Below are 56,762 nucleotides of genomic sequence, written 5' to 3'. Positions count from 1 at the left end.
GTGTTGAACACACCGGACGGATCGGCACTGTAGAAGAACTTCCACAGCAGCACGGCCACGACCGGCGGGATGACGACCGGGAGATAGGCGAGCGCGGAATAGAGGCCCTTGCCGCGGCGCACCTCGCTCATGAGTACGGCCATCAGCAGGGGCAGCGGGAACCCGAAGAGCAGAGCGAGCACGGCGAACCACAGCGTGTTGACCACAGCGCGGCCGAGTTCGGGGTCACCGATCACCGCGAGGTAGTTGTCGAACCCGACCCACTCGGAGACGATCAGGTTGGTCTTCTGCAGGCTCATGACCACCGACTGCACGATCGGCGACCATGAGAAGAACACGAACACGAACAGCATCGGGAGCACGAACAGGAGGTTCGCGAGCCCGCCGCCGCGGAACCAGGTGAGGGGTGAGCGGCGGCGGGAGCGGCGCACAGCGGGCGGCGGAGAATCCTCCACCGCCGCCCGCTGCTCGGGGAGCGTCATCGTCATGAAGGGTTACTCGTCGAGCTTCGCCTGCGCATCGCTCTGCGCCTGGGCAAGGAGAGCGTCGATGTCGGCGTTCTGGTCGGTCAGGACCTTCTGCACCACGGTGTCGAGCAGGGCGTAGACCTCCTGCGTCTTGACCTTCGGCTCCCCCACCGGCGTCTGATCCCAGATGCGGTCGCTGAACGGCGCCATCTGGTCGACCGGCACGTTGATGTAGTCGGCGATCCACTCCTGCGACTCGTCGTACAGCTCGCGGCTGAGCACCGGCAGCAGCGGAGTGCCGACGGCCTGGCCCGACTCGTTCAGGGTCTTCGCGTCGAGCACCGCGGCGTCCTTGTCCATGAGCTTCTGCATGTAGTACCAGTCGATCCAGGTCACTGCGGCTTCCTTGGTCGCGTCGTCGACCGTGGGGCTGATCACCGCGATGTCACCGCCGCCGAGCGTGCCGGGGTCGTCGCCTTCCATGGGCACGACGGTCATGCCGTAGATGTCGGAGTCCATGCCGAAGTCGCGCACGAGAGCGGTGTAGATGTCGGAGCCGGAGGTGTACATGCCGATGTTGCCCGCGGCGAACTCCTGGTTGATGGTCCCCCAGTCGAGGTCGACCTTCGAGCCGAAGGCGTTGTCCTCCCACTTCACGTCGTGCAGGAACTGGAGGGAGGCCTTGGTCGCGTCGTTGTCGATCGTCGACTCGGCGGTGCCGTCCCCGTTGTCGGTCTGCGTGCGACCACCGCGGGCCACAGTCTGCGACGTGAGCTGCCATCCACCGGTGTTGTTGATGGCCATCTGCGCATAGCCGGCCTTGCCGGTGGCGTCCGTGATCTTCTTGGCGGCCTCGCGGATCTCGTCCCACGTCTCCGGAGGGCTGTCGGGGTCGAGCCCCGCCTGCTCGAACAGGTCGCGGTTGTAGTGCAGTGCTGCGGCGTACGCCTGCCGCGGGAAGCCGTAGATCTTGCCGTCGGCGCCGGTGACCCCGTCGAGGATGATGGGGTTGAACTTGTCCGTGTAGCCGAGCTCTTCGATCGCGTCGGTCACATCCATCAGCTGCCCGTTCTCGAGCAGGGTCTTGGAGTCGGTGAACGGCACGGTGAAGACGTCGGGCAGGCTTCCCCCGGCGAGCTGCACGGCGAACGTGGGGCCTTCCCATTCGTACTCGACACCGATGATGTCGATATCGGGGTGTTCCTTCTCGAACTGCTTCTCCTGCGCGGCGAACGCATCGTACGCGGCCGCATCCGCCCCGGGCGGGAACGTCGCGACGCGCAGCTCGAGGCGTCCGTCGGCGCCGTCCCCGTCGCCGGCGGACGTGCATCCGGCAAGGGCGCCGACCGTCGCGAGCACGGCGATGCCGGCGACCGTGGCCTTCGTTGGTGACTTCATTGTCTGTCCTTCCATGTGGTGCTGAACGGGTGGTGCAGGATCACGACGGCGCTCACTGCGAGCGCGTGGGGGTGGCGCGCAGAGCGAGCCAGGCTGTGGAGTCGGGTGGGAGCACGCCGTCGAGCGGCGCGCTGGAGAGGAGGACCTCATGGTGTGCAGGCAGCGGCACGGCGACCGCCCCGAGGTTGGTGACGCTGAGCGTGCCGTCACCACGGCGGAATGAAAGGACGTCGGCGCCCAGTTCGAGCCACTCCAGGTGGTCGCCGGCGAAGTCGTCGATGCGCCGTCGCAGAGCGATCGCCGTGCGATACAGGTTGAGCGTCGAAGAGGGGTCCGCATCCTGCGCCTCGACGGTGAGCGCCGCCCAGTCCTCGGGTTGCGGCAGCCAGGGAGCGCCGCCGAAGCCGTAGGGGCTCGTCGCCCCCGTCCAGGGCAGCGGCACTCGGCAGCCGTCGCGTCCCGGGTCGACCCCACCGGAGCGGAAGTGCATGGGGTCTTCGATCGCGTCGAGCGGCAGCTCGACCTCAGGAAGGCCGAGTTCGTCTCCCTGGTAGATGTAGAGACTGCCCGGCAGCGCGGCGACGAGCAGCGCGGCGGCGCGGGCCCTTCGCGCACCGCGAGCCGGGTCGGTCGGGGTGCCGAAGCGCTTGCGCTCGAAGGCGAAAGAGGAATCCGCCTGCCCGTACCGCGTGACCGGACGCGTGACGTCGTGGTTCGAGAGCACCCACGTGGCCGGGGCACCGACGGGCGCATGCTCCGCGAGGGTGCGGGTGATGGAATCGCGCATGGCACGCGCACTCCACGGCTGCGTCATGAAGCCGAAGTTGAAGGCGGTGTGCATCTCCCCCGGCCGCAGGTACCGGGCGAATCGCTCTGCATCCTCGAGCCACACCTCGCCCACGAGCACCCGCTCCCCGTCGTACTCGTCGGCGACCGCACGCCACTCGCGATAGATGTCGTGCAGCTCGTCGCGGTCGATGTGCGGATGGTCCACCGTGGGCGCCGAACCTGCGGGGAGATCGGGAAGCGCGGGGTCCTTGACGGGAAGAGCCGCCGAGTCGATCCGGACACCCGCGACCCCGCGGTCGAACCAGAACCGCAGGACGTCTTCGTGCTCACGTCGCACATCGGGGTGGTTCCAGTTCAGGTCCGGCTGCTCGGGGGTGAACAGATGCAGGTACCACTCGCCGTCGGTGCCGTCGGGGTTCCGCGTGCGCGACCAGGTCTCTCCCTGGAAGCTCGACACCCAGTTCGTCGGGATGACGTCGCCGTGCTCCCCGCGGCCGTGGTGGAACCAGAACCGTTCCCGCTCCGGACTGCCTGGACCCGCCGCCAGCGCCCGCTGGAACCACTCGTGCTGATCCGAGATGTGATTGGGCACGATGTCGACGATCGTGCGGATGCCCAGAGCGAGCGCCTCCGCGATCAGCTGCTCCGCTTCCTCCAGAGAGCCGAAACGGGGATCGATGCGGCGGTAGTCCTGCACGTCGTACCCGCCGTCGGCGAGGGGGCTCAGGTACCACGGGGTGAACCAGAGCGCGTCCACCCCGAGGCTCTTCAAGTACGGGAGCCTCGAGCGGACACCCGCGAGATCGCCGATGCCGTCGCCGTTTCCGTCCGCGAAGCTGCGCACGTACACCTGGTAGATCACGGCCGTCCGCCACCAGCCGTCGCCAGCAGGCATGGTCAGGGTGCCGGCGGGTGCCGTCGTGCGCAGAACGTCAGTGTCCACGGAACTCCTCGTCGTCGGTGGCGATGAGTCGAATGTAGCTTTCTCAATCACTTAACGCAAGAACTAAACGAGTTGTCGCAACTTTGCGATGATTTGCGGGCACAGCAATCAGCGCACCGTCGGGGCCTGGGTCAGAGGGGCAGGGGCCCCGTCGAGGCGCGCAGCACCAGTTCGGGCTCGAACAGGAGCTCGTCGCTCGGCTGAGCCGTGCCGGCGATCTGCGCGAGCAGGAGGGCGATCACAGCTCGCCCCATCGACTCGATCGGCTGCCGAACCGTGGTCAGCGGCGGCTCGGTGCAGCTCATCAGCGCGGAGTCGTCGAATCCGACGATGCTCACGTCACCCGGCACCGACAGCCCGGCACGCCGCGCCGCGCGCACCGCCCCGAGCGCCATCGGGTCGCTCGCGCACACGATCGCCGTCGCACCGGCGGCGAACAGTCGTGAAGCCCCCGCCTGGCCGGACTCGAGCGAGTACATGCCGCGCACGACGAGTTCGTCCGCCAGCGGTGCGCCGAGCGATTCGAGCAGACGTCGCGCCGATTCGAGCTTGCGGCGGGACGGGATGTGATCCTCCGGCCCCAGCAGCAGGCCGATCTTCCGATGCCCGAGCTGATGCACGTGCAGCACCGCCTGTTCCGCGGCCGCGGCGTCGTCGGTCGACACCGTGGCGAACGGCAGCTCCGGCACGCGGGCGTTGACGAGCACGGTCGGGAGGTTCACTTGACGCAGGCGCTCGTAGTGCTGATGCGCGGCATCGGCCTGCGTGTAGTTCCCCCCGAGGAAGATGACGCCGGACACCTGCTGCGCGAGGAGCAGGTCGACGTAGTCCGACTCCGTCACACCTCCGGCATTCTGCGTGCAGAGCAGCGGCGTGTACCCGTTCTGGGTGAGCGCACCGCCGACGATCTCGGCGAATGCGGGGAAGATCGGATTCTGCAGCTCGGGCAGCACCAGGCCCACGAGGCGGGCGCGTTCTCCGCGCAGCTTCGTCGGCCGCTCGTAGCCCAGGACGTCGAGGGCGGTGAGGACCGCCTGGCGCGTGGCGTCCGAGACCCCCGGCTTCTCGTTGAGCACGCGACTGACCGTCGCCTCACTCACTCCGACCTTGCGGGCCACCTCGGCGAGTCGCTTCGACATGCAGCCAGTGTACGCAAGTCCTTGCAAGAAGGCGCAAGCGGTTTGCGCTCCCTCGCGGAGTCGTCAGCGGACGTTGCCGTTGGAGCAGGTCTGCTGCGCGGCGGAGTTGCCCTTGATCGAATCGGGAAGCGCCACGACGTTGTCGGGGGTCGCTGCCGGGTCCGGAGTCGCCGCCGTGTCGGTCGGCTGTTCGCCGGTCGTGGTCGGCTCCTGCACGATCACACCGTCGTTGCGGTTGTTCTCGTGCGTGATCTGCAGCTGCGCGTTCTCGGCGAGCGCATCCCAGAGCGCAGCGGCTGCGGTGTAGTTGGGGACGACCTTGTTGGGGTTCGCCGAGTCCGCGCCGTTGGGGTACTGCACGAAGACGATGTCCTCGAACGGCACGGACTTGACCGCGAGCGCGATCTGCACGAGCGTCATCGGATTCGTGAGCGACTCGCTCGGTTCGAGGTTCTGGATCGCGGTGTTCGCGAGCTTGAGCATCACCGGGACGTTGCCGAGCACCTCGCCGCTGATCATCTTGCGGGCAAGGCTCGACATGTACTGCTGCTGATTGCCGATGCGGCCGAGGTCGCTGCCGTCACCGACCCCGTGGCGGGTGCGCAGGAACTGGAGCGCCTGCAGCCCCTCCACCGTGTGCGTGCCCGCAGCCATGTCGAGTCCGGTGTAGCGGTCCTTGATCGGGTTGGCGAGGCAGACGTCCACGCCTCCGATGGCGTTCGTGATCTCGATCACGCCGCCGAAGGTGACGCCGGCCGCGAACTGGATCTCCTGATCGGTCAGCTCGGAGATGGTCTTCACGACGCAGTTCAGGCCGCCGTCCGTGTACGCCGTGTTCAGCGGCTGCTTGCTCATCGCAGAGGTGGCCTTGCCGTTCTTGTCCGTGCAGGACGGGATCGGGACCATCAGGTCTCGGGGGAAGCTGACCACCGTGATGCGGCGCGGCTCCTGCGAGACGTGGACGAGCAGGTTCACGTCATTGAGCGTTCCCTCGGCGTCAGCTCCCGTGCACCGCTCGCCGAACAGGTCCTTGTACTTCTCCTCGCAGGTGTCCACCCCGGTGAGCACCATGTTGAAGCCGCCCTCGTACTCGCCGATGTCCGGCGGGATGGGGTCCTGGCCCTCGATCTCGACCGCATTCGCCGAGACCGTGCTCGTGAGGTCGTAGAAGACGTAGGCGCCGACGCCGAGGCCGCTCACCAGGACCACGGCGAGGCCGATGGCGATGAACTTCAGGAGTTGGCCGACGGTACCGGGAGTACCCAGCTGACCATGGCGCGCGATCGTGTGCCGGCGTCGGGGGTTCTGGCTCACTCGGGACCTTTCGGATTCAGCGCCGGTGCGGGTGACACCGTGCTCACAATGCGGAGGGTGTGGGATTCGAACCCACGAGACATCTCTGCCCACTGGTTTTCAAGACCAGCTCCATCGGCCGCTCGGACAACCCTCCCGGCAGGCACTTCTGCCGACCAGGCGTGAGTCTAGCCGAGTTCTATTCTCCGGCGCTGACCTGGGCGGGGGCTGGAAGCGTGTCGAGCGCTCGCGCCAGGCCACCGTCGACGACATCTGCGGTGACCTCGCCGGCTGCCTCCTTCACCACGTCCGGAGCCTGGCCCATCGCCACCGCCCGACCACCGAGCGCGCGCGCCCAGCCGAACATCCCGATGTCGTTGCGCCCGTCCCCGGCGACGAGGATGCGCCCCTCGCCGAGCCCGAGCTCGGTACGCACCTGCTCCAGCGCCGTGCCCTTGTCCACACCCTGCGGTGCGATGTCCAGCCACGCCGTCCAGCCGATCGCGTACGACACCTCGTTCAGACCGGCGTCAGCGACCAGACGGTGGAAGTCCTCTTCGTCGTGACCGGGAGAGACGACGACGATGCGCGAGACGGGAAGGGCTCCGAGCTCGTCGAAGTCGACCTGTCGACCGCCGTCGAGCGTCCAGTCGTCGAGCTGCTCCGTGAACAGCCGCTGCCCCGAAGCCAGTTCCACCATGTACCTGGCGTCGGGCAGCCGCTCTCGCAGCAGACCGAGAACCGGGGTGGGGTCGAACGTCTCCACGTTCCAACGCTCCCAGTCATCGCCCGAGCGCCGCATCGTCACGGCCCCGTTGGAGCAGACGACGAAGTCAGCGGTCAGTCCGAGTTCCTCGACGTAGCGCCGCGTCGCCATCCAGCTTCGTCCGGTCGCGATCGTGACGACATGTCCGCCGTCGCGCAGGCGGGCGATCGCCTCCGGAACACCGGGGCTCATCGTCTCGTCCTGCAGCAGGATGGTCCCGTCGACGTCGAGGCCGACCAGCCAGGCGTCCGTCATCGTGCGGCCCGCCCCTCAGCGAGCGGCTCGATCACCTCGAGGCCGCCGAGATACGGGCGCAGCACCTCGGGGACGCGCACGGATCCATCCGCCTGCTGATGGGTCTCGAGCAGCGCCACGATCCAGCGCGTCGTGGCGAGCGTGCCGTTCAGCGTGGCGACGTGCTGCGTCTTCGCCGCGCCCTGCGCCGCACCATCCGCGGTCTCCACCACCGGCCGGTACCGCACATCGAGACGTCGGGCCTGGAACGTCGTGCAGTTCGAGGTCGACGTCAGCTCGCGGAAGGCACCCTGCGTGGGGACCCAGGCCTCGATGTCGTACTTGCGGGCGGCGCTCGAACCGAGATCTCCCGCTGCGACGTCGATCACGCGGTAGGCGAGGCCGAGGGAGGTCAGCATCTCCTCCTGCAGCGCGACGAGGCGCAGGTGCTCGGCCTCCGCGTCCTCGGCCGTCGTGTAGACGAACATCTCGAGCTTGTTGAACTGGTGCACACGGATGATGCCTCGGGTGTCCTTGCCGTGCGAGCCCGCCTCACGCCGGTAGCACGTCGACCAGCCGGCGTACCGGAGGGCACCGTCCGTCAAGTCGACGATCTCGTCCTTGTGGTACCCGGCGAGCGCGACCTCGCTGGTGCCGACGAGGTACAGATCGTCGTCCTTGTCGAGGTGATAGACCTCGTCGGCGTGCTCGCCGAGGAAGCCCGTCCCCTGCATGATCTCGGGGCGCACGAGCGTCGGGGTGATCAGGGGCACGAAGCCGTTCTGCAGCGCCTTGTCGAGCGCGAGGTTCATCAGCGCGATCTCGAGACGTGCTCCGATGCCGCGCAGGAAGTAGAAGCGGGCGCCGGAGACCTTGGCACCGCGTTCCATGTCGATCGCACCGAGGAGCTCGCCCAGCTCGAGGTGGTCCTTCGGCTCGAAGTCGAAAGCGGGCACGTCTCCCACACGCCGCAGCTCGACGAAGTCGGCTTCGCCACCGGCCGGTACACCGTCGATGACGACGTTCTCGATCCGGGCGAGGGCCGCGGCCGCGGCCTCAGCCGCCTCGTTCGCGGCGTGCTGGGCCTGCTTCACTCGCTCGGCGAGGTCCTTGGCCTGCGCGACCAGGGCGGCCTTCTCCTCCTTCGGGGCTTTCGCGACCAGCTTCCCGAAGGCGTTCTGCTCTGCTCGCAGCTCCTCGAATGCGGAGAGCGCCGACCGGCGCGATCGATCGGCCTCGAGTGCGACGTCGACGGTGCTCTGGTCGTTTCCACGAGCAGTCTGCGAGCGGCGGACGATCTCCGGATTGTCGCGGAGGAGTGCGAGGTCGATCATCCACCAAGTCTACGGTGATCGTCACACCCTCTCGGATGTCACACTCTCGGCGCAGCAGCGTCTTCCTCTGCAACGGCCGGCATTCCGCCGACCCTCGGAAAGGAACACCCATGAGCACTCGCGTCACCGCCCTCGATCAGCTGAACCTGGCGTTCGCCGACCGCTTCAACGCCCGTGACCTCGACGGATTGATGGCATTGAACACCCCGGAGGTGGTCTTCGTCCCCGCGCCGGGGACACCGGTCACCGGCACGGAAGCCGTGAGGGGCGCGCTCGAGCAGTTCCTCGGCCTGAACCTGCCGATCTCGATGACGGTCCGTCACGTCTTCGAGAGCGCGGGCACCGGCCTCGCGGTCGCCGACTGGACGATCTCGGGCGTCGCACCCGACGGGTCGGAGGTCTCCCTCGCCGGGACGACCGCCGACGTCGCGGTGTACGACGATGCGCACGGCTGGCGCTACGCGATCGACAACCCGTTCGGGACCGCCTGAGATGACGTGAGGGAGACCTGCAGGAGAGTCTCCCTCACGCCACCCCCATGCCTGTGCCGCGGCAGGCCTTCAGCGCCTTGCGTGCCCGCGAGATGCGCTGCCGGGCGGCGGCGGGTTCGATTCCGAGTCGCGTCGCCACCTCCTCCGCCGAGAGCCCGTCGGCTACCGTCAACAGCAGTGGTTCCCGAAGCGTGGGTGGGAGCGCATGCACAGCCGCCATTGCTCCGTCGAGCAGGACTCGCGCCTCGACGACGGACTCGACGCTGACGTGCTCGTCCGCCGCCCCTTCCAGCGTCGCGGCGGGGCGACGGGAGCGCTGTCTGGCGAGGTCGACGGCGACGTTCCTGGCGATCACGTCGAGCCAGGCGCACATGCGCCCTGGCTGCGGGGTGTCGAGGTGAGAGATCGACCTCCAGGCGCGCAGCAGCGCGTTCTGCGCCGCGTCGTCGGCGTCGTCGACGGGAACCCCGAGCGAGATGCTCCGTCGCCGCAGACGATCGGGGTCGCCTTCGATCATCGCGGAGAGCAACGTGCGAGCGGTGTCGTCGGAGTCATCGCGCATGTCTCCATTCTCCTCGCGCAGGGAAGGCCCGGCGCCGGATGGGCGACCCGAGTGGATCGCGGTTTAGAGTAGCGCCATGACCACGAGCGAACCCGTCCGGCGACAGGCGGCGCTCATCTACAACCCGATCAAGGTCGACGGCAAGCACCTCCGGGCTCGAGTGCGCGATCTCTCCCGGGAGGCCGGTTGGGAGCATCCCGCGTTCTACCCCACGACCGTCGAGGACGCCGGCCAGCTCGCCACGGCGCAGGCGCTGGAGCGCGGGGTGGACGTCGTGCTGGTCGCGGGAGGCGACGGCACGGTGCGCGCCGTGTCGGAGGCGATCGCGAACAGCGGGGTGCCGTTGGCGATCCTACCCAGCGGCACAGGGAATCTGCTCGCGCGCAATCTCGGGCTCCCGCTGGGCGACCCGACCGAGATGATCCAGGCGGCGCTCGGCGACTTCCGACACCCGATCGACATCGGCTGGGCGCGGCTGACTCGACAGGACGGTGAGGAGGCGCAGCATGCGTTCGTCGTCCTCGCCGGAATGGGTCTCGACGCCGACATGATCGCGAACACCCGCTCCGATCTGAAGAAATCCGTCGGGTGGATCGCGTACGTCGACGGCGCCGCCCGCTCCCTGCCTCGCGCGAAGCCGTTCCGCGCGGTCTACCAGATCGACGACGGGCGCCTGCATACCCATCGCGCCTACAGCCTGCTGTTCGCGAACTGCGGCACGCTCCCTGCCGGGATATCCCTGATCCCCGAGGCATCGATCACCGACGCCGCCCTCGACGTGGCGGTCATCCAGCCGACCGGCATGCTCGGCTGGTTCGCCGTCTGGCGGAAGATCTGGTGGGACAACTCCGTGCTGCGACGCTTCCGCGCGGGACGCCGAGTCCTCGAACGGCGCGGGAAGAACGCCTCCGTCCACTACTTCCACGGGGCCGCGGCCGAGGCTGCAGCGCCCGACCCGATCCCGATCGAGCTCGACGGCGACGAATTCGGGGAAGCCGTGCGCATCACCTGCTGGGCAGACCCGGGGGCGCTTCTGCTGGCGCTGCCGACGGGCCACCCCGTGCACATCCTCTGAAGGCCCGCGGGCTTCGGATTCAGCGCACCTCGACCGTGCCTTCGAGGCCTCCGCCGACGAGGGTCAGGGTGAAGGGCGCGTCGTCATCGACCGCGTCGTCCCCGAAGGAGAGCAGCGTGGCGCGCGGAGCCATGTCCATCGTGCAGGCCTTGGTCTCATCCGTCACGAACGTCGCCGTGCCACTGTTCCCCGACCCCTCGAGGGATTCGATCACCGGCGGGCAGGACGACGATCCCCAGGTGAGCAGCACCAGAGCGCCGTCGCCGGACCAGCCGGCAGACGGCAGGTACTCGGTCGACGTGCCGGGCGTGCCCGTCGCGGCGGGGTCGCCGTCGAGGTCGACGTCGTCGGTGATGTCGCCATAGGTGACCTCGAGGGTGATGTCGGCTGTCGGATCCACGCCCTCGGGAAGCGCGCCGATGCTGGCCCGCGGAGCGAGGTCCTTCGTGCACGGCCGTGGCGACTCGCCCTCGGCGTCGACGAGAGTGACCGTGACGGTCTGTCCCTCGGCGCTCACCTGGTCCACCTGGGGGACGCACGTGGAGGAGCCCACCGTGACGACGGCGAACATGCGTCCGTCGTCGAGCAGCGCACCCTCGATGTCGTTCCGGTCGTCGACGCCGCCCGCGCTCGGCGCAGGGGAACTCGTCGGCGTCTCCGTACCGGGGCTCGCGGTGCAGCCGGCGACGAGGAGCGCGGCGGCGACGAGACCGACGACAGGGGCGAGAGGACGCAGCGCGGAGGTCATGCTCACAGGGTAGCCCTCGCGGACTCGCGACGGATAGCGCGACGACTACTGCAGCGCGGAGGTGAGGCGGGCGAGGTTGTCGAGCACGGTCGAGCGCAGCGGCTGCTGCATCCACTCCTCCAGCGTCAGCTCACGGCTGAGGGAGCGGTACTTGTCCTCGACCTCCCGCATCTCGGCGACGAACTCCTCGCCACGCACCAGCATCGAGACCTCGAGATTCAGACCGAAGGAGCGCATGTCCATGTTGCTCGACCCGACCACCGCGACCTCCTCGTCGATCGTGAGCGTCTTGGTGTGCAGGATGTAGGGCTTGCGATACATCCAGATGCGCACTCCCGCCTTGAGCAGAACCTCGTAGTAGCTGCGCTGGGCGTGATAGACCATCGCCTGGTCGCCCTCTTCCGAGACGAACAGCTCGACGTGCACGCCACGGTCGACGGCGGCCGTGACCGCGAGGAGCAGGGCTTCGTCGGGGACGAAGTAAGGGCTGACGATCATGATCTTCTTCTTCGCCGCGTAGAGCAGTGCGAGGAAGAGACGGAGGTTGTTCTCGACTTCGAACCCCGGGCCGGAGGGCACGACCTGGCAGTCGAGATCCCCGGAGCCGATGTTCGCGTGGGCGATGTCGATGCCCTCGAGCACCGTGTCGGTCTCGCTGTACCAGTCGGCGACGAAGATCGCGTTCACGCTCAACACCACGGGACCGTCGAGACGGACCATCAGGTCGACCCAGTGCAGTCCTCGCTTGATGTTCTTCTTCAGGTTGTAGGTCGAATCGGTGATGTTCTGCGACCCGAGGAATGCGATGTTGCCGTCGACGACGAGGAGCTTCCGGTGGTTGCGCAGATCGGGGCGCTGCATCTTGCCCTTGAGCGGCTGCACCGGGAGCATCAGGTGCCAGTCCGCCCCCATCGCGTTGAGTCGCGCGATGGTCTGCTTGTAGCGGGGCTTTCCGCGGTTCGCCCAGTGATCGAGCAGCACGCGGACCTCGACCCCTCGCGCGCAGACCTCTTCGAGGGCGCGGAAGAAGTTGTCGGTCGAGTCGTCCGACTGCAGGATGTAGAACTCGACGTGCACGTACTCCTGCGCGGTGCGGATGGCCTCGGCCATCTCATCGAGCGACTCCTGGTAGTCGGAGATGAGGTGGGCGCCGTTGTCGCCGGAGAGCGGGAGGGCGCCGAGCTTCTGGTTCATCTGCACGATCGGGCCGAACCACGCAGGGGCGTTCGGACGCAGGGTGCCGAAGTGCAGGTGCTCGCTGGTCTCCGCGATGTACTCGTTGATCTGATCCTGCTTGCGTCGACGCGCCCGCGGGAGGCGGGGGTTGCCGATCATGAGGAACAGGAAGACGCCGACGAAAGGGATGAAGAAGACGGCGAGCAGCCACGCCATCGCGGCGGTGGGGCGGCGGTTGCGGGGGATGACGATGATCGCCGTGACGCGGATGACGATGTCGAGCATCAGCAGGAAGGCGGCGATCCACCATGCCCAGCTATCCGCCGTCATCGTGCCCCCTCGCCACCGCAGTGACCGTCACAGCTCACGCGCATCTGAGCAGATGCGCTGGCTTCACAGTAGCCGATGGGGTGGGAATCAGCCGCGTGGCGGGAGGCCCCGCGCTGCGCGCTCCTCGGCTTCGATCTGCGCGTGCACCTTGCGTTCGGTGCGGTCGAAACGGAGGATGCCTCGGACCACGAGGAAGAACACGACGCTCACTCCGACGGTCGGCAGAAGCGACCATGCCGCGGCGAGCCAGAAGTTGTCCATCCCTCCATGGTACGCGAGCCACTGTTCGTGCACACTCCGGCACTCACAGGATCTGCGTCCACAAGCCCCCTTTTCCCCTCCCGTCCGCCCCGCCGACGTGCACACTCTCGAGATGACCACAGTTCTCCGCGCCACCGATTCCGCCGCATTCCTCGGCATCGTCCCCTCTCTCGCCGGCTTCACGCCCCGTCGGAGCATCGTCCTCCTCCCGTTCCGCGGCTCGCGCACCGACGGTGCCATGCGTCTGGACCTCCCCGAGGAGAGCACCGATGTCGGTCGCTATGCCGACAACGCGGTCGGGCTCGTGGCACGGGTCTCCGGAACGGATGCGGTGGCCGTCGTCGTCTACACCGATCAGGATGCGCACCCGACGCGCGACGGCCTGGTGCTCCCGCACGCGGTGGTGATCGACGAGGTGCTCGGCTGCGCGGAGGATGCGGGTCTGCGAGTCGTCGACGCTCTGTGCGTGACGCCGTCCGGCTGGTCGAGTTACCTCGAGGAGGAACCGGAGCTCGGGTCTCTCGCGCAGATCCGCCTTCCGTCCGACCTGCCGCCGATGGAAGACGTGTCCGGAGATCAGAACGTCGGCACGGAGCTGCCGACCGTCGATCTGGCGGAGAAGGAGCGGGTCGGGCGAGCATCCGCCGACCTCGACGCGCTCCTCGATCGGCGCGGGCGCGCTCCGCGAAGCGCCAGGGAGAATCCTCAGCTCATCGCCGCACTCGTCCTGCTCGACGACGTGCCCGCGTTCCTCGAGTCGGTGCTGGCTGCACCCGACGGTCTTCCACCCTTCGCGACAGCCGCGCTGCTGTGGTGTCTGGAGAAGCCGCTGCTGCGCGACGTGGCGATCGCGCAATGGGCGACCGACCTCGCGGGAGGCATCAGCACGCTCGACGCCCAGACCGCCTTCGCCGAGTCCGGGATCATGGTTCCCGACGAAGTGGGCGACGTGTTCCTCGGACGCGGACCGACGCCCGACACCGAACGCCTGCGGTGCGCCCTCTCGGTCGCGCGCGAGGCAGCCGCCCGTGCACCCCGGCACTCGCGACCCGCCCCGCTCACCGTGGCCGCGTGGCTGTCCTGGGCGCTGGGGCGCGCCAGTCACGCGGGCCGCTACCTCGAGATGGTGCGCGAGATCGACCCCCGGTACTCGCTCGCCGCACTGTTGGAGACCATGATCGGCGGGGCCATGCTGCCGGAATGGGCGTTCCGGCGCGGCCCGATGGGATGAACGACTCCGTGGACTACTTCACCAGAGGGAAGAGGATGGTCTCCCGGATGCCCAGACCCGTGATGGCCATCAGCAGTCGGTCGATCCCCATGCCCATCCCGCCGGACGGCGGCATGCCGTGCTCGAGGGCGCGAAGGAACTCTTCATCCACGGGCATGGCCTCGACATCGCCGCGTGCTGCGAGCTTGGCCTGCTCGACGAAGCGCTCCCGCTGGATAACGGGATCGACGAGCTCGGAGTATCCCGTCGCCAGTTCGAAGCCGCGGATGTACAGGTCCCACTTCTCCACGACGCCCGCGATCGAACGATGCTCGCGCACGAGGGGCGACGTGTCGACGGGGAAGTCCATCACGAACGTGGGGCGGACGAGGTCGCCCTTCACGAAGTGCTCCCACAACTCCTCGACGAGCTTGCCGTGGGTGGCCTGCGGTGGCAGATCCACATCGTTGGCCTCCGCGAAGGCGATGAGGTCCTCGACGGAGTCCTGCGGGGTGATGACACGACCCGAAGCGGCCGAGAGCGACTCGTACATCGAGATGCGGTCCCACTCACCGCCGAGCTCGTACTCGGTGCCGTCGGCCCAGGTCACCGTGGTGGAGCCGGCGACCGCGATCGCCGCGTTCTGCACGAGCTCCTGCGTGAGCGCGGCCATCTGGTTGTAGTCGCCGTACGCCTGATAGGCCTCGAGCATCGCGAACTCGGGGCTGTGCGTCGAGTCAGCACCCTCGTTGCGGAAGTTGCGGTTGATCTCGTAGACGCGCTCGATGCCGCCGACGACCGCGCGCTTGAGGTACAGCTCCGGCGCGATGCGCAGGTACAGCTCGGTGTCGAACGCGTTCGAGTGCGTGATGAACGGGCGGGCAGAGGCTCCTCCATGCTGCACCTGCAGCATGGGCGTCTCCACCTCGAGGTAGTCGTGGCTCGTGAACGTCGAACGCAGGCTCGCGTTCACGGCGGCCCGAGCACGGACGGTGTTGCGCGCCTGCTCCCGCACGATCAGGTCGAGGTAGCGGCTGCGCACCCGGCCCTCTTCGCTGAGCTCGGAGTACGCGTTGGGCAGCGGGAGGATCGCCTTCGCAGCGATCGTCCAGTCGTCGGCCATGATCGACAGCTCGCCGCGACGGCTCGAGATGACTTCACCGTGCACGAAGACGTGGTCACCGAGGTCGACGTACTCCTTCCAGTCCGCGAGGGATTCCTCGCCGACGTTCGCGAGCGAGATCATGGCCTGGATACGCGACCCGTCGCCGGCCTGCAGGGTGGCGAAGCAGAGCTTGCCGGTGTTGCGGCTGAACACCACTCGGCCGGCGACCCCGACGACGACGCCGGTCTCGGCACCCGCTTCGAGGTCGCCGTACTCGGCGCGCAGTGCGGGGATCGAGTGAGTGACGGGCACTCCGACGGGGAATGCCCCTCCCCCCGCGTTCGACCGCTTCTCGATCAGACGCTCGCGCTTGGCGAGCCGCACGGCCTTCTGCTCGTGGACGTCCTCGTCGGTGGAGGGGTCGGTCGATGCCGATTCGGGCGCGGGCGACGCGTCAGTCATGTGGGGGGCTCCTTGGAAGTCCCTCCCAGTTTACCGAGGCGGCGTGACGCCATCGGTCGCGTGCTGGGTAGCCTCGGAGAATGGCCCACACACGGATCCTCCGCGCGTTCGCTGCACTCCCCCTCGCCCTCGTGGCGGCCTTCACCCCGGCTGCGGCGTTCGCGACGTCAGCCGAGCACGCCGCTCACGCCGCAGCCGGTCCGATCCGCGCCGCCACGACCGATGTCGACGACTTCTCCTACAGTTCCTGGGACGCGGCGTACGAGGTCGGGCTCGATGACGACGGCCGCGCGCGGATGCGTGTGACGGAGACGCTCGTGGCGAGTTTCCCCGACGCCGACCAGAATCACGGCATCGTCCGGGGGCTCGCGACCTCGTACGAAGGGGCCAGCACGGAGACGACGGTACTGTCCGTGACCGACGGGAACGGCGCGGAGGTGCCCTACGAGACGGACGAGGAGGACGGTCTCCTCTACGTGCTCACGGGCAACGACGACGACTTCGTCCGGGGTCTCACCACGTACGTGATCGAGTACGAGATGCGCGATGTGATCCTGGCGACGAAGCCCTCTGCGGGGTCGTCGGCTCCTCCCGCGGACGAGTTCTACTGGGACCTGCTGCCGCTCGACAGCACGCAGTCCATCGATCGCTTCCGTGCTGACGTCACGCTCGACTCCTCCTTGAGCGCTGCGCTCAACGGGGCCACGCGCTGCTACACCGGTCCCTCCGGATCGAAGGACGAGTGCGAGCTGGACGGTCCGATCGCGGACGGGCGCGATGTGACGTTCCGCGTCGAATCGGGAGCCCGTCCTGCCGGCGACGGGGTGACCCTCGCCATCGGCTTCGACGCCGGTACGGTCACCCAGCCTCTCGCCCGTACCCCCGACCCCGTGGCGGACGTCACCCCGATCGTCGCCGCCGTCGGCGCGCTCGGGCTCTCGGTCGGCAGCTGGGTGGCCGTCTCGGCCTTCACCCGGAGACGCCGAAGGGCGACCGGAATCGTGGTCGCCCAGTACGACGTGCCGGATTCGCTGCCTCCCCTGCTGGCCGCCGCCGTGGTGCCCGGTGCCAAGGACGTGATCCCCTCGGAGATCGTGCACCTGGCCGTCCGCGGCAAGCTGCGCATCGAGGAGGGGGCGGAGGAGGAGGAGCCCCGGTTGCGTCGGCTCCCCGGAACGCGACTTCCCGACCAGCTCGACGTCGAGGCCCTGGATGCCCTCTTCACCGACGCGGACGGCGAGGGTGTGGTCGACCTACCCACCGCCGATGAGACGTTCGCCGCGCGGATGACCGCCCTGGAGCAACGCGGGACGATCGAGGCGCAGAACCGCGGGCTCACCGAGAAGACGCGCAGTCGGGCGGCCGTGATCCTGCAGTGGTGTGCGATCGGCATCGCGGTCATCGGTCTGGCGTTCGGGATCTGGAGCGCGGCCAGCGGGCGGCTCTCCGCGATCCCGGCGCTCGTGGTGATCTCCTTCGGCGCTTTCCTGGTGCTGCTCTCCAGCATCTACGGCTTCTCGAAGCACACGGTGCTCACGGCCGAAGGCGCCCGCACCTACGAGTACCTGCGCGGCGTCGAGGAGTTCATCCGCGTCGCGGACGCCGACCGCCTGCGCATGCTGCAGTCCTACAGCGGGGCCGAACGTCGAGCAGACGGCACCGCCGACGTCATCCACATCTACGAGCGCCTCCTCCCCTACGCCATCCTCTTCGGCATGGAAGACGAATGGGGCGAGGTGCTTGAGAAGGCGTACACGCGTGCACAGCACGGCGCCACCTGGATCGGCGACCCGACCTCGTTCGTGCTGCGCGCGCAGCTCGCCTCGTTCGTGGCCTCGTCGCACTCGGCGGCGACCTACTCGGCGCCGTCGACGGGGTCCTCGTCCAGCGCGGGCGGGTCCTTCGGCGGCGGATTCTCCGGTGGCGGAGGCGGCGGGGGCTTCTCGGGCGGACGATGACACGGCGGCTTCCCGCACCCTGCGCTGAGACGCGGCGGGAACCGCTCAGATCAACGGCGGAACGTCGGAGGCTTCGCGCAATGCTCTCTCGACGGTCGACTGCACGAGCGCCGAGAGATAGCCTCCGGGGTTCTCCACACCGATCTGCCGCAGTCGCTCGGTCGACTGACCGATGATCGACCGCGAGAACTCCGTGGCCGTCGCGATGGCATCCGCATAGGCGGGACGATCCGCTTCCGCGATCACCACGGGCTCGCATCCCATCTCCACGGCGAGCGCCTGGGCGATCGGCAGCACGGCGGCCGGCGCTGTCACCGCGGCGAACCCGGCCTGGAGCTGGCGGAGGTCGATCGACGTCCCCGTGAAGGTGATCGCCGGATGCACGGCGAGAGGGATCGCGCCGCGCTCGGCCGCAGGACGCAGCACCTCGATGCCGTAGGCGGGGTCGGTGTGCAGCACGAGCTGACCGATCTGCCAGCCGCCCACCTCCGCGATGCCGGCGACCAGAGAGGGCAGTTGCTCCGAGGGGACCGCGATGATCACGAGCTCGGCTCGACGCACGACCTCCAGCGCTTCGAGCACCGGCACATCCGGGAGCACGGCGGAGGCTCGCTCGTCGTCGGAGCCGCCCGTGATGCCGATCACGGCGTGGCCTGCACCACCGAGGGCTGCGCCCACGACCGGGCCCACACGGCCGGCACCGATGATGCCGACACCGAGGCGCCCGTCACGTGCCATCGTCGCTCCGTCTCCGCCGTCGCAGCGGGGGTTCGGAGGGAGCCTCGGGCGCGGCGGGAGGCACGGCCGGAGGAACCGGGGGCGGGGTCGTGGCGTTCACCGAGGGCGAAGACGGAACCGCCGGAGGCAGGGGCGGAGCGACCGGCGCTGTCGCCTGTGGCACGACTGGAGGCGCGAGCGGCGCTACCGGAGGTGCGGGCGGAGCTGCCGGAGGTGTGGGCGGCACGAGCGGAGGCGCGGGCGGAGCCGTGTGCTCCGGAGCCGGGAAGACCGGCGCCGCCCCCGTGTACGCCGGAGGTGCGGCGACGGGCGGCGGTCCCGTGTACGCAGGAGGTGCGGGAGGTGCGGCGACCGGCTGCGGCGCCGCATGCTCGCTCCACCGGTGAGTGGTGTCGCGGGACGCGGCCTCCGCCGCTGCGGCCGTGACCTCGTCGATCAGCGCCAGCGCATCGGCACGCTCGAGACCGGACAGGTAGCCGGTGATGGGACCGGGAACGGTGTGCACCTGCGCACCGGACACACGCTGCGCGCGGTCGATCGGCCCCTGGCTCAGCGAGACGCCCTGCAGCCGTGCGAGCGGGAACACGGCGAGCTTGCGCCACACGTTCCCGCGGCGGAGCAGCAGCCCGAAGTCGGCGACCAGGTACCCGTGACGCTTCCAGGAGAACGGACGTCGCCACCGCGCTCGGCGGGGCATGGTCCGATAGGTGTCGTCACCCTCAGGGCCGACGATGCCCTGCTCCCACAGCGCGGGGATGCTCTCGGCGGGCACGTCGGGAAGGACGAGCGCGAGCACCCGCTCGACATCGGCACGCTTGCCGACCGGCAGCACCACGTTGAACTGCTGGCCGCTGCCCGATGACTGCTGCGCCGCGCTCTTGCCGCTCATCCGGTTGATCTTGATCGTCCACCAGCCGAAGGGACGCCACAGCAGCGACTGCGACACCTCCACGGCGAAGATGCGACCGGGCGGGAGCGTCTCGGTGACGGTCGTGAGGAGACCGTACGTGATCCGCACGCCGTCCGGTGTCGGCGCGATCGAGTAGCGCAGCGATTTGGAGATCTGCGCCCAGGTGATACCGACCACGGCGACGATCATGGGAACGCCCATGCCGAGTCCCAGCCCGAGGAGGATGAACCCCCCGTCCGAGTTGCCGTCGGCCAGCATCCCGATCAGGGCGCTGCCGATCGCGATCGCGAAGATCGCACCGAAGAAGACGAACCACAGCAGTCCGGAGATGAGCTGCGATCCGACCAGCCGACCGGTCGGGATCTTCACGACGCTCTCGGGGACCACGTCGGCGAGATCGACTCCGGCGATCAGACCGTTGACTCCCGCGTTCATCGATCCGACGAGCTGCGCTCGCGCGGATGCCGGTGCGGCCGCCGCCGCTGCGGCTGCTGCCGGGTTGAGCGCGGCGTCGCGCGCCGCGCGCGCACCGGACGCCAGACGGAGGATGTCGGCGCGCACGGATTCGGCACGCGGAGTAGCCAGATACTCCAGCTCGACGTTCGCGTCATTGCCGGCACCGACGACCTCGAGCTTCGCGAGGCCGATGATGCGCGCGGGGAACGGACGCGTCAGGTTGACGCCCTGCACGCGGTCGAGCGGCGCGCGTCGGTGCGAACGGAAGATGATGCCCTTGCGGACCTCGACGTGGTCACCGGTGATGCGGAACTGCTGGAAGCGCCAGATGAACCAGAAGATCAGGATCAGCACGATCACGAGGCCCAGCACGCTCAGCAACGCGACCAGGATCAGGTTGTTCGAGAGAACCCAGTCGACGGGATCGGCGCCGGCGTAGTCGCCGTAATGCGCCTCTTCCGGCGCGAAGAGCGCGACGGCCCAGGAGATCAGGCGGTCGCGCATGTTCGCGATGACGATGCCGCCGATGATGATGAGCGCCAGGCCGCCCTTGAAGAGCGGCGTGAGCGGGTGCATCCGGTGCCACTCGCCGTTCGCGAGGGTCGTCGGGGCCTCCCCCGCCGATGCCTGCGGGCTGTGCGTCGCGAGCGGAGGCTGCTGCTCGCTCACAGGCCGGTCCGTCGGGTCTCGGCCACATGGATGAGCGTGTCGCGCAGTGCCTCGGCCGCTTCCTGCGTGAGACCGGGGATCTGCACACCGGTCGTCGCCGCAGCCGTGACCATCTTGAGCTGGGCGATCCCGAAGGCACGGTCGAGCGGCCCCTGCGTGATGTCGACAAGCTGCATGCGGCCGTAGGGCACGGCGATCATGCGCTGCCAGAGGATCCCCTTGCGGAAGACGATGTCGTCGGCGCGCAGCATGTAGCCGATCGCCCTCGCCTGACGCGGGAGGATGATCAGGGTGACCACCGTGATCAGCAGGATCACACCGGCCGGGATCCACACCCAGTCCTGTTCCAGCACGATGTTCAGCACGATCGCGGCGGCGGCGACGATCACGAGGAAGATCACGTTCTGGACGATCTGCGAGACGACGTAGCGCGGCGAGATCTGGTGCCAGGTGCCGTCGAGTTCCAGGCGGGCCTCGTTGCGCGCCGTGCGCAGCTGCGTGTAGGTGCCACGGTCGAGGGCGTCGAGGTCAGTGCCCTCCGCCGGGTTCAGGGGCGCGGTCTCTGGGTTCTGAGTCATCAGGATCCTTCGGCAGGGTGCAGAACTGTTCGGCGACGAGAGCGGCGATCACGAGGACGATCGCACTTCCGATCAGGGCCAGCATGGCCACAGTCGACCCTACCGGCGGAACGACGGGGCGCGACAGGAGGAAGACCAGCAGCCCCGCTCCGAACCCCGCCATGATCGCGCCGAGAAGGCTGGATGCACGGGCGAGCGTCGCCGCTCTCAGCGCACGGAACGGGTCGATGCGGATGCCCGAACGCACACTGCGTCGCACCGGCCAGGCGACGCCGAGAGATGCCGCGGCGATCAGCAGCAGGAGTACCGGCAGCAGGAGCGACGGCGTGAAAGTCGCGCGCCCCGAGGCCGTCAGCAGATGGTCGAGCAGGAAGCCGACGCCGCCGCCCAGCAGTGCGAGGAGGACGAGCACGCCGGCGGAGGTGCGTCTCATCCCTCGCCTCCGGCACGAAGGGCGGCCGCGAGGTCGGCGACCCTCCCCCGACCGAGCAGCACCGCGTCCTGATCGACGTCGAGCCAGGGGTCGAGCACGAAGAGGCGTTCGGCGGCACGCGGGTGCGGCAGCTGCAGATGCGGTTCCTCGGAGATGACGTCGCCGTACGCGATGAGGTCGAGGTCGAGGGTGCGGTCGCCCCAGCGCTCACGGCGCTCCCGACCGTTCTCATCCTCGATGGCGTGCAGCATTCCGAGCAGGATCTCGGGGGCCAGACGCGTGGTGACCAGTGCCACCGCGTTGACGTAGCCGGGGGCGTCGGGATCGGGACCGTCGGGCCGGAGGGCGACCGTCTCGAACAGCTTCGACAACCGCACCTCGCTGACCAGCGGCAGTCGTGCGATCCGCTCGGCGGCAGCGGTGATCGTGTCATGGCGATCGCCGAGGTTCGCGCCGAGGGCGACGACGGCCGTCACCTCCGGCCGCCCGGGGCGAGGCGCCGGCATTGCGGGTGGGTTCGCGAGGTTGCGGCTCATGCGGTGGTGTCCTCCGGCGCATCAGGGGTTCGGCGGCGATGCAGGGTGACCGCCACATCGGCGAAGTCGAGGGGAATCGGGGCGTGGGGCTTGTGCACCGTCACGGTGATGTCCTGCACCCGTGGGTCGTCGAGACCGACCGCGGCGATGCGTTCGGCGAGCGTCTCGATCAGGTTCACGGGCTCCCCCGACACGACCGCGGCGACCTTCTCGGCCAGCTCGCCGTAGTGCACCGTGTCCACGACATCGTCGGAGGCAGCGGCACGCGCGAGGGAGAGCCGCAGTCGCAGGTCGATCGTGAACTCCTGGCCGTCCTGACGCTCGTGCTCGAAGACGCCGTGACGACCGAACACCGTCAGACCGGTGAGGACGATCTCGTCGAGGGGCTCCATACGTCTAGCGTACGGGGATCGCCCCGAGACGCCCTCAGCCTTCCCAGGCGTGCGCGATCGCCAGGGCGTCGCGCGTGGATGCCACGTCGTGCACACGCACGGCCCACACTCCGGCTCTGACCGCGAGCGCACTGGTGACGGCGGTGGCGAGGTCGCGACGGGATTCGGAGACCTCCTCGTCGGGACCTGTCTCCTGACGGAGTACTTCTGCGAGGAACCGTTTGCGCGACGTGCCGATCAGCACCCGAGGGCCCAGTGCGACGATCTCGTCGAGCCCGCGCAGCATGTCCCAGTTCTGCGCTCCCGACTTCGCGAACCCGATGCCGGGATCGATGATGAGGCGAGACGGCGCGATCCCCGATGAGGCCGCCTCACCGATGCGCTCCTGCAGCTCGCCGGCGACCTCGCGCGCGACGCGGTGGTACTCGGCATTGGCATACATGTCCGAAGAGAACCCGCGCCAGTGCCCGATCGCGAAGTCGGCGCCGGATTCCGCGACGGCAGCGCGCATCTCCGGATCGGCGAGCCCCCCGGAGACGTCGTTGACGATCCTGGCCCCCGCCCGCACGGCGGCGGCTGCTGTGGCGGCGCTGAGCGTATCGACGCTGACCGGCACGCCAGCGGCAGCGAGCTGTTCGATCACCGGGATCACTCGCTGCTGCTCGACGTCGGTGCCGACCCGGTCGGCGCCGGGCCTGGTCGATTCACCACCCACATCGAGCACAGCTGCTCCCTCGGCGCGGAGCCGCAGCCCGTGGGCCACCGCGCGGTCGACGTCGAGGTAGCGACCCCCGTCGCTGAACGAGTCCGGAGTGACGTTGACGATGCCCCAGATGCCCGTCATCCGTGCGCTGCTCCGAAGCCGCCCGCGCCGATCAGAGTGATCAGCTCGGCCCGGGAGACGGGATCGTTGTACTCACCGCGCGCGGCGATGGTGAGTGTCGAGGCCTCGGTCTGGCGTCCGCCGCGCATGGTGACGCAGCCGTGCGCCGCATCGAGCACGACCAGCACACCGCGGGTGTCGAGGTGCTCCGCGATCGTGTCGGCGATCTGCTCGCCCAGGCGTTCCTGCACCTGCGGACGCGCGGCGAGGATCTCGACGACCCGCACGAGCGCTCCCAACCCGACGACCTGCTCGCCGGGGAGATAGGCGATGTGCGCGTGCCCGGCGAAGGGCAGCAGGTGGTGCTCGCAGACGGAGCGGAAGCGGATGTCGCGCAGCAGCACGGCGCCGGAGGGCAGCGTGTCGGGCGCGGGGCCTCGGGAGACACTGATGGTGCGCGCGAGCGGTTCAGCCGGGTCTTCGCCCACTCCGGAGAAGAACTCCGTGTACAGCTCGGCCATGCGCGTCGGGGTCTGCTTCAATCCCGGTCGGTCCGGGTCTTCGCCGATCGCCGCGAGAAGCTCTCGCGTGAGCCGCTCGACGCGCTCTCTGTCGACCGTCACGTCACGCCGTCGCAGGCCGCGGGTTCCCTGCTCCCGCCGAGCCCTGCTGCGTGCGCGGTGCGCCGGCCGGAGCCTCGACGGATGCCGCCAGCGAGACGTCCTTCTTCGGCACCTCGATCGGAGGACGTTCCGAGACCGGACGCCCTTCGCTCGAGAGCCACAGCGGGCGCTCCGGCAGCTTCCTGATCTCGGTGAAGATCTCCGCGATCTGGTTGTGGTCGAGGGTCTCCTCCTCGAGCAGGGCCAGGGCGAGCTTGTCGAGGATGTCGCGATTCTCGCTGATGACCTCGTAGGCCTCGTTGTGCGCCTGCTCGATGAGCGCGCGCACCTCGGCGTCGACGCGCTCGGCGACCTTCTCGGAGTATTCGCGGCCACGGCCCATGTCGCGTGCGACGAACATGTCGCCGCCCTCGGTGCCGAGCTTGACCGGACCGACCTGCGTCGTCATGCCGTACTCGATGACCATCTTGCGAGCGATCGAGGTCGCCTTCTCGATGTCGTTCGAGGCACCGGTGGTGGGGTCGTGGAAGACGATCTCCTCCGCGACGCGGCCGCCCATGGCGTAGGTGAGCTGGTCCTGCAGTTCGTTGCGGGTGACCGAGTACTTGTCGTCGAGCGGCAGCACCATCGTGTAGCCGAGCGCCTTGCCACGAGGCAGGATCGTGATCTTGGTCACCGGGTCGGTGTAGTTCATCGCCGCCGCCGCGAGCGCGTGTCCGCCTTCGTGGTACGCCGTGATGAGCTTCTCCTTGTCCTTCATCACGCGGGTGCGGCGCTGCGGGCCGGCGATCACACGGTCGATGGCCTCGTCGAGGGCGCGGTTGTCGATGAGCTGCGCGTTCGAACGGGCTGTGAGCAACGCGGCCTCGTTCAGCACGTTCGCCAGGTCGGCACCGGTGAAGCCGGGGGTCTTGCGGGCGACGACCTCGAGATCGACGTTCTTCGACAGCGGCTTGCCCTTGCTGTGCACCTCGAGGATCTTCTGGCGACCCTTGAGGTCGGGGGCGTCGACGCCGATCTGACGGTCGAAGCGGCCGGGGCGCAGCAGTGCGGGGTCGAGGATGTCCGGACGGTTGGTGGCCGCGATCACGATGACGTTCGCGTTCGGGTCGAAGCCGTCCATCTCGACGAGCATCTGGTTCAGCGTCTGCTCGCGCTCGTCGTTTCCGCCGCCCATGCCGGCGCCGCGGTGACGACCGACGGCGTCGATCTCGTCGATGAAGATGATGGCCGGAGCGTTCTCCTTGGCCTGGCTGAAGAGGTCGCGCACGCGAGAGGCACCGACGCCGACGAACATCTCGACGAAGTCGGAACCGGAGATCGAGTAGAACGGGGCGCCGGCTTCACCGGCGACGGCGCGGGCGAGGAGGGTCTTTCCGGTTCCGGGAGGGCCGTACAGCAGCACGCCCTTCGGGATGCGGGCGCCGATCGCCTGGAACTTCGCGGGGTCCTGCAGGAACTCCTTGATCTCGTGGAGCTCCTCGATGGCCTCGTCGGCACCGGCCACATCGGCGAAGGTGACGGTCGGGGTCTCCTTGCTGACGAGCTTGGCCTTGGACTTGCCGAACTGCATGACCTTGCCGCCGCCGCCCTGCATGGAGGACAGGAGCCACCAGAACAGCAGACCGAGCAGCACGAGGGGAAGAAGAAGGGAGAGGAAGCCGTCGAACCAGGTCGCACGCGGGACGGCGTCGTTGAAGCCGTCCTTCGGCGCTGCATCGTTGACGGCCTTGACGACCTCGTCGGCGCGCGCATCGACGTAGTAGAACTGGACGTTCTCGGAGCCCTGGAACGGCTTGGAGAGCGTCATGTCGACGCGCTGATCGCCATCGGTGTTCACGACCTCGGTGACCGTGGTGCCGGAGAGGAGCTTCAGCCCCTCCTGCGTCGTGATCTGCTTGGGCGCACCCAGATTCGAGATCAGCAGGAAACCGCCGAACAGGAGCACGCCGATCAGCGCGACGTAGATCAGCGGATTCCGGGTGAGCTTCTTCACATCCATGATCGGATCAGCGTATCGCGCGCGCCCTAGGGGGTCGCTGTGCGTTCACCCACGGCGTAGCGGTCGACGGCGAGGTCGGAGTCGCCGCGTCACCGCGGCCGGGTCTGCGACCTCAGGAATAGACGTGCGGGGCGAGCACGGCGACGTCGCGCAGGTTGCGGTAGCGCTCTGCGTAGTCGAGGCCGTAACCGACGACGAACTCCACCGGGATGTCGAAGCCGACGTACTTGCAGTCGATCTCGACCTTCGCCGCCTCGGGCTTGCGCAGGAGCGCCAGCACCTCGATCGACTCGGCGCCGCGCGATCCGAAGTTCTCCAGCAGCCAGCTCAGCGTGAGGCCGGAATCGATGATGTCCTCGACGATGAGCACGTGCTTGCCGTTGAGGTCCGTGTCGAGGTCTTTCCGGATCTGCACCACGCCGCTCGACTTGGTGCTGGCACCGTAGCTCGACACCGCCATCCAGTCCATCGGAGCGTGGAACGGCAGCGCCCGCGCGAAGTCGGCCATCACCATGACCGCGCCCTTCAGCACGCCGACGAGGAGAAGGTCCTTGCCCGCGTAGTCCTCGGCGACCTGCGCTGCGAGCTCGTCGAGCTTGGCGTGGATCTCCTCCTCGGTGACGAGGATCTGTGCAAGGTCGTCCTGGATCTCCGCGGCGCGCATGGATCGATTTTAGGCGACGCGATCGGATGCTCGGTCCCAGGTCTGTTCATCGGGACGGCATCTGCCCCTCGTCGGGCATCCGCACTACTGTGAGCGGTGATGCGGGCGGACGCCCCGAGGAAGGATTCACCATGGCTCTTGACGACATCCTCAACCAGGTGCCGATCGACGACATCGCCGAGAAGCTGGGCGTCTCGCGGGACGAAGCCAAGGTCGCGGTCGAGCAGGGCGGCGCGGTGCTGCTTGGCGGCCTCGCCAAGAACGCCGAGACGGATGAGGGCTCCGCGGCGATCCGGAACGCGCTGAAGAAGCATGAGGGCGCTTCCGGCGCGTCGAAAGTCGACGACATCGATCAGGCCGACGGCGGCAAGATCGTCTCCCACATCCTCGGTTCGAAGGAGAAAGAGGTGACGAAGGAGCTCACGGAGTCGAAGGCGACCCCCGGCATCGACTTCGGCAAGCTCCTTCCGATCCTCGCCCCGATCGTGATGGGCCTGATCGCGAACGCGACCAAGGACAAGTCGGCGAAGGCCGACGCGGGCGCGGAGGGCTCCGGCGGTATCGGCGATGTGATCGGCGGATTGCTGGGCGGCGGCAACAGCGGCGGCTCGTCCGGCGGCATCGGCGATGTCATCGGCGGACTCCTCGGCGGCGGCAACAGCAGCGGTTCCGGCGGCGGCATCGACCTCGGCGGGATTCTCGGCGGCCTGTTCGGCGGCAAGAAGTAAGACCACATGCACGCATCCGGTCGCGCAGCGGTGGTCCCCGCTCAGCGACCGGATGCGGCGAAGACGATGCGCCCCCCGTGGCGCATGGCCGAGCACTCCGGCAGGTCGATCGGCCCCTGCCCATTCCAGTCGGTGACCAGCCGCGCGACCTCGATCGTCTGCGACCTGGTCAGGCTCACCCCGAACTCGCTGTCGACGACGAGCCGGATGATCCGGTTGCGCAGTGCGGCGGGATTCGCGGCGAGCGCCGCCACGCTGACGGAGATCCCGGCTTCCGCGTGCTCGACGATGTCCTCGATCGTCTCGTGGATCATCTCGTCGAACGCCTCGGCGTCCTCCCGGAGCTGCTCCGCCGTGCGGGCGAGGGCCTCGGCGATGCCGGGACCGAGCTCGTCTTCGAGAACCGGGAGCACGCGCTCGCGCACTCGGACCCTGGCGTAGCGGTCGTCGCGGTTGTGCGGATCGTCCCACGGCGTGAGGTCGGAGGCGACGCAGAAAGCGCGCGTCGTCTCGCGGCGCACGCCCAGGAGCGGACGCACCCATCGCACACCGTCCTCATCCTCCCGGACCGGAGCCATCCCCTGCAGGCTGGCCGCCCCGGAGCCACGAGCCAGGCCGAGCAGAACGGTCTCCGCCTGGTCGTCGAGCGTGTGCCCGAGAAGCACGGCGGCGGCTCCGACGTCGGCAGCCGCGTCTCGCAGCACCCGGTATCGCGCCTCTCGGGCGGCGGCCTCAGGACCGCCCTCCCCTGCGACGTCCACGCGCACGATCAACGGGTCGAGGCCGAGGTCGGCGGCTGCACGAGCCGCCGCGGATGCGACGTCTGCCGAGTCGTGCTGCAGGCCGTGATCGACGGTCAGGGACGCGACACGAAGTCCGAGCTTGCGAGCTTCGAACGCGACGGCCGCGGCGAGCGCGAGCGAATCCGCACCCCCGGACAAGGCGACGATGACGGCCGCACCCTCGGGAAGGTCGGCGAGCGCGGTGCGCACGGCGAGGCGGATCTCGGCGATGGCGGGAGCGAGTGACGGCACGCCTCCACGCTAGGGCACCTCGAGGATCGGCGCGCCCGGTCCCGGTCGATGGCGACGGCCGCGGGCGGGGCTATCCTGACGCCGTGACCGATGAGACGAGCACACGACCGTTCCGCACCGAGAGGTTCAAGGCCTTCGTCGATGCCGTCGTCGCGATCGCCATGACACTGCTCATCCTCCCGCTGATGGAGTCCGTCTCCGAAGCGGCTTCCGGTCAGCTGACCACCGCCGAATTCCTGAACGAGCACGCGGGTCAGCTGCTCAGCTTCGGGTTGAGCTTCCTCCTCATCGCGACGTTCTGGATGGGCCACCATCGCCAGTACCGCGACGTGGAGTGGGTCACCGTCCCCCTCCTGTGGATCAACGTCGCGTGGATGGCGACGATCGTCTGGCTGCCCGTTCCCACGGCGATGATCGGGCAGATGGACACCGACGCCCTCCAGGCGGTGGTCTACATCGACACGCTGATCATGACGCAGGTGACGACTCTCGCCGGCTGGCTCTATCTCGCGCGTCACCGCGAACTCACCACGGCGTCGACCGAGACGATCCGGCTGGGGGCGATCGGAGACCTCGCGGCGATCATCCTGTTCGCCGCAGCCCTCGTCATCGCCGTCCTCGCTGCGCCGAACGGGTACGCCGGGCTCTTCCTGCTGCTGCTCAGCGACCCGACGAGCCGGCTGTTGAATCGGCTGCTGCGCAGGCGCGGAACCGAAGAGCCGCGGCCGGAGACCGACGCCGGACCCTGAGCGCTCGCGACCAACGGGGGTGCGAGCGCCACAGGTAGGCTAGTCGGCGGCATCCAACCGAACTTTTCCTGAGGAGCACACGCATGGGCGCACACGACGCCGTCATCGAGATCCCGCGCGGCAGCCGCGTGAAGTACGAGGTCGACCACGAGACCGGGCGAGTGCACCTCGACCGCGTGCTCTACACGACCTTCGGCTACCCGGCCGACTACGGCTACTTCGACAACACGCTCGGCGAGGACGGCGACCCGCTCGACGTGCTCGTGCTGCTCGACCACGCCATCTACCCGGGCGTCGTCGTGGAGGTCCGCCCCGTCGCCGTGCTCAAGATGAGCGACGAGGCCGGCGGAGACGACAAGCTCGTCGCCGTGCTCTCCAAGGACCCGCGCTGGGCCCACATCCAGGACATCGACGACATCGCCGAGTACACGAAGAAGGAGATCGCGCACTTCTTCGAGCACTACAAGGACCTCGAGCCCAACAAGTGGGTCAAGGTCGACGAGTGGGGGAACGCCGCCGAGGCGCAGCGCATCCTGGACGAGGCGATCGTCCGTTTCGGCGAGCAGGGCCACTGACCCTCACGCACGCAGAAGACCCCCGGTTCCGCTCAGCGGCCGGGGGTCTTCTTCATGTCAGGAAGGAGCGGCTCAGGCCGACACTCCGCGATCGCCGAGGAACGCGACGGGATTCACGGGGCGACCGCCGACGTAGACCTCGAAGTGGAGGTGGCAGCCGAACGAGCGGCCGGTGTTGCCCGCATATGCGATGACCTGGCCGGAGTTCACGCGCTGACCCGAACGGACGAGGATGCCGCCGTCGCGGATGTGGGCGTAGCCCGTGCCGATGCCGCCGCCGTGCTGGATGCGGATGTAGTTGCCGTAACCGGAGTTGGGGCCCGCATAGTCGACGGTCCCGGAGTTCGCGGCGTAGATCGGAGAGCCACAGCCGTTGGCGAAGTCAGTTCCGTAGTGGAAGGACGAGGAGCAGCCCTGGGAGCCGCACTGCACGGAGCGAGGGCCGTAGCCCGAGCTCTTACCGCCGCCGTGCGGACGGCACCAGCCGCCGGAGCCCTGGCTTCCGCCACCGCCTCCGCCGCCACCACCGCCACCACCGGCAGCGGCGGCCGCCGCTGCGGCAGCACGCTCGGCGGCTTCGCGTTCGCGACGGGCCTTCGCCTCGGCTTCGACACCGGCCTGGTAGCCGGCCACGGTCTGAGTGGTCACGTCCTTGAGGGCCGCGAGCTGAGCCTGCATGGTGGCGAGGTTCGCGGACTGCTCGTCCAGGGCGGCCTGAGCGGCTTCCGCCGCCTGCTGCGCGACGACCATCTTCTCTTCGGCGACCTTCTGCAGCCGGTCGCGCTCGTTGCGGGCGACGACGGCCTGGTCGCTGAGCGACTGCGCGGAGTTGCGAGCGGCGACAGCCTTGTCGTAGACCGACTGGTTGTACTCGAGCAGCTTGTCCATCGTGCCGAGGCGCGCGAGCAGCTCATCGGCGTTGTTCGCCGACCCGGCGAAGAACAGCTCCATGGAGGTGTCGTCGCCTCCGTTGCGGTAGAGCTGCGCAGCCACCTGTCCCGCCTTGCGAGCAGAACTGTCGGCGACCGCAGCCTGCTCATCGGCCTTCGCCTGCAGGGTGTCGGCTTCGGTCGCTGCAGCGAAGTACGCCTGCTGCGCGTCGTAGAACTCCTGGGAGGCGACCTTCGCCGCGGCCTGCGTCTCGGCGACCTTCTGCGTGAGGGACTGGATCAGCCCTTCGATACGCGAGACCTCGGTGGCCTTGGCCGCCTCGTTGTTCTTCGCTCGCTGCACGTCATCCCAGCTCGGGTACGTGGCGGCATACGCGGCGCTTACACCGTTGGTGATGCCGAAGGCGCTGAGCGCCACGACGCCGAGCGCGCCGATGCCGAGGGCTCCTCGACGACTGATGCCTGTCGCACCGAAGGCGCGGCGTTCTGTGGGAGTGGGCGCGCAGCCGCAGTCCTCGGACGCTGCTGCGACCGCAGCATCCAGCGTGATCTTGTCGTTCACACGGCCCCTTCCGCCGGTTTCACAGTTGCCACAGTAACAACAACTTTCACATCCGCACCAGGGGCACGGCCGCTCCTCCGCCCTCCACCGACCCCTCGATCGTGCCCCGGAAACACGCCCGGGTTGCGGCGCCGCGCCCTCGATTCGCGATTTGCCTGAAACATCCCTTATGCTTGAGCGTCGGCAAGGAAGTCCCCCGGGACTGACTCGGCCCCATCGTTTAGCGGCCTAGGACGCCGCCCTTTCACGGCGGTAGCACGGGTTCGAATCCCGTTGGGGTCACACCTTCCGATATAATTAAACAAGTATGGCCCTGTAGCGCAGTTGGTTAGCGTGCCGCCCTGTCACGGCGGAGGTCGCGGGTTCAAGTCCCGTCAGGGTCGCTCCGTGCGACGAGCTCTTTCTTCGGAGAGGGCTCTTCGTCTAGGACGCGACAGGTTTGCCGGTCGCGCGGCTCTGTAGCTCAGTTGGTAGAGCGTTCGACTGAAAATCGAAAGGTCACCGGATCGATGCCGGTCGGAGCCACACGAGTGATCGTTACAATCACTCCAGAAACCCTCGCCTAGCTTCTACATGGCGGGGGTTTTGCTTTGCCCTGGTGAGGGGGCGGTTTCCGCGCCTATCCCCAAGGCGAACCACCCCAGCAGTCGAGCCAGCGGGATTCGCTGCCGCCGAGCGTGAGCAGTCAAGCTGGACGCGCACAAGGGGGAGCTTGTGCCGGTGTTGTGCCGGTTCGTCACCCCAGATACTCCCAAGTAGATGGACGCGAGTATTTGGGTGCATCTGGCGCAGAGCAATACGTCGTCTCGGGTTTGACCATCGAGGGACAAGAGGACTTTTGGCGCGAGTGTGCGTACGTAGTTCTGGCAACGAAGGAGTTGACGCTGCTCGACGTCGGGATCGAGTGCTCCTCCACCGCCACAGCCGATGAGTTCGGGAGCCAGAGGGCCGTCCACCCGTCGGCTACGAACGTGTGAGAACTTTCATTACTCATTCAAGGTCGGCCTCCGGCCGATGAGTCGGAGGCCGACCTTCCGGTGCGTGCGGTCCTCGCTGCGCTGCGGTCCGCGCGCTCCTCAGCCCGGCCTCCGACTCAAGGACTCAATCTTCGGCCACAGCGCTCGCGGCATCCCGGGCGCCCCGCGCCGCCGCCTCCGCTCGATCGTTCGCGAGCCGCTGAGCAAGGTTCTCAGCGAAGAGCTCCACCTGCGCCTCCATCGGCTTCGATCGATCGAAGGTCATCCCCCCAAAATCACGGGACTCATCGAAGACTGAATAGTCTACATCTGCGAACCAGATGGGAATCACTGCGTTGTCACCAAATCGGTGTCGGAACTGTTCAGATTCGAACCGCGTCCACACTCGCTTTGGATAATCATTGCCGAGGAATACCACGATGTAGCTCGCCTCGCTCTTATATATTGGAGCGAGATACTCTTCAACGTTGGCCGCCAAAATCCTACTTTGCTCGTTTTCGTCATAGAAGATTCCGAGTTCGCGCTCGGCAAGCTTTGTGTAGAGCATTTTTGCAATCTCTCGGTCCGAGCCGGCAAACGACAGCGCGTAGTCATACGTTGACGCAAATGAGACCTCGAAGTATCCCAATCGCTCAGCAAACCGGTTCCATGACAAGTGCTTGATGTAGAAGAAGAACTGTGGGTCCTCCACAGCTAGAATCCGACCATCCTCTTCGTAATGGACGAGGTCGGACAACACGTCATGTTTCTCATCAAGAAGATTCCTGAGGTGCCCCTTCTCCACGACCTGGCTGACGCTAGGTCGGAGGGTTGGATTGCGAGACATTTCGCGATCCAACTCGATCGTCCATTCGTCGCTCTGAGACAACCACCGCAAGATCTGGAGGTAGGGCGCGCGCCCTTCCCTACGAAGCTTCTTACCCTTCGCGAATATCTCTGCTCGACGCTGGAACGTGCCGGAAAGCCGGTCTAGGACGCGTTCTCGGATCAGCTCAAACGATGCATCGACAACCGCTTTCTCAACCTGGGTTTCTTCAACGTCCTTCGTGAGACAAGCATCGTGACACAATGCTTGGGCGATGTTGAAGCTCCCAAGTGCACTACGAGCGATTTCGTGCTTGGCGTCGATCGAAATGTTGAGCGCGGCTTCACCTTTTTCAATTAGGGATTCGAGTCGATCTTCGGGGTTGATGCCGAGCTTGACTATCTCAATTCGACCTCCGAGGTCCGGCGCGATTGAAATCAAAGATTCGCCAGCCTTATTGATTCCGATCACAACGACCTTTGAGTCCGTGCGCTCTTCGTCTGCGAGGATCTTCATGAAATCGGATATAGCACTTTTGCTTTCCGCATCGAGACGGTGAAAATCATCAATGACGACCACCCCGATGGCTTTCATATTGGGAAGTTCTCGGATGAGGTCGACATCCTCACTCCGCCGAGCACTCAGCTTCACTACCTCCGCGCTCGCCCCGATCGCGTCCAACGCATTCGTGACGGCGCTGGTCTTGCCAATCTTGGACGGTCCTTCGACTACAACGCCTCGCCCAGGCGTGCGAAGCGCGATCTTCAGTCGCGAGTACTCGACCGGCTCGACGAAGGTCAAGGTCGGGACTCCGGAGAGTTTGAATACGTCCTCAAGATTATGGGTCACGCTAGATCCTCCGTCGACTCAATACTTGCCTCGCAGGTTAGCGCAAATCTACGCCTGGGGAGTTTCACCCGAGTGCAACTTCGTCTGCAGACATGTTCTCGGCAGCAGGTCCTGCGAACTCGTGCCGGTTCTGTGCCGGTAGCTCCGCTGAAACCACCCTCAACCAGCCGCGACCAACCATGACGACTTCCGCGGAATCACGCGGCAAACGGCGACCAACGAACACCCACTATCCCGCCGCATCCAACTGAAGATCGAAAGGTCACCGGATCGACGCCGGTCGGAGCCACACGAGTGATCGTTACAATCACTCCAGAAACCCTCGCCTAGCTTCTACATGGCGGGGGTTTTGCTTTACCCGCGGGCGAGGCCTTTCCACCGACGCCCTGTGATCAACTGGTCCGTATGCGTCAAGAGCAGTCGTCCGTCATCCCGGTCGAAGTCCTCCGAGGCTTCCGGTCCCGGGACGACACGACGCGCGAATGGTCGGCCCAGGTGTCAGCCGTCGCGCTGGACCTGCTGCAGCGGTGGGAGCTCCGCCCTGAAGGCACGGTCCGATCGGGAGAGGCCGGGGTCCTCGTTCCGGTGCGCCGTGCCGATGGAACGCCCGCGGCGTTGAAGCTGCAGGTCCCTTGCGCCGAGACCACGGCTGCGATCATCGGCCTCACCCGTTGGCAGGGAGCCGGCATCGTCCGCCTGCTGGACAGTGATGCCGACCGCGGAGGGATCCTGCTCGAACGCCTCCAGGGAGACCGCGCTCTGGAGACCGTCGAAGACGACGATGCTGCCGTCCGCGTGGTCGGTGGCCTCCTCGCACGCCTGCACGCTGTGGCCGCCCCGGACGGGCTCCCCCGGCTCGCGACGGTCACCGCCGAGATGATCGACGATGCTCCCGCGGCCGCGCGCGTGCTCGACGACGATGATCGGTCCCGGCTGGGCCGATGGGTCGACACGGTGTCGGCGGTCGCCGATGACACCGGCGACCGTCTCCTGCACTGGGACCTGCACTACGGCAACGTGCTCGCGGCCGATCGCGAACCCTGGCTGGCGATCGACCCGGAACCGCTCGTGGGCGATCCCGGATTCGACCTCTGGCCCGCGCTCGACAGCGGATGGAGCGACGACCCCACCCGCACCGATGCAACCCGGCTCGTGCGGCGACGCTTCGACATCCTCACCGAGATGCTCGACCTCGACCGCCACCGCGCTGCCGCCTGGACCCGTGCCCGCCTGCTGCAGAACACCCTGTGGGACATCGAAGACGGTCAGCCCGCCATCAGCGCGGCAGCGAAGCTGGTCGACGATGCGCTCCTCGCCGCCCACAGCTCCGAGATGCGGTGAACGCACCGAACCGGGTTCGCGTCGAGCGCTCCTCGCGAGGCGGAAGGCCCCGTCGTCGTCACAGCGATTCCGCAGCCTCCCGCGCTTGCTCCAGATCGTGCGCCGCCACTTCCGTGCGCTGAGCCGCAGCAGCTCGCTCCGCCTCTGCGCGCGACACCTCGGCCTCGGCGCGCTCGGCATCGGCGCGGGCGCGGGCGAGCTGGGCCTCGAGTTCGGCGGTCCTGTCCGAGAGTTCAGAGATGTGCGCTCGCACCCTCTGCAGCGCCGCATCCCTCCGTGCGAGTTCGCGCTCCGCGACCGTGTGCTCCTTCTCCGCCGCCGCGATCGCCCGCTCGGCGTCCCGGCGCGCCCGTCGCGCCTGCAGCTCATCCGTCGGAGGTCGCGGCGCCGGCTCGAGGTCTGGCACGTCGCCCGCCACCGCCTCACGGATCTCGCTCGCCGTGGCCGAGGGATCGAGAGCCCGCAGCAGTCGGCCGGAAGCGACGGCTGCGGCCGCCGCCGGATCGAAGAACGCCGCCGAGATGGTCTGCTCGACCGCCTCGAGCGTCGACGGCGTCACGCGCTCCCCGCGCGCTGCGGCCAGCTCTCCTGCGGCCTGGGCGAGCCGCCGGGTGAGGGCGCGGCGTTCCCGTCCCAGCTTCGCCAGCGCCGGGGCGTCCAGGTCGTCCTGGGCTTCGCGAAGCTCTCGCGCGAGCTCCAGCGCCTCCCCGAGCTGTGCCGCCCGCTCGCGCGCGAACACGTTCACCACCCAGGCCGCGATCGACGGCTTCCTGAGAGCGAGGATCCGGGAGGCGAGCTCCGGATCAGCCTCCCCCGCCCGGGCCTTGCGCGACGCCACGAACGATTCCGGGGCGTCGGAGTACAGCACGGCTGCGATCTCCTCGAACGTGGGACCGACCATGCCGCCACCCTACGCCGATACCGATCGCCCGCCCGGGCTCCGCCCTGTGATCCCGCCAGCGATCACAGCAGGTCGTACTCCCCGCCGTACGGCACCGCACTGTCGCCGGTGTCCCGCGCGTCGAATTCCACCGTCTCGACCGAGATCACGACGTGTGTGACCGAGGAGATCAACACGCTGACCGAGCGATTGCCCACCACCGAGAATTCGACGAACCCGCCTCCGGTCTGGATCGCCTCCTCTATCCGACCTCTCAGCTCGACGGCATCCTCCCCCTGCGCCAGGAAGAACTCTGATTCATTGAGCGCAATCCGCGTGCGCGCCATCGTCTGCACCTTGTCCTCCGCTCGTTGTCATTCCGTTGTCGTCATGCTGAGACGGTAACGAGTACATCCGGGCTCGCAGAGGGGGTTGCGCATGGGCCGCAGAAGAGGCAGTGCGCCGGTGTACCGTGATCACATGGGCAGACTCCGCTACGACGGGACCTCGGATCCGATCCTCATCGAAGACGCGACTCTGGCGCACCTCAAGATCGTCATCTCGACCAAGCTCCGCCGCCAGGAGAGCTTCATGATGACCTGGCTCCCGGTCAACGGCGGGGTCGACAAGCGCGCCACCGTGTGGATCCATCCGGCGATCCCGCTGCAGTTCGGGTACGACGCCGCCGAGCCTCCGGCGATCGATCCGCGACTGATCGCCGACATGATGCAGGCGCTCAACGCGTCAGGCGAACTCGTGCTCGATCATCTGATCTCCCCCGCCTGACCCCGAGTACCTCCGCAGGACCCGCCGCGGATCCGGCTACGCTGTGCCCGTGGATGCCGCCCCCTATCTCCTGCTCGGTCTGCCGATCCTCGCGCTGATCATCGGCGGCCCGATCCTCAGGAGTCGTATGGGTCGCCGTGCCTCTGCAACCGGAGCCAAGGCAGGAAAGAAGTTCGCGGACGAGAAGCTCGAGACGGCGCTCGGCGAACTCGGCACCACTCTGGTGATCCACGCACCAGAGCCGCGCGCGAGAGAGATCATCGCCTCCGCGATGGCGGAGAAGGAACGGGAGTACGTGATCCGCAGCGACGGCGGTTACGGCATCCGCTTCGTCGAACCCGATGACACGCTCGTCCGACTCGGTCCCGTCACCGAGGGCACCCGGATGCAGATCGAGACCTTCCGCGACTACTTCGGTTTTCCCCAGACCGTTCAGTTCTGGACGGAGCTGCGTGCACGCGTCGCCGCCGCGGCGGAAGCCCACGAGGTCACGGTCGCAGAGGGAAAGCCCATCCGCTACGTCCGCGGCGAGACGATCGACGACCGGAACGCCCGCTGGGTGCAGGCCCCCTGACCTGGGTCACGCGCCTTCAGCCGATGCAGGCGAAACACGGACGCACAACAAACCGCAGACGCAACTAGGCTGGAGGGCGCGCCCCGCCCGCCGGGCCTCCGCCGGGTCACGGTGGTGGCGTGCGCCCTGACGACCTCCTCCGGTCCACACGGTCCCGACTGACGGGACGGAGCCGCCGCTCCCGGTGTGGCCACGCCAGAAAGGCAAATACCCATGAGCGAATCCCCCGGAACCGCAGACCGTGACGGCGAGCGCTCGCCGGACTTCTTCGACCAGCTGATCGAGACCTCGCCCCGCGACCAGCAGGGCGCGTTCACCATCGGCTTCCGCGGATACGACAAGGGCGAGGTCGACGCCGCACTCTCCGCGCTTCGCAACCAGCTCAAGCAGGCCGCCGCAGACGTGGCCGAGGCTCAGGCGCGCGAAGAAGAAGCCGTCGAAGCGGTGCGGGAAGAGGAGCGCAAGGCTCGCGAGGCGCTCGAGAGCGAGCTCACGGCCGCGAACGCCAAGGCCTCCGACGCCGAGCAGCAGGTCGCGACACTCACGTCCGAGCTCGTCGACGCCCCGCAGCCCGATGGCGAGGAGGCCCCGTCGCGCCAGCAGTTCGAAGCGATCCTCCGTGTCGCGGAAGAGCAGGCGAACGTCCTCATCCAGAACGCCGCGGTGCAGGCCGATCGCCTGATGACCTCCGCTCGCGAGGAGGTGGCCGCGCAGCGCGCCGAGGCCGAGGCCGACGCGGAGCGAATCACCGACCAGGCGCAGCGCGACGCCGACCAGGTGCGCCTGAAGATGGACACCGAGTACACGGCTCACGAGGCGCGCATCGAGCGCGAGGCCGCGCACGCCGCGGAGAAGGTGAACCAGGCCGCTCAGGAGGCCACGGCGATCCGCACCGAGGCCGAGAAGGGCGCGGCAGCACTGCGCTCCCTCGTCACCCGTGAGACGACCCAGCTGCGCGCCGATGCCGAGCGCGATGTGCGCGACATGAACGCCCGCGTGCTCGAGTTCGAGGAGACCCTCACCCGCCGTCAGGACGACGCGCAGCAGGAGTTCCTGGTGCTGCACAACCAGGCGGTGGCGCACGCGGAGCGGATCACCAACGACGCCAACGAGCAGGTCACGGCCTCGCTCGAGCACGCCCAGCGCATCTCTGCACGCGCCGAGGACTACGAGCGCCTGACCCGCTCGCAGGCCCAGGCGATCGAGGCCGAGGCTCAGGTCCGCGCACGTGAGACCCTGGAGCGCGCACGCGCCAAGGCCCAGAAGATCGTCGATTCGGTCACCGGCCACACCACTGCCGTGCTGCACGACGCGGAGGACCGCACCCGCCAGCTGCGGTGGCAGCAGCAGCAGCTGTCGAGCTTCATGGCGGAGGTGCGCGAACTCATCCGCCCCGACGGCATCTTCTCCGACGAGTCGCTGCCGACGGAGATCACCGGAGCGGACGCGCCTGCCGCCCCGGCTCCCGAAGCTGCTGTCGCCGACGAGGCGCCGGAGGAGACCTTCCTCGGCGACGAGGTGCTCGAGGACGAACTCGACGATGACCGTCCGCTCGAGAAGATCACGATCGACGTGGTGGAGACCAAGAAGAAGTCCTCAAAGTAACGCACGAACGACAGAGGCGCGAGCAGGGATTCCTGCTCGCGCCTCTGTCGTTCCCGGACTGATCAGGCCCGGTGATGTCTGGGGGCTACCCCCGGCCGAACTGCGCCACTGCCGGGCAGTCGAAGGGATCGGCTCCGGCGGAGAGACCGACCCGGTTCAGGTACTCGATGACGATCATGTAGGACCGACCGAGGCTGGTCTCCGTGTAGGGCACGTCGTTCGCCGCGCAGTAGTCGCGAACGATCTCCCGCGCCTTCGCGAGGTGCGGTCGCGGCATGCTCGGGAAGAGGTGGTGCTCCACCTGGTAGTTGAGGCCGCCCATGAGCCAGGTCGTCCACCATCCACCGCTGATGTTGCGGGAGGTGCGCACCTGCTTGGTGAAGAAGTCGAGACGGGCGCCGGGCTCGATGATCGGCATCCCCTTGTGGTTAGGCGCGAACGCGGCCCCCATGTAGACGCCGAAGACCGCGAACTGCACCCCCATGAAGGCGAAAGCCATACCGAGGGGGAGCATCATGAACACGGGCACCAGGATGAGGGCGAACCGAAGCGCAATGATGCTCAGCTCGGTCCAGCGTCCCTTGACGTTCTTCGTCGTCATGAGGTACTTCAGGCCGAGGAAGTGGAGGTTCAGCCCCTCGAGGGTGAGGAGCGGGAAGAAGAGCCAGCCCTGCTTGCGGGTGATCAGCTTGATCAGGCCCTTGGACTTGGCGGCATCCTCCTCGAGGAACGAGATCGTGTCGACTTCGATATCGGGGTCCTTGCCGACCTGGTTCGGGTTCCCGTGGTGCTTGGTGTGCTTCGAGTCCCACCACGAGTAGCTCATGCCGATGCTGGCGATCACGATGCGGGCGAGCTTGAAGTTCGCCGGCCCGGTGGAGAGGATCTGGCGGTGCGCGGCCTCATGCCCGAGGAACGCGATCTGCGTCAGGACGATGCCGAGCCCTGCGGCGATGAGCAGCTGGAACCAGCTGTCGCCGAGCAGGATGAAGCCGGTGATGAGACCGCCGAGCGCGACAGCGATGCCGGTGGCCACGAAGATGTAGAACCACTGGGTCCGCTGCAGCAGCCCGGTCTCCTTGACCACCTGCGAAACCTGCTTGTACGCCTTCGCCATGGGAGGGAAGTCTGCGTTGCCGGAATACGTCTGACGAATCGGACCCAGCGTTGCCGCGGTCGGTTCGATCTGTGTGAGGGAGATGATCTTCTCCTGACGATCGGAGCCCTTGAGCTGTGAAAGCCCAAGGCAGCTGCCCAACGCTTACCTCACAGTAGCCCTAGCTCTATACGCGTCAGGGAATACATCGGAACCTCTCGCCGACCCTTCAGCCGAGCCCGGCTGCGGATGTCCGAGGGGGCTCAGGCCCGCGCGCGTCGGGTCCGGCGTCGCCACGCTCGCGGAAGGATCGAGGGGAAGTCGGGGGTCGACCGAGAGGGTCGGTTCGCGTCTTCGAGGGCGCGGAAGGCGGCATCGAGCGAATCGAAGACTCCGAGTTCGGTGCCGTGATTGTCGCGCACGAGGTGCGCGCTGCCGTCGAACTCGACGAAGCCGGCGAACTCGCCGCCGCGCGTCGCGACGTGCACATCGACGTCGGCCTGTTTCCAGGTCAACGGGTCGGAAGGGCGAAGTGTGGTGCTGCTCATGGTCATACTCATTGCTGTGTGGCGGACACGCGTGGCGCTCCGCAAGATGTGAGACCGAGGGCGGATTCCGCACGCATCGATGTGCGCGGTCCGTGATGGCCCTGATCAGTGGCGACGTGGCGGCCGAGAGGGGCGATGCACACACGTTGCTCGACGAGCATAGCAGATCTCCCCTCTCGACCTCAGGAGCCCCGATGTGGCTCAGCTCGACGGCCGGCCGCCGCCTGGCCCGCCCTGACTTCCGCCCGCGGCGGGAGCTGTCTCGGTATCGATGCCGACCACGAGCGTCGCCGTATACCCGCCCTGCACGCCGCCCGTGACCGTGGCCAGTTGCAGCGCTCCGGAATCGTCGCCGAAGACGTTGTCGCTCGCCAGCGTGATCTGCGACAGATTCCTCGCTGATCCGTCGTAGGCCGACTCGGCGTAGACGTCCGCGCATGCCGCTTCCGGAAGTGCCAGCTGCGAGGTGGCGATGGCCGCCGTCGAGTCGGTGATCGAGCCGACATCCGGATACACCTCGAAGTGGATGTGCGGCCAGCGGCCCGAGTAGCACCCGGGGAACACAGAGGTGAACGAGACCCTGCCGTCGGCGTCCGCCACCTGCACACCCCTCAGGTAGGTGACGTCCTCCAGCCCCGAGGAATACATCGAGTACTCTCCCTGGGCGGTGCAGTGCCACGCGTAGACGGCGACACCGGCGAAAGGCAGGCCTCCGTTCGCCAGATCGATGACCCGCAGCTCGAAGGTGAGGGGCACTCCCTCCGCCGTCGCTCCGCCGTCGATCGAGGACCGGATGTCCTGACGCACGATGCCGGCGTCCTCGAGCACATCGGGCCCGTTCGACCCGTCCCCCGGATACGGCCCCGCCGTCTCGTCGGGGATCTCATCGACGCTCACGGACTCGCCGTCCGATGTCGTCGTCGTGCTGGGCGTCGGTGTCGACGTCGCAGCTCCGACCGAGTCGGACGGCGTGCAGGCCGCGAGGACCACGGCTCCGATACCGAGCCCCGCGAGGCCGAGCACACCGCGCCGGCTCAGCAGGGTGCGGATGTCGAAGGCCGCGCCCTGGTCGACGACCTCCTCGTCGGCACGATCGAGCAGCCTCCCCTCGTACGCCGGACCATCGGGGGTCTGGGTGGGTTCCGGAATGCTCATGATGCTCTCCTCCTCGACGAACTGTTGGTGATGACCACCAGCGTCGCGGAGCTTCCGATCAGGCGCTCCTGCGCCCGCTATGCCTTTTCTATGTGCGAGGAATCGACCGGCGGACGCAGCACCAGCACCACCACGACTCCGACGAGGATGAGGGCGGTGAGCGTCACCGGAACCGGCAGCACGGGGTCGAGCAACACCAGCACCGCCGCGACCGGGACGACCGTGTTCACGACACGATCCGCGTTCTCACGGATGGCGATCCACCAGATGCCCACCAGGAAGATCGCGATCGGGATGGTGACCGTGAACGATGCGGCGATGTTCGACAGATGGCTCTTCCCGGTCAGGACGTCGAGCTCCACCTCGATGCCCGCCGAGAAGGCGGCCGCCGCCGCGAAGACGAAGTAGTGCGTGTATCCGTAGCGCAGCGACCGCGCGAAGCTCGAGATGGCACGGTGATGCGGCGGCCAGAAATAGATCCACCAGAGAGACGCCGTCACGACGAGCGTCAACACCGAGATCGCGATCAGCGGCCCGAGACTCTCGACCTTGTCGAGCGCATCGATGATCGCGTTCGCCGAGGCCAGCAGGCTCTCGCCGAGCACGATGAGCGTGAAGAGTCCGTAGCGCTCGGTGATGTGATGCGGATGCCACGGATTCTGCTTGCGGAACTCGGCGAACACCGGGACGCTGATCTCGATCAGGGCGAACAGCACGAACGCGGCGATCTGCAGGGGGCCGGTGGGTATGAGGAGGAACAGGATCCACAGCACCTGGACGGCAGCGATGCCGAACGCGTACCGTCGCGTCACCGACCGCAGCTGACCGGCCGACCGCGACGCCCGCAGCCACTGCGCCACCATCGCCACGCGCATCACGACGTACCCGAGCACCGGAACGGTGAAGTCCCCCTCGTTGAACGCTCGGGGGATGCCGGCCGCGAAGACGAGGACGCCGCCCATCTGCACGAAGGTCGTGACGCGGTAGAGCCAGTCGTCCGTGTCGAACGATGTGGCGAACCAGGTGAAGTTCATCCAGGCCCACCAGATCGCGAAGAACAGCATCGCATAGGACGTGATGCCGTGCAGGAACTCTCCTTCGCTGAGGGCGTGGTGCAGCTGAGCGGAGGCGATGCTCACCGCCACCACGAAGACGAGGTCGAAGAAGAGCTCGAGCGGACTCGCGGTGCGATGCGGCTGCGCCGGGTCGCGCGGCAGCATGGTTCGCAGCTGGAAGCGTGGATTGTCGATGTTCGCGGTCACCGCGACAGGATAGCTCTCCGGCGGCTGCTTCCCGCAGCCGCCGTTCATCCAATCAACAGAATTACCTTCCGGTGCAGCCGGTGTTCCGCTACACTGAGTCGAGTCTGCAGTGCCTGCTGTCAGCGATCACCGTGTGGGACGGTGAGAACGCACTCCGTGATGTGGGAATCATGGGGAGTTTCAGCAGGACCCGAGGGGTCGGGACGCAGACGAAAGCCGTGAACGTGGGGTTCATGGTCTGGGGAAACTGGGGAAACACATGTCGCACTGGGGATTTCTGCGTACATTCACGGCTCATGGGGCCTCGGCATGACTTCCGTCGAGGATGCCCTGAGCATCGCTCGTACGGGCTTCGTGCCGGTCGCGGCTCCGCGAGCCACGAAGTCGGTGACGCGCACGGTGGTCACGCCGCGCGCTTCGGCGACTCTGGAACGGCGCCGTCAGTGGGAACGTCGCTATCGGATGCAGCTGCGGATCACGGATGCGGCCGTCATCCTGTTCGCACTCGGTCTGACAGCAGCGGTCCAGCTGGTGAACGGCGTCTCCGGGCCTGAGGTCCTCCGCGACGGCATTCCGCTCGCCGCGCTGTGGTACCTCCTGCTGAGCGCGCTGCACACGCGGGACGCCGCGTTGTTCCGCGCCAGCGCCACCGAGTACCGCGGCGTCGTGCACGCCACGGGACTCGCGTTCGGGATCATCGCCATCGTGGCGGTGCTGCTCGCCTGGAAGACGATGCAACTGACGCTGCTGCTGGGGCTGCCCGTCGGTGTGCTGACTCTCCTGGTGACCAGGTGGCTGTGGCGTCACTGGCTGCAGAAGCAGCGATCCCAGGGAAGGTTCGCCTCCCGCACCCTCGTCGTCGGCAATAGGGACGACGTGGAGTATGTGGTCCGGACGCTGCACCCGATCGGCGCATCCGGCTACCAGGTGGTCGGCGCAACGCTGCTCGACGGCAACGCTCGCGACATCGTGATCGACGACACGCGGTTCCCGGTCCTGGGGAACGTGAACTCCGTGTCGTCGGTCGCGGCCGAGGTCGGTGCCGACACGATCATCGTGGCGAGCCGCCCCGAGGGCGAGCCCGAGTTCGTGAAGCAGCTCAGCTGGCAGCTGGAAGGGACCGCCGCCGAGCTCGTGCTCTCGAGTCGCCTCACCGACGTCGCGGGTCCGCGGATCTCCTTCGCGCCGGTGGAGGGACTGCCGCTGATCCAGGTGCAGATCCCCACCTATGAAGGTGGCCAGCACCTGCTCAAGCGCGCCCTCGACATCGCCGTGGCCACGGTCGCGCTGATTCCCATCGCGCTGCTGGCTCCCGTGCTCGCGCTGCTGATCAAGCTGGACTCCCCCGGTCCGGTCTTCTTCTTCCAGGAGCGGGTCGGCCGCGACGGTCGACGGTTCAAGATGGTCAAGTTCCGGTCGATGAAGACGGACGCCGAGCAGCAGCTCGCCCTGCTCAAGGAGCAGAACCAGGGCGCCGGACTCCTGTTCAAGATGAAGGACGACCCCCGCGTCACCCGGGTCGGCCGAGTGCTGCGCAAGCTCTCCCTCGACGAGCTGCCGCAGTTCTGGAACGTCCTCATCGGCGACATGAGCGTGGTGGGGCCTCGGCCGCCGCTGCCCAGCGAGGTCACCGCCTACGACGGCACCGTCTTCCGTCGCCTGTACATCAAGCCGGGGATCACGGGGCTGTGGCAGGTCTCCGGTCGGAGCGACCTCTCCTGGGACGAGAGTGTCCGGCTCGACCTGCGCTACGTCGAGAACTGGTCCGTGATGAACGACCTGCAGATCATGTGGCGCACCGCCAAGGTCATGGTGCAGCCCAGCGGGGCATACTGATCGGATGAGCAATTCGAACCGCCTCACCATCGCGATGGTGGGGACCAGAGGAGTGCCCGCAGCATACGGCGGCTTCGAGACCGCCATCGAAGAGGTCGGACGCCGTCTCGCCGACCGCGGACACGACGTCGTCGTGTACACCCGCGGCTCCGAGCGGCGCGAGAAGGAGTACCTCGGTATGAGGGTCGTGCACCTTCCCGCGATCCCGGTGAAGCAGATCGAGACGCTGAGCCACACGGGGCTGTCGGCTCTGCACCTCATGTTCCGGCGGCGGCCGGATGCGACCTTCGTCTTCAACGCGGCGAACTCCCCGTTCCTGCCCCTGCTGCGATTGCGCCGCGCGCCGGTCGCCCTGCATATGGATGGACTCGAATGGCGACGCTCGAAGTGGGGTCCGCGCGGCAAGGCGTACTACCGCTGGGCTGAGCAGTTCGGGGTGCGCACGGCCGATGCGCTGATCGCGGATGCGCCCGGGATCGCCGACTACTACCGGCACCAGTTCGACGTTCCGACCGAGCTCATCCGCTACGGTGCCCCGATCCTCGACCAGCTCCCGGAACGTGGCGTCGCCGAGATGGACCTCACCCCTGAGGGGTATCACCTGGTCGTCGCACGGTTCGAACCGGAGAACCATGTGCTCGAGATCGTCCGGGGTTACCGCGACAGCGACGCGAAGCTGCCGCTCGTCGTCGTCGGCTCGGCGCCCTACAGCGCGGGGTACACCCAGGAGATCCAGCGTGTGGCGGACGGCGACGACCGCATCCGTCTCGTGGGGGGCGTCTATGACCAGGAGCTGCTCGATGCGCTCTATGCGAATGCGCTCACGTATCTGCACGGCCACTCTGTGGGCGGCACCAACCCCTCGCTCCTGCGCGCCATGGGGGCCGGGACCGCTGTCATCGGCTTCGATGTCCCCTTCAACCGCGAGGTACTCGACGGCAACGGGTGGTTCTTCGCGGATGCCGCCCAGGTCGCCGAGCAGGTGATGGCCGCCGAATCCGACCCGGCAGCGACCGCGGCCAAGGGCACCGCCGTGCAGGAGATCGCCCGCACCCGCTTCCGCTGGGATGATGTCGCGGACGAGTACGAGGCACTCGCGCAGCGGATCTCCGAAGGTGCGACCATTCACCCCTCAGCCAGGCGGGCACGCCGACGGTCGACGGACTGGGCGCCCGTTCGCGCCGAATCGAGCACTTCGTGAGCAACGAGTCGAAGCGACCGACCGTCCTACTCGTCCACCCCGGCGCCGAGATGTTCGGGTCCGATCGCATGCTCCTGGAGAGTGCCATCGGCCTCGTCGAATCGGGGGTGCGTGTCGTCGTCGCTCTGCCGAGTTCCGGCCTTCTCGTGAACGAGTTGCGCGCGGCCGGCGCAGAGGTCGTCATCCTGCCGATGCTCGTGCTCCGCAAAGTGCTGCTCACCCCGCGCGGACTGCCGAGGCTGTTCCGAGACACGTTCCAAGGGCTGGGCGCTGCCTGGCGGCTGATCGGCCGGCTGCGTCCCGACGTCGTGTACGTCTCGACGATCATCATCCCCGAGTGGCCGCTGATCGCCCGGCTGCGCGGAGTCCGCACCGTGAGCCACGTGCATGAAGCCGAGGCCTCGGGCAACAGGATCGTCAATGCTCTCCTCTACTCCCCCCATCTGGCCTCCCATCAGACCCTCGTGAACAGCCGGTTCAGTCTGGACACCATCCGCACCGCGCTCCCCGCCCTGGCCCGGCGCTCGCACGTGGTGTACAACGGCGTCGCTTCTCCCCCGCAGCCGCTGTCTCCCCGTCCCCGCACAGAGGGCCCCCTCCGCGTGCTCTACATCGGGCGTCTCTCCCCCCGCAAGGGCCCCGATCTCGTGATCGCGGCGGCCTCACGCCTCCACTCCGCCGGGCGCGCGGTGGAGGTCACCCTCCTCGGCGCGGTCTTCGAGGGCTACGAGTGGTTCGAACGCGACCTTCGTGCACAGGCGTCCGAGGCCGGGGTCACCGTCGACTTCGCCGGATTCCACACCGACATCTGGCCGTTCCTCGAGCAGGCCGATGTGCTGCTCGTGCCATCACGCGTCGACGAACCCTTCGGGAACACCGCCGTCGAAGGCGTCCTCGCCCTGCGACCGGTGATCGCGAGCGACAGCAGCGGACTCCGGGAAGCAGCAGGCGGTTACGGCACGGCGAGGCTCGTCGCGGCCGGCGATGCGGAGGCGATCGCTTCCGCGCTGACCGACATCGACGCCCGGTGGGATGAGATCGTCTCGACCGTCGCAGACAGCCGCGCCGAGGCCCTGCGCAGGCACGCGCCTCAGGTCTACCGCTCGAGCATCTCGACGCATCTCCTGGGCTGACCCGCACCCCGGTCTGCCACACCCTCCGGCGGGTCAGAGTTCTCGCTACACCTGTTCCAGCTCGCCCACGGTGAGCCGCTTCTTGTTCCGGACGATGTAGATCGAGAACGGAATCAGCTGGCACACGACGAGGGCGAACGCGACGCCGATCAGGGGTCCTGCGATGCCCAGCACAGGAGTGAGCACGAACGAGAGGGTGATGCCCACGGCCGCCATGCTGAGCGTGGGGATCACCTGGAAGCGGATTCCCGGCTTGTCCATGATGAACATCCCCAGGGGGTACACGGCCGCCGTCATCATGATCATCAGACCGAAGGCGAAGATCGTGCTCGTGCGCACCGTCAGCTCGCCCTGGGTGATGAACCCGAACAGCCACGGGCCGACGAGCCACACCATCACAGTCGCGACGCCGATCGCCGCAGCGAACAAGACCGACAGCAGGAACGGCCCACGCCGGAGGTCACCGTCGTGGCGGCTCTTCGCGAAGTGCGGCCAGAGCGCGAGTCCACCGGCCATCACGAGTCCGTTGAGGGCGAAGAACACCTGGCCCGCCACGCCGTACTCGGCGACGTCGGTGGGTCCGCCCAGCTGAGCGATCACGTAGCGCTGCGAGCCGACGGCGATCGGATACGTCACCATCTGGGCGAGCATCGGCCACCCGACGTCCATCACCCGCACGCCCGGGTAGCGGCGAGGATGCAGGACCATCCGGGCGGCCGAGGGGATCAGCGGCGAAGTCGTGCGAGCCGTGATGAGGATGCCGAGCACGGATACCAGGAAAGACGCGCCGAAGGAGGCGATCGCCACGAAGGAATGGAGATTCTCGCCACCGAAGGTGAGCATCAGCCAGACGCCCGTCATCGTGAGCGGCGAGATCAGCCCCTGGAGGAGGATCACGATGTGGTTGCGACGCTGGCCCAGCATGATCCGCGCCCACACCCCGAGCGGGATGCCGAGACAGAAGATCGTGACGCAGTAGAAAGCGGCCAACGAGGCACCCGGTCGCCCTCCGGCTTCACCGAACACCAGCTCCCAGGCACCCGTGAGCACGAGGACCGTGTTGATCGCCATCGCCGTGGCGGCGAAGGTGAGCAGCACCCGGCCGACGGAGGTGAGCTGGTACCGCAGCTTCTCGTCGGTGCGCACGTTCGTGCTGGTCGCGACAGCGTTGACGAGGACCGCGCCGCTGCCGAGGTCTGTGAACGTCAGCAGCGAGGGGATGGTCGTCAACAACGTGTACAGGGCGAAGCTGTCGACGCCGGCGCCGCCGATGATCATCCGGGTCGTGATGACGCCGCAGACCAGCGCGATGACCATCGTCAGCGCACGCGCGCCGACAGCGAGAAGAGAACCCATGTTTACATCGTCACCGGGGCAGGGCTCCCAGTGTCGTGCTGCTGCCGGGGAGTCGCGATACTGAGGCGATGTCAGACGGCACCGGCACCGCCACCGACCCCTGCGTCGCGGCGAACTGCGGCAGCAGGGCGAAGCCGGCGTCGACCACCGGGGCTCCCTCGACGAACTGCGACCGTCGATCCTGCCCCGTGGCCGCGGTGAACGCGGCCAGCGTATCCGTCACCGCGGGGTCTCTCGAGACGGAACCCTTCGACCACGCGGAGAACCAGCGGGGGGTGCCCGGTGACGTGCGGTGATAGAGGTTTCCGTTGACGCTCGACATCATCTGCGAACCCGTGTACTGCAAGGAGAAGTCCTGGACGCAGACCAGGCAGTTGCCCGCGCTCTCGGCCACGATGTTGTTCGATGCCACGATGTTCCTCGTGATCCAGGACGCCTCGGGTGCGTACCGCGTCCGCGGGTCGTGCCCCGGCGTGTTCGGGTCGGAGGCGCGGCGGGCGTCCATCGCGATGCTGATGTTCCGGTTCCCGTTGCCGACCAGCGTGTTGTTCCAGATCTTGACGCTGCCGGAGTTCAGCACCCACAGGCCGAACTCTCCGTTTCGGGCGATGACGTTGTCGGCGATGACCGCACGTTCCGACAGCTCCACCATCACGCCATGCCCTGTGTTGCCGATCACATCGTTCCCGGTGAACGCGATATCGAGCACGGACTCGTCGAACCATGGTCCGCGGCCGTCGTTCCCGGTGAACGCGCTGTCCGTGACGGTCACCCCCCTGGTGCGGGTGACCTTGAACGCGCCGGACACCGGTGCGTCGTTGAAGTGCTCCATGTTGTTGCCCACGGAGAGCATCTGCGTCACGGTCAGTCCGTCGGCCTGCGATGCGCCGCCGCCCAGCAGACCGTTGCCGATCAGGGAGACACGGGTCAGCGTGGTCGCCGGCGCCCACGAGTAGAAGCCTGTGGTCGAGTTGTCGCGGATCGTCACATCGGTGAGCGACACGTGCGGTGCAGCGGCGATGACCGTGCCCATCTGCGGGACGCTGGTGGCGTATCGGCGCACTCCGATCCCGCGCACCTCGGTCCCTGCGGAGCGGATGGAGAGCGCCTGCGTGAGCACGCTCGCCTCGACCGACTTGCCCGACGGGTTCGTTCCGATCACCAGACGCTTGGCGGAATCGTCGACGAAGAAAGTGCCTTCTGCGACCTGGGCGACGGATGCGACCTCGCGCAGCTGGACTCCTGCCACCCAGACCTGATCCGGGTGCGCGGCCATCGGGTGCGCCGGATCGACGAATCTCCACTCCGCCGCCGTGTTGTCGGGCGCGCCCTTCGTGTAGGTCGGACTCGCATCGAGGGCTGTGTTCCAGCCGTCGACGAACCAGGTGCTTCCCGAGGCCTTCCAGCCGGTGACCGGCTCGGCGCCGTCGAACCACACGGACTCGTTGGGCGCCGGCTGGATGGTGACCCGCTTCTGCGCGGGCACCACGACCTCTTCGTGGTACGAGCCGCCACGCAGGACGATCGTCCCCCCGTTAGGGACGATGCGGAGCGCGGCAGCGACCGACTTGACCGGTGCGTTCCTGGTGCCGGAGGCTCCGTCGAACCCTGCGGGTGAGACGTAGACGGCCGTCGCCGGAGCTTCGTACACGAGCGTCCCTGGGGCTTTGGCCCCTGGTTCGCCGCGCAGGCCCTCAGGCGTCACGGGAGGCACCGGCTCGGGTTCAGGGGCCGGCGTGGGCTCCGGGGCCGGTGTGGGCTCGGGAGCAGGTGTGGGCTCCGGAGACGGGGTCGGCTCAGACGGGGTCGGCGTGGGCTCGGGAGCCGGAGTGGGCTCCGGAGCCGGAGTGGGCTCAGGAGCCGGCGTGGGCTCCGGAGCCGGAGTGGGCTCAGGGGCGGGTGAGGGCTCCGGGGACGGCGCGGGCGCGGTCACCGCGAAGTCGTCGATTCCCACCGGAACAGCAGCCCTGGCCCCGGAGGACGTGTAGAGCGCGAAGCCGTATCCTCCTGCGGACTGAATCCGCGCGTTCGAGTCGTCGGAGTACGTCACCTGCCAATCCGCCGGCTCCGCGGCGTTCGACTCCCAGGCCTTGGCCGCCAGCGCCACCGGACTCGTGCCGGCGACGCTGAACGCCACCGTCAGCGTGTCACCGCCCGTCACGGTGAGGGGAAGCCGACGCTCGGCCAGATGCTGCACGCGCATGAGGTCGGTGAGCCGCACGACCGATACGTAGGCCGAGCCGTCGGGATGGACGCGCACGCGCACCCCGTACGAGTCGGCGCCGGACACCCGGACCGCCTGGGAGAGGTAGAGCGGCCCTCCCACGGGCAGCTCGGGAACGGTCAGCGAGAACCGGCTGTCCACATCAGCGGCGACCGCACCGTCGATGGTGGCCCTGGCGGTGATACCCGGCTTGCGACTCGCGAGCAGCGCCTGCTCGCCGGTCACGCTCGCCGTCGCTTCCACGACACGCCATGGGCCGTCGGGCGAGGACCCCCACCCCGAGTCGACCGTGCGATCCATGTCGTCGGCGATGACGGGAGCGTCCGTGGCATCGGCGGACTGTGCGAGGAGCGGAGCGTCGTCGGCCAGTGCCGACGCAGGAACGGCTGTCAGCGCCGTCGTGAGCGCGACGGCAGCGGTCAGCACTCCTGCGAGCATCGTGCGGGTGCGTCGCCGGGGCGGACTCGAAGTCTCGCGTGAGGTGCGGTCGAGGAGCGGAGTGGGCACGGTGTCACCGTCTTCTGGGGCAGATTCATGATCACCCCGCAGCTCCGCCGCAGTTTCAACCCCGGGCAGCAAAGTGCGAGTCCCCCTCGCAACTCATGAAGAATACCCCGGTCATCCCGGCGAAGACAAACGGAAACGGCGAGGCACCGATATACTTCGTCGCTTCCGCGACCCGAGGGGCCTCGGATGTCGCCTCAGTCGCTGTAGTACTCGCTGCGGTGACGATCCGGCCGGGCGCGGTTCAGAACCGTGCCGAGGATGCGGGCACCGCCCGACTCGAGCGACTTGATGCTCTTGGCGAGAGCGGCGCGGCGCGTCTTCGTCGCGTCGACCACGAGGATCACGCCGTCGGTCTGGGTGGCGAAGAGGTTGGCGTCGGCCACGCTGAGGATCGGCGGGGAATCGATGACCACGTAGTCGTACTCCGCTGCGGCGAAGTCGAGGAGCTGGTTCATGCGCGCCGACGTCAGGAGCTCCGCCGGATTCGGCGGGATGGTACCTGCGGGCAGGATATCGAGCGTGCTGTCGGCGACACTGTGCTTGGCGACCTCGAACTCGACTTCGTCCAGCAGCACGCTGGTCAGACCGATCGAGCCGTCGATGCCCGCGTGCTCGTGCGCCCGCGGCCGCCGCATGTCGGCGTCGATCAGCAGCACCGAGTTGCGCAGACCGGCGAGGGTCATGGCCAGGTTGACCGAGATGGTCGACTTGCCCTCCGCCGGCATGCCCGACGTCACCAGCAGCACCTTCACCCGCGAGGAGACGTTCGCGTAGGCCAGAGCCGAACGGATACGGCGGAACTCCTCCGAGGTGTGGCCGAGCGGCTCCTGCGCGACGGCGATGCCCCGCAGGGCCAGGAGAGGCGACTTCGAGACGACGCCCAGAACAGGGTCGCCACCCGCCTCCGTCAGCGTCTCCTCGTTGCGCATACGGGTGTCGAGCACTCCGATGAGCACCGCGATGGCGAGGCCCAGGACGCCCCCGAGGAAGCCTCCGAGAAGGGCATCGCGCGGCTTGCTCGGCGTGAACTGGAACTCAGGCACGACCGCGTCGTCGATGACCTGCGCCGTGATCGTCGATTCGCCCTGCGGGTCCTTGGGCGCCACGTCCTTGACCACGATGATGAGCTGGTCCGCCACGGCATCGGCCAGCTCGGCCGCTGCCTTCGGATCATCCGTGATCCCCGTGATCCGCAACGTGACCGTGCTCTGGGGGATCGTGACCTCGATGTCCCTTGCGAGGGCTCGCGGAGTCGTGTCGAGCCCCAGCTCCTCGATGACGGGGTCAAGCACCCGCGAGCTGGTCGCCAACTGGGCGAACGACAGCATCTGGCTCTGCGTGTACACAGAGCCCTGGTTGAGGTCAGAGGCGCTGGTTCCCTGATTCAGGGCGAAGTACAACGAGGTCGTCGCCTGGAACAGGGGGGTCTGCAACGAGGCGTACCCGAAGGACCCTGCAGCCCCGACGACCGCGCAGAGCACGATCGCCCACCAGAACTTGCGCAACGAGCTGGCGATCACGCGCAGACTCACCCGGCTCTCGCCCATGACTCCCCATTCCCCCTGAGACTTCGATTCTAGAGGTGTTCGTTCCTGCGACCTCATGATTGTGCAGGGGGCTTCCCGACGAGGCGCTGCCGGTGCACGGGTCCGAGCCCGTCTTGGAGTGCTTCCTCTGACTGCTGCCCCCCTCTGCCGATCACGTCCGCGTCGCGCGCCCACGTGATCGCCAGGCCCACGCAGAACCAGAGGAACATGCTGTACTGCGTGATCAACGCCACCACCACGAGGCTCGGCAGCTGTCCGACGACGGCGATCGACGCCGGGCTCCTGGTCGAGCGTCGTACGGTCATGATCGCCGCGCAGACCAGGGCGGCCATGATCAGCAGTGTGGGGACGTACCCGTACCGGAGCAGAGTGAGGACGAGCGCGTTGTCGACGGAGCGCGCGAAGTAGCCGAGGTAGTAGTCCCCCGAGACGAGCGAGTGCCAGTCCCCCGGGTTGCCGAAGAGCTGCACCTGCTGGAGGAGCACCAGGAGATCGGTCCGGTAGTCCGCGCTGCCGCCCGCCTCGTCACCCGCCGCCCCGAAGACGGAGTCGATGATCGGGATGGCGATGGCGGTGCCGATGACACCGGCCGTGACGACGGCGACCCGGAACCGCGTGGACACCCCGACGATGAGGAACGTGGACAGCACCAGCGTGAGCACGAGGGTGAGCTGTCCGGCGCGGCTGAACGTCAGCACCGTCGCCACCGCGACGATCACCACGCCGCCGATCTTCGGGATCAGCCGCCACTTCGTCGCCACGATGAACGCCGACGACATCGCCAGCGCCGCTCCCAGGGCGATCGAGTGGCCGAACGCGCCCTCGACCCTCAGCACCCCGCCGCGTTCCTGGAGAGGACTCCAGGTGTCGTAGACCACGCCGGATCCGGGGATCAGGACGAAGGGATTAAGGGAGGTGAAGAACTCGATGATGCCGAGGACGGCTGCCACGATGGCGACGACCGCGATCGTCGACGTGACCCATTCCGGCGCGACCCGGGCGAGCACCACGCGTCCCCAGAGATAGGGGATGACCCATTCGAGCAGAGCGGCGACGAGCGACGGGAGATCGACCGTTCCGAAGCCGTACAGCCCGACGATCACGATGACGAATGCCACGACCCAGGCATCTGCGGCGCGCAGCGGGACGACCGACCAGTTGACGATGATCATCAGGGCGGTCAGCAGCGTGATCGCGGCCCAGTAGAAGCCGATGTTGACGCCGACCCAGAGCGGCACGAAGAAGAGGACGCAGGCCCAGCCCACGAACGCCGTGCGCGGCAGCAGCCTGAGCACGAACACGACGATGGCCACTGCTGCGATTCCTCCGACGGCGAGGAGCGCGATCGGAACAGCAGTGGCCATGCGTCAGGATCTTACTGGGGCGCGGTGACGCGGAACGAATCGAACGAGACGTTCAGGGGCGCCGTGGAGCTGCCCGACCGGTTGCCGCTGAGACCGACGGAACCCGCAGCGAGCGGAGTCGTGTCCGTCGCGTTGATCTGCCAGTTCGCGGGCTCTGTCGTGCCGGTCGCCCAGATCTTCGCCGAGATGGCGGTGGAGGCCGATCCGGTGACGGAGACCTTGAGGCTGTACGACGTGTTCGCCGCCCACACGAGTCCGGGTACCGCCTGCGTCAGCAGCACCGTTCCCTCGCGGTGGACCACGAGCCAGACGGTTCCGTCAGGACGGAGCCACGCACGGGCGAAGTACTTCCCGGCAGCGGTCTGCCTCGCGATCACGCCGACGTAGGCGCCGCCAGCGGCAGGAGCCTGGTCGACGCGGAACTGCGTCTCGAGGATCGCGTCGCCGATCGAGGTCGAGTTGAGCGTGGCGTGGCGGGTGTCCCCCGCGACCAGACTCAGCTTGCCCTGGCCGTCAGCGACGGTCGCCGCCGCCTGCGAACCGCCGGCGATCGTCCACGCTCCGCCCGTGACCGCGGTTCCCCAGCCGGGCCCCGCCGTGCGGTCGAACTCATCGCTCGCGAGCGCGGCCGGGTTGGGCTGAGGCTGCGGGTCGACCGGCGGTGCCGTGACCGTGACCTGCTGGGTCGCGGTGTGGGTGGCCCCCTTGTCGTCCGTCACCGTGAGGGTCACCGTGTAGGTGCCCGCCGCGGTGTACGCCCGCGAGCTGGTCGCCCCCGTGCCCGTCGATCCGTCTCCGAAGTTCCAGGCATAGGAGGCGATGGTGCCGTCCGAGTCGGTCGATGCCCCACCGTTGACGTTCACGGTCAGCCCCGTGGTCGTCGCCGTGAAGGCCGCGGTCGGCGGCACGTTCGGCTGCGGCTGCGGCTCCGGCTGCGGCTCGGGCTGCGGTGTCGCCGCCCCGAGGTTCTTCAGCGTGAAGTCGTCGAAGCTCGCCAGGTTGGTGCCGGTCGCGCTGCCTGCGCGGTAGGAGAAGACCGTCGGCGCCCCCGCGACCTGCAAGGCGGGCGTCGTGTCCGTCGTGGAGAGCTGCCAGTTGGCGGGCTCCGCAGCTCCGGCAGCCCACAGCTTCGCGCGGATGGTCGTCGTCCCGGACCCCGTCGTCTCCATGGCGAGGTTGAACGTGCTTCCCGCGGTCCAGGTGAGACCGGCGACGGCGGTGCTGGCGATCGCGGTTCCGTTGCGGTGGATCACGAGCCACGTGGTCCCGTCCGCCCGGTGCCACGCGAGTGCGCGGTACCCGTTGGAGCCGGAGCGACGTGCACCGAGTCCTTCGTAGGCCACACCCGTCGACGGGCCGGAGGCCAGCGTGTAGGTGATGCGCGCGGACGTGTCGAGGAGAGACGTTCCCTGCAGCAGCATCTCGCGCGTCTCACCCGGCGTGAGGTTCACCTTGCCGACGCCGTCGCCGACGGAGGTGACGGCGGCCGAACCGCTCATCGGCGCCCAGGTGCCGCCGATGTCGGCCGCGCCCCATCCGCTCGACACGACACGACCGAAGGAGTCGGACGCGGCGAACACCTGAGCCTGGACGGTCACGGACTTCGTGACGCTGGCCGATCCGCCGAGGCTGTCGGTCACCGTGAGCGTGATGTCGTGCGCACCGGGCTGGGCGTAGGTGTGACCGGCGGTCGCACCGCTGCCCGCGGCTGTGCCGTCACCCCAGTTCCAGGAGTACGACAGCGTCGCGCCGTCGGAGGCGCTCGAGCCCGCGGCCGAGACGTCCACGTTCATCCCCGACGCCGTCGCGGTGAAGGTAGCGACCGGATTCGCGTGGGTCGTGACGGACTCCCGCGTCGTCGTCGCCGTGCCACCGCGGTTGTCGGTGACCGTCAGAGTGACCGTGCGCGTGCCCGCCGAGGCGTACACATGGCTGGCGACCTGGCCGGAGGACGTCGAACCGTCGCCCCAGTTCCAGTCGTACGAGGCGATCGTGCCGTCCGAATCGGTCGATGCCGAGGCGTCGGCCGAGACCGAGAGCCCGGTGCCCGACAGCTCGAAGGACGCGGTCGGAAGGACGTTGGCCGCCTGCACCGTGACGGGGTTCTCCGTCGTGGTGGCCAGGCCGTTGCTGTCGGTCACGGTGAGCTTGACGGTGTACGTGCCCGCCGCCGTGTAGGTGTGCGACACCGTCTTACCCGTCGCGGTGGCCGAGTCGTCCCCGAAGTCCCAGCGGTAGCCGGTGATCGTGGCCGAGCCGGTCGGCGCGGACGTGCTGGCGTCGAATGCCACGGCGAGATCCGTCGGCGTCGAGGTGAAGGCCGCGGTCGGCGGCTGGAAGCCCTTGCCGATGCCGTAGTGGGTCTGCACCTGCGCGGCGGTGAGCGCGTAGGGGTACACCGCGACCTCGTCGAGAGCTCCCTTGAAGTTGCTCGAGCTCGGTGCGGAGGGCCAGCTGTTGAGGTTGTCCCCGCCGACACGCCAGTACCCGACGTAGTTCTCGGCGGTGGTCGCGCCGGCCGCGGACGAGACGAGCACGCCGTCGATGTACAGCTTCATGCCGTCAGCGCTCTGCGTGGCCACCGCATGGTGCCAGGCGTTGTTGTTCAGCGCC

General features: G+C 67.9%; 50 protein-coding genes and 4 tRNA genes (2 of these 54 running past the window's edge). 17 read left to right on the top strand and 37 right to left on the bottom strand.

The annotated features are described in order from the left end of the window. The 8 genes from ABRP18_RS03400 to serS form a co-directional block, all read right to left on the bottom strand. Positions 1 to 488, bottom strand: the 5' portion of a protein-coding gene (locus ABRP18_RS03400; RefSeq protein WP_349885536.1) for a sugar ABC transporter permease. It extends 478 nt beyond the left edge of the window; only the first 488 of its 966 coding nucleotides appear in the window; the start codon lies at positions 486 to 488; the stop codon falls past the left edge of the window. Positions 489 to 494: 6 nt separating this feature from the next. Next, positions 495 to 1,865, bottom strand: coding sequence for an ABC transporter substrate-binding protein (locus ABRP18_RS03395; RefSeq protein WP_058631520.1), 1,371 nt, complete (start codon positions 1,863 to 1,865; stop codon positions 495 to 497). A gap of 52 nt (positions 1,866 to 1,917) precedes the next feature. Beyond that, complete coding sequence (locus ABRP18_RS03390) at positions 1,918 to 3,549, bottom strand: glycoside hydrolase family 13 protein (protein WP_046746766.1); 1,632 nt, start codon at positions 3,547 to 3,549, stop codon at positions 1,918 to 1,920. 179 nt (positions 3,550 to 3,728) lie between these two features. Then, positions 3,729 to 4,736: a LacI family DNA-binding transcriptional regulator gene (locus ABRP18_RS03385; RefSeq protein ID WP_017204694.1), complete on the bottom strand. Its 1,008-nt coding sequence runs from the start codon at positions 4,734 to 4,736 to the stop codon at positions 3,729 to 3,731. 63 nt (positions 4,737 to 4,799) lie between these two features. Further along, a complete protein-coding gene (locus ABRP18_RS03380) occupies positions 4,800 to 6,050 on the bottom strand; it encodes an LCP family protein (RefSeq protein ID WP_349885535.1) in 1,251 nt (416 codons plus the stop codon). Positions 6,051 to 6,101: 51 nt separating this feature from the next. Continuing rightward, positions 6,102 to 6,186, bottom strand: a tRNA-Ser gene (locus ABRP18_RS03375). Between the two features lie 42 nt (positions 6,187 to 6,228). Beyond that, positions 6,229 to 7,050, bottom strand: coding sequence for an HAD family hydrolase (locus tag ABRP18_RS03370; RefSeq protein WP_113680714.1), 822 nt, complete (start codon positions 7,048 to 7,050; stop codon positions 6,229 to 6,231). Continuing rightward, positions 7,047 to 8,363, bottom strand: coding sequence for a serine--tRNA ligase (serS, locus tag ABRP18_RS03365; RefSeq protein ID WP_061018213.1), 1,317 nt, complete (start codon positions 8,361 to 8,363; stop codon positions 7,047 to 7,049). Before serS ends, ABRP18_RS03370 begins: the two co-directional genes overlap by 4 nt. A gap of 110 nt (positions 8,364 to 8,473) precedes the next feature. Here serS and ABRP18_RS03360 point away from each other — a divergent pair, with 110 nt between their 5' ends. After that, the gene (locus tag ABRP18_RS03360) at positions 8,474 to 8,854 is read left to right on the top strand and encodes a nuclear transport factor 2 family protein (RefSeq protein ID WP_058631524.1); all 381 of its coding nucleotides are present in this window, start codon (positions 8,474 to 8,476) and stop codon (positions 8,852 to 8,854) included. Between the two features lie 34 nt (positions 8,855 to 8,888). Here the strand turns inward: ABRP18_RS03360 and ABRP18_RS03355 are convergent, their stop codons facing one another. Next, positions 8,889 to 9,416, bottom strand: a complete 528-nt coding sequence (locus ABRP18_RS03355; protein WP_193762696.1) for an RNA polymerase sigma factor — start codon at positions 9,414 to 9,416, stop codon at positions 8,889 to 8,891. 76 nt (positions 9,417 to 9,492) lie between these two features. On the opposite strand from ABRP18_RS03355, the gene ABRP18_RS03350 reads away from it, so the two are divergent. Beyond that, on the top strand, positions 9,493 to 10,491 hold the full coding sequence (locus ABRP18_RS03350) for a diacylglycerol kinase family protein (RefSeq protein ID WP_113680717.1): 999 nt from the start codon (positions 9,493 to 9,495) through the stop codon (positions 10,489 to 10,491). 19 nt (positions 10,492 to 10,510) lie between these two features. Here the strand turns inward: ABRP18_RS03350 and ABRP18_RS03345 are convergent, their stop codons facing one another. The 3 genes from ABRP18_RS03345 to ABRP18_RS03335 all read right to left on the bottom strand — a co-directional run bounded on the left by ABRP18_RS03345 (position 10,511) and on the right by ABRP18_RS03335 (position 13,006). Then, positions 10,511 to 11,239, bottom strand: a complete 729-nt coding sequence (locus ABRP18_RS03345) for a hypothetical protein (protein WP_058631527.1) — start codon at positions 11,237 to 11,239, stop codon at positions 10,511 to 10,513. 45 nt (positions 11,240 to 11,284) lie between these two features. After that, positions 11,285 to 12,745, bottom strand: a complete 1,461-nt coding sequence (gene cls / locus ABRP18_RS03340; RefSeq protein WP_046746734.1) for a cardiolipin synthase — start codon at positions 12,743 to 12,745, stop codon at positions 11,285 to 11,287. Between the two features lie 87 nt (positions 12,746 to 12,832). Continuing rightward, positions 12,833 to 13,006 (bottom strand): hypothetical protein, encoded by a 174-nt coding sequence (locus ABRP18_RS03335; RefSeq protein ID WP_164734077.1) that lies wholly within the window; start codon positions 13,004 to 13,006, stop codon positions 12,833 to 12,835. 112 nt (positions 13,007 to 13,118) lie between these two features. Here ABRP18_RS03335 and ABRP18_RS03330 point away from each other — a divergent pair, with 112 nt between their 5' ends. Further along, on the top strand, positions 13,119 to 14,237 hold the full coding sequence (locus ABRP18_RS03330) for a DUF4192 family protein (protein ID WP_349885534.1): 1,119 nt from the start codon (positions 13,119 to 13,121) through the stop codon (positions 14,235 to 14,237). A 13-nt stretch (positions 14,238 to 14,250) separates the two neighbouring features. On the opposite strand, the gene lysS is transcribed toward ABRP18_RS03330, so the two are convergent. Next, positions 14,251 to 15,783: a lysine--tRNA ligase gene (lysS, locus tag ABRP18_RS03325; protein WP_058631529.1), complete on the bottom strand. Its 1,533-nt coding sequence runs from the start codon at positions 15,781 to 15,783 to the stop codon at positions 14,251 to 14,253. Positions 15,784 to 15,863: 80 nt separating this feature from the next. Between lysS and ABRP18_RS03320 the strand changes: the two genes are divergently transcribed. After that, positions 15,864 to 17,741: a DUF2207 domain-containing protein gene (locus ABRP18_RS03320; RefSeq protein ID WP_349885533.1), complete on the top strand. Its 1,878-nt coding sequence runs from the start codon at positions 15,864 to 15,866 to the stop codon at positions 17,739 to 17,741. A gap of 45 nt (positions 17,742 to 17,786) precedes the next feature. Here the strand turns inward: ABRP18_RS03320 and ABRP18_RS03315 are convergent, their stop codons facing one another. The 10 genes from ABRP18_RS03315 to hpt all read right to left on the bottom strand — a co-directional run bounded on the left by ABRP18_RS03315 (position 17,787) and on the right by hpt (position 26,565). Beyond that, the gene (locus ABRP18_RS03315) at positions 17,787 to 18,479 is read right to left on the bottom strand and encodes a DUF2520 domain-containing protein (RefSeq protein WP_046746738.1); all 693 of its coding nucleotides are present in this window, start codon (positions 18,477 to 18,479) and stop codon (positions 17,787 to 17,789) included. Next, positions 18,469 to 20,514, bottom strand: coding sequence for a PH domain-containing protein (locus ABRP18_RS03310; RefSeq protein WP_349885532.1), 2,046 nt, complete (start codon positions 20,512 to 20,514; stop codon positions 18,469 to 18,471). Before ABRP18_RS03310 ends, ABRP18_RS03315 begins: the two co-directional genes overlap by 11 nt. Next, positions 20,511 to 21,092, bottom strand: a complete 582-nt coding sequence (locus ABRP18_RS03305; protein WP_046746740.1) for a PH domain-containing protein — start codon at positions 21,090 to 21,092, stop codon at positions 20,511 to 20,513. Before ABRP18_RS03305 ends, ABRP18_RS03310 begins: the two co-directional genes overlap by 4 nt. Further along, positions 21,043 to 21,525 carry a DUF3180 domain-containing protein gene (locus ABRP18_RS03300; RefSeq protein ID WP_046746741.1) on the bottom strand — a complete coding sequence of 161 codons (483 nt, stop codon included), beginning with the start codon at positions 21,523 to 21,525 and terminating at the stop codon, positions 21,043 to 21,045. The genes ABRP18_RS03305 and ABRP18_RS03300 overlap by 50 nt, the downstream gene beginning before the upstream one ends. Then, positions 21,522 to 22,061, bottom strand: coding sequence for a 2-amino-4-hydroxy-6-hydroxymethyldihydropteridine diphosphokinase (folK, locus tag ABRP18_RS03295; protein WP_046746742.1), 540 nt, complete (start codon positions 22,059 to 22,061; stop codon positions 21,522 to 21,524). Before folK ends, ABRP18_RS03300 begins: the two co-directional genes overlap by 4 nt. After that, entirely contained in the window at positions 22,058 to 22,453 is a 396-nt protein-coding gene (folB, locus tag ABRP18_RS03290) for a dihydroneopterin aldolase (protein ID WP_058631535.1), read from the bottom strand. The genes folK and folB overlap by 4 nt, the downstream gene beginning before the upstream one ends. 34 nt (positions 22,454 to 22,487) lie before the next feature. Then, the gene (gene folP, locus ABRP18_RS03285) at positions 22,488 to 23,297 is read right to left on the bottom strand and encodes a dihydropteroate synthase (protein WP_061015363.1); all 810 of its coding nucleotides are present in this window, start codon (positions 23,295 to 23,297) and stop codon (positions 22,488 to 22,490) included. After that, entirely contained in the window at positions 23,294 to 23,899 is a 606-nt protein-coding gene (folE, locus tag ABRP18_RS03280; protein WP_058631537.1) for a GTP cyclohydrolase I, read from the bottom strand. Before folE ends, folP begins: the two co-directional genes overlap by 4 nt. 1 nt (position 23,900) lies before the next feature. Beyond that, positions 23,901 to 25,901, bottom strand: a complete 2,001-nt coding sequence (gene ftsH, locus ABRP18_RS03275; RefSeq protein WP_349885531.1) for an ATP-dependent zinc metalloprotease FtsH — start codon at positions 25,899 to 25,901, stop codon at positions 23,901 to 23,903. Positions 25,902 to 26,013: 112 nt separating this feature from the next. Next, positions 26,014 to 26,565, bottom strand: a complete 552-nt coding sequence (gene hpt / locus ABRP18_RS03270) for a hypoxanthine phosphoribosyltransferase (protein WP_046746747.1) — start codon at positions 26,563 to 26,565, stop codon at positions 26,014 to 26,016. 131 nt (positions 26,566 to 26,696) lie between these two features. On the opposite strand from hpt, the gene ABRP18_RS03265 reads away from it, so the two are divergent. Next, a complete protein-coding gene (locus ABRP18_RS03265) occupies positions 26,697 to 27,293 on the top strand; it encodes a DUF937 domain-containing protein (RefSeq protein ID WP_061015361.1) in 597 nt (198 codons plus the stop codon). Between the two features lie 41 nt (positions 27,294 to 27,334). Here the strand turns inward: ABRP18_RS03265 and tilS are convergent, their stop codons facing one another. Then, positions 27,335 to 28,327 (bottom strand): tRNA lysidine(34) synthetase TilS, encoded by a 993-nt coding sequence (gene tilS, locus ABRP18_RS03260; RefSeq protein WP_349885530.1) that lies wholly within the window; start codon positions 28,325 to 28,327, stop codon positions 27,335 to 27,337. A gap of 83 nt (positions 28,328 to 28,410) precedes the next feature. On the opposite strand from tilS, the gene ABRP18_RS03255 reads away from it, so the two are divergent. Further along, positions 28,411 to 29,076, top strand: a complete 666-nt coding sequence (locus ABRP18_RS03255) for a TMEM175 family protein (RefSeq protein ID WP_349885529.1) — start codon at positions 28,411 to 28,413, stop codon at positions 29,074 to 29,076. Positions 29,077 to 29,159: 83 nt separating this feature from the next. Beyond that, on the top strand, positions 29,160 to 29,651 hold the full coding sequence (locus tag ABRP18_RS03250; protein WP_017204665.1) for an inorganic diphosphatase: 492 nt from the start codon (positions 29,160 to 29,162) through the stop codon (positions 29,649 to 29,651). A 72-nt stretch (positions 29,652 to 29,723) separates the two neighbouring features. Here the strand turns inward: ABRP18_RS03250 and ABRP18_RS03245 are convergent, their stop codons facing one another. Then, on the bottom strand, positions 29,724 to 31,103 hold the full coding sequence (locus tag ABRP18_RS03245) for a M23 family metallopeptidase (protein ID WP_193762700.1): 1,380 nt from the start codon (positions 31,101 to 31,103) through the stop codon (positions 29,724 to 29,726). A 209-nt stretch (positions 31,104 to 31,312) separates the two neighbouring features. Between ABRP18_RS03245 and ABRP18_RS03240 the strand changes: the two genes are divergently transcribed. From ABRP18_RS03240 to ABRP18_RS03230, 3 genes are all read left to right on the top strand, one after another. Next, positions 31,313 to 31,385 (top strand) — tRNA-Glu (locus tag ABRP18_RS03240). 27 nt (positions 31,386 to 31,412) lie between these two features. Next, positions 31,413 to 31,486, top strand: a tRNA-Asp gene (locus tag ABRP18_RS03235). 69 nt (positions 31,487 to 31,555) lie between these two features. After that, positions 31,556 to 31,628, top strand: a tRNA-Phe gene (locus ABRP18_RS03230). 576 nt (positions 31,629 to 32,204) lie between these two features. On the opposite strand, the gene ABRP18_RS03225 is transcribed toward ABRP18_RS03230, so the two are convergent. Further along, positions 32,205 to 33,734, bottom strand: a complete 1,530-nt coding sequence (locus ABRP18_RS03225) for an AAA family ATPase (protein WP_349885528.1) — start codon at positions 33,732 to 33,734, stop codon at positions 32,205 to 32,207. A 405-nt stretch (positions 33,735 to 34,139) separates the two neighbouring features. Here ABRP18_RS03225 and ABRP18_RS03220 point away from each other — a divergent pair, with 405 nt between their 5' ends. Continuing rightward, a complete protein-coding gene (locus ABRP18_RS03220; protein WP_349885527.1) occupies positions 34,140 to 35,075 on the top strand; it encodes an aminoglycoside phosphotransferase family protein in 936 nt (311 codons plus the stop codon). A gap of 58 nt (positions 35,076 to 35,133) precedes the next feature. Here ABRP18_RS03220 and ABRP18_RS03215 read toward each other — a convergent pair whose 3' ends face one another. After that, on the bottom strand, positions 35,134 to 35,976 hold the full coding sequence (locus tag ABRP18_RS03215) for a transposase (protein WP_349885526.1): 843 nt from the start codon (positions 35,974 to 35,976) through the stop codon (positions 35,134 to 35,136). 62 nt (positions 35,977 to 36,038) lie between these two features. Continuing rightward, on the bottom strand, positions 36,039 to 36,302 hold the full coding sequence (locus ABRP18_RS03210; RefSeq protein ID WP_218867944.1) for a hypothetical protein: 264 nt from the start codon (positions 36,300 to 36,302) through the stop codon (positions 36,039 to 36,041). Positions 36,303 to 36,435: 133 nt separating this feature from the next. Between ABRP18_RS03210 and ABRP18_RS03205 the strand changes: the two genes are divergently transcribed. From ABRP18_RS03205 to ABRP18_RS03195, 3 genes are all read left to right on the top strand, one after another. Then, positions 36,436 to 36,741, top strand: coding sequence for a hypothetical protein (locus ABRP18_RS03205; protein WP_046746757.1), 306 nt, complete (start codon positions 36,436 to 36,438; stop codon positions 36,739 to 36,741). Between the two features lie 49 nt (positions 36,742 to 36,790). Beyond that, positions 36,791 to 37,315 (top strand): hypothetical protein, encoded by a 525-nt coding sequence (locus tag ABRP18_RS03200; protein WP_349885525.1) that lies wholly within the window; start codon positions 36,791 to 36,793, stop codon positions 37,313 to 37,315. A gap of 213 nt (positions 37,316 to 37,528) precedes the next feature. Further along, positions 37,529 to 38,920, top strand: coding sequence for a hypothetical protein (locus tag ABRP18_RS03195; protein WP_046746759.1), 1,392 nt, complete (start codon positions 37,529 to 37,531; stop codon positions 38,918 to 38,920). 85 nt (positions 38,921 to 39,005) lie between these two features. Here ABRP18_RS03195 and ABRP18_RS03190 read toward each other — a convergent pair whose 3' ends face one another. The 4 genes from ABRP18_RS03190 to ABRP18_RS03175 form a co-directional block, all read right to left on the bottom strand. After that, positions 39,006 to 40,124 carry an acyl-CoA desaturase gene (locus tag ABRP18_RS03190; protein ID WP_307723518.1) on the bottom strand — a complete coding sequence of 373 codons (1,119 nt, stop codon included), beginning with the start codon at positions 40,122 to 40,124 and terminating at the stop codon, positions 39,006 to 39,008. A 155-nt stretch (positions 40,125 to 40,279) separates the two neighbouring features. After that, entirely contained in the window at positions 40,280 to 40,564 is a 285-nt protein-coding gene (locus ABRP18_RS03185; protein ID WP_349885524.1) for a hypothetical protein, read from the bottom strand. 201 nt (positions 40,565 to 40,765) lie between these two features. Further along, complete coding sequence (locus ABRP18_RS03180; RefSeq protein ID WP_061018778.1) at positions 40,766 to 41,719, bottom strand: intradiol ring-cleavage dioxygenase; 954 nt, start codon at positions 41,717 to 41,719, stop codon at positions 40,766 to 40,768. 77 nt (positions 41,720 to 41,796) lie between these two features. Further along, on the bottom strand, positions 41,797 to 42,939 hold the full coding sequence (locus ABRP18_RS03175; RefSeq protein ID WP_349885749.1) for a low temperature requirement protein A: 1,143 nt from the start codon (positions 42,937 to 42,939) through the stop codon (positions 41,797 to 41,799). Positions 42,940 to 43,290: 351 nt separating this feature from the next. Here ABRP18_RS03175 and ABRP18_RS03170 point away from each other — a divergent pair, with 351 nt between their 5' ends. From ABRP18_RS03170 to ABRP18_RS03160, 3 genes are read left to right on the top strand one after another with little or no spacing between them, the layout of a single operon-like run. Further along, positions 43,291 to 44,817 (top strand): sugar transferase, encoded by a 1,527-nt coding sequence (locus ABRP18_RS03170; RefSeq protein WP_349885523.1) that lies wholly within the window; start codon positions 43,291 to 43,293, stop codon positions 44,815 to 44,817. 4 nt (positions 44,818 to 44,821) lie between these two features. Beyond that, on the top strand, positions 44,822 to 46,018 hold the full coding sequence (locus ABRP18_RS03165; RefSeq protein ID WP_061018774.1) for a glycosyltransferase: 1,197 nt from the start codon (positions 44,822 to 44,824) through the stop codon (positions 46,016 to 46,018). Continuing rightward, positions 46,015 to 47,151, top strand: a complete 1,137-nt coding sequence (locus ABRP18_RS03160; protein WP_349885522.1) for a glycosyltransferase — start codon at positions 46,015 to 46,017, stop codon at positions 47,149 to 47,151. The genes ABRP18_RS03165 and ABRP18_RS03160 overlap by 4 nt, the downstream gene beginning before the upstream one ends. A 45-nt stretch (positions 47,152 to 47,196) precedes the next feature. Here ABRP18_RS03160 and ABRP18_RS03155 read toward each other — a convergent pair whose 3' ends face one another. The 5 genes from ABRP18_RS03155 to ABRP18_RS03135 form a co-directional block, all read right to left on the bottom strand. Further along, entirely contained in the window at positions 47,197 to 48,507 is a 1,311-nt protein-coding gene (locus tag ABRP18_RS03155; protein ID WP_046746651.1) for a lipopolysaccharide biosynthesis protein, read from the bottom strand. Between the two features lie 10 nt (positions 48,508 to 48,517). After that, positions 48,518 to 51,238, bottom strand: a complete 2,721-nt coding sequence (locus tag ABRP18_RS03150; protein WP_349885521.1) for a right-handed parallel beta-helix repeat-containing protein — start codon at positions 51,236 to 51,238, stop codon at positions 48,518 to 48,520. 194 nt (positions 51,239 to 51,432) lie between these two features. After that, complete coding sequence (locus ABRP18_RS03145; RefSeq protein ID WP_349885520.1) at positions 51,433 to 52,785, bottom strand: polysaccharide biosynthesis tyrosine autokinase; 1,353 nt, start codon at positions 52,783 to 52,785, stop codon at positions 51,433 to 51,435. Between the two features lie 53 nt (positions 52,786 to 52,838). Next, positions 52,839 to 54,149, bottom strand: coding sequence for a hypothetical protein (locus ABRP18_RS03140; RefSeq protein WP_061017332.1), 1,311 nt, complete (start codon positions 54,147 to 54,149; stop codon positions 52,839 to 52,841). An 11-nt stretch (positions 54,150 to 54,160) separates the two neighbouring features. After that, on the bottom strand, positions 54,161 to 56,762 hold the 3' portion of the coding sequence (locus tag ABRP18_RS03135; protein ID WP_227751424.1) for a PKD domain-containing protein. Its footprint extends 2,108 nt past the window's final position; 2,602 of the gene's 4,710 nt are visible here — the last part of the coding sequence; the start codon falls outside the window, past its right edge; it ends in the stop codon at positions 54,161 to 54,163.

Origin of the sequence: Microbacterium sp. WHRI 7836 (assembly GCF_040223885.2) — a bacterium.
Lineage (GTDB): Bacteria > Actinomycetota > Actinomycetes > Actinomycetales > Microbacteriaceae > Microbacterium > Microbacterium oxydans.
The sequence above is the reverse complement of the archived record's forward strand: the minus strand, read 5'-3'. Positions and strand labels throughout refer to the sequence as shown.

Excerpts from the sequence above, each read along its gene's own strand:
- ABRP18_RS03140 (WP_061017332.1), bottom strand. The coding sequence starts at position 54,149 with ATGGCCACTGCTGTTCCGATCGCGCTCCTCGCCGTCGGAGGAATCGCA.
- ABRP18_RS03350 (WP_113680717.1), top strand. The coding sequence starts at position 9,493 with ATGACCACGAGCGAACCCGTCCGGCGACAGGCGGCGCTCATCTACAAC.
- ABRP18_RS03355 (WP_193762696.1), bottom strand. The coding sequence starts at position 9,416 with ATGCGCGATGACTCCGACGACACCGCTCGCACGTTGCTCTCCGCGATG.
- ABRP18_RS03215 (WP_349885526.1), bottom strand. The coding sequence starts at position 35,976 with ATGGTCGGTCCCACGTTCGAGGAGATCGCAGCCGTGCTGTACTCCGAC.
- ABRP18_RS03300 (WP_046746741.1), bottom strand. The coding sequence starts at position 21,525 with ATGAGACGCACCTCCGCCGGCGTGCTCGTCCTCCTCGCACTGCTGGGC.
- ABRP18_RS03385 (WP_017204694.1), bottom strand. The coding sequence starts at position 4,736 with ATGTCGAAGCGACTCGCCGAGGTGGCCCGCAAGGTCGGAGTGAGTGAG.
- ABRP18_RS03390 (WP_046746766.1), bottom strand. The coding sequence starts at position 3,549 with ATGCCTGCTGGCGACGGCTGGTGGCGGACGGCCGTGATCTACCAGGTG.
- ABRP18_RS03155 (WP_046746651.1), bottom strand. The coding sequence starts at position 48,507 with ATGGGTTCTCTTCTCGCTGTCGGCGCGCGTGCGCTGACGATGGTCATC.
- ABRP18_RS03185 (WP_349885524.1), bottom strand. The coding sequence starts at position 40,564 with ATGAGCAGCACCACACTTCGCCCTTCCGACCCGTTGACCTGGAAACAG.
- hpt (WP_046746747.1), bottom strand. The coding sequence starts at position 26,565 with ATGCGCGCCGCGGAGATCCAGGACGACCTTGCACAGATCCTCGTCACC.
- ABRP18_RS03305 (WP_046746740.1), bottom strand. The coding sequence starts at position 21,092 with ATGACTCAGAACCCAGAGACCGCGCCCCTGAACCCGGCGGAGGGCACT.
- ABRP18_RS03335 (WP_164734077.1), bottom strand. The coding sequence starts at position 13,006 with ATGGACAACTTCTGGCTCGCCGCGGCATGGTCGCTTCTGCCGACCGTC.
- serS (WP_061018213.1), bottom strand. The coding sequence starts at position 8,363 with ATGATCGACCTCGCACTCCTCCGCGACAATCCGGAGATCGTCCGCCGC.
- ABRP18_RS03220 (WP_349885527.1), top strand. The coding sequence starts at position 34,140 with ATGCGTCAAGAGCAGTCGTCCGTCATCCCGGTCGAAGTCCTCCGAGGC.
- ABRP18_RS03170 (WP_349885523.1), top strand. The coding sequence starts at position 43,291 with ATGACTTCCGTCGAGGATGCCCTGAGCATCGCTCGTACGGGCTTCGTG.
- ABRP18_RS03315 (WP_046746738.1), bottom strand. The coding sequence starts at position 18,479 with ATGGCACGTGACGGGCGCCTCGGTGTCGGCATCATCGGTGCCGGCCGT.
- cls (WP_046746734.1), bottom strand. The coding sequence starts at position 12,745 with ATGACGGCGGATAGCTGGGCATGGTGGATCGCCGCCTTCCTGCTGATG.
- ABRP18_RS03360 (WP_058631524.1), top strand. The coding sequence starts at position 8,474 with ATGAGCACTCGCGTCACCGCCCTCGATCAGCTGAACCTGGCGTTCGCC.
- ABRP18_RS03180 (WP_061018778.1), bottom strand. The coding sequence starts at position 41,719 with ATGAGCATTCCGGAACCCACCCAGACCCCCGATGGTCCGGCGTACGAG.
- folK (WP_046746742.1), bottom strand. The coding sequence starts at position 22,061 with ATGAGCCGCAACCTCGCGAACCCACCCGCAATGCCGGCGCCTCGCCCC.
- lysS (WP_058631529.1), bottom strand. The coding sequence starts at position 15,783 with ATGACTGACGCGTCGCCCGCGCCCGAATCGGCATCGACCGACCCCTCC.
- ABRP18_RS03175 (WP_349885749.1), bottom strand. The coding sequence starts at position 42,939 with ATGCTGCCGCGCGACCCGGCGCAGCCGCATCGCACCGCGAGTCCGCTC.
- ABRP18_RS03145 (WP_349885520.1), bottom strand. The coding sequence starts at position 52,785 with ATGGGCGAGAGCCGGGTGAGTCTGCGCGTGATCGCCAGCTCGTTGCGC.
- ABRP18_RS03330 (WP_349885534.1), top strand. The coding sequence starts at position 13,119 with ATGACCACAGTTCTCCGCGCCACCGATTCCGCCGCATTCCTCGGCATC.
- ftsH (WP_349885531.1), bottom strand. The coding sequence starts at position 25,901 with ATGGATGTGAAGAAGCTCACCCGGAATCCGCTGATCTACGTCGCGCTG.
- ABRP18_RS03205 (WP_046746757.1), top strand. The coding sequence starts at position 36,436 with ATGGGCAGACTCCGCTACGACGGGACCTCGGATCCGATCCTCATCGAA.
- ABRP18_RS03210 (WP_218867944.1), bottom strand. The coding sequence starts at position 36,302 with ATGGCGCGCACGCGGATTGCGCTCAATGAATCAGAGTTCTTCCTGGCG.
- ABRP18_RS03395 (WP_058631520.1), bottom strand. The coding sequence starts at position 1,865 with ATGAAGTCACCAACGAAGGCCACGGTCGCCGGCATCGCCGTGCTCGCG.
- folP (WP_061015363.1), bottom strand. The coding sequence starts at position 23,297 with ATGACGGGCATCTGGGGCATCGTCAACGTCACTCCGGACTCGTTCAGC.
- ABRP18_RS03265 (WP_061015361.1), top strand. The coding sequence starts at position 26,697 with ATGGCTCTTGACGACATCCTCAACCAGGTGCCGATCGACGACATCGCC.
- ABRP18_RS03195 (WP_046746759.1), top strand. The coding sequence starts at position 37,529 with ATGAGCGAATCCCCCGGAACCGCAGACCGTGACGGCGAGCGCTCGCCG.
- ABRP18_RS03345 (WP_058631527.1), bottom strand. The coding sequence starts at position 11,239 with ATGACCTCCGCGCTGCGTCCTCTCGCCCCTGTCGTCGGTCTCGTCGCC.
- ABRP18_RS03320 (WP_349885533.1), top strand. The coding sequence starts at position 15,864 with ATGGCCCACACACGGATCCTCCGCGCGTTCGCTGCACTCCCCCTCGCC.
- ABRP18_RS03165 (WP_061018774.1), top strand. The coding sequence starts at position 44,822 with ATGAGCAATTCGAACCGCCTCACCATCGCGATGGTGGGGACCAGAGGA.
- ABRP18_RS03370 (WP_113680714.1), bottom strand. The coding sequence starts at position 7,050 with ATGACGGACGCCTGGCTGGTCGGCCTCGACGTCGACGGGACCATCCTG.
- folB (WP_058631535.1), bottom strand. The coding sequence starts at position 22,453 with ATGGAGCCCCTCGACGAGATCGTCCTCACCGGTCTGACGGTGTTCGGT.
- ABRP18_RS03250 (WP_017204665.1), top strand. The coding sequence starts at position 29,160 with ATGGGCGCACACGACGCCGTCATCGAGATCCCGCGCGGCAGCCGCGTG.